At 48.3% G+C, this 57671-nt stretch carries 32 protein-coding genes (2 of these 32 only partly in view); 9 read left to right on the top strand and 23 right to left on the bottom strand.

The features are described from left to right. Positions 1 to 16993, bottom strand: the 5' portion of a protein-coding gene (locus U0021_RS08530) for a GA-like domain-containing protein (protein ID WP_327037463.1). 1856 nt of this gene lie to the left of the window's left edge; the window shows 16993 of its 18849 coding nt (coding positions 1-16993); the start codon lies at positions 16991 to 16993; its stop codon lies off the left edge, out of view. 642 nt (positions 16994 to 17635) lie between these two features. Between U0021_RS08530 and U0021_RS08525 the strand changes: the two genes are divergently transcribed. From U0021_RS08525 to U0021_RS08505, 5 genes are all read left to right on the top strand, one after another. Then, on the top strand, positions 17636 to 19585 hold the full coding sequence (locus tag U0021_RS08525) for a TonB-dependent receptor plug domain-containing protein (RefSeq protein ID WP_114800692.1): 1950 nt from the start codon (positions 17636 to 17638) through the stop codon (positions 19583 to 19585). Between the two features lie 221 nt (positions 19586 to 19806). Further along, positions 19807 to 21183 carry an adenosylhomocysteinase gene (gene ahcY, locus U0021_RS08520; RefSeq protein WP_114800691.1) on the top strand — a complete coding sequence of 459 codons (1377 nt, stop codon included), beginning with the start codon at positions 19807 to 19809 and terminating at the stop codon, positions 21181 to 21183. A gap of 290 nt (positions 21184 to 21473) precedes the next feature. Then, positions 21474 to 23150, top strand: a complete 1677-nt coding sequence (gene msrAB / locus U0021_RS08515; RefSeq protein WP_114800690.1) for a bifunctional peptide-methionine (S)-S-oxide reductase MsrA/peptide-methionine (R)-S-oxide reductase MsrB — start codon at positions 21474 to 21476, stop codon at positions 23148 to 23150. Positions 23151 to 23301: 151 nt separating this feature from the next. Then, on the top strand, positions 23302 to 24249 hold the full coding sequence (gene metF / locus U0021_RS08510) for a methylenetetrahydrofolate reductase [NAD(P)H] (RefSeq protein ID WP_114800689.1): 948 nt from the start codon (positions 23302 to 23304) through the stop codon (positions 24247 to 24249). 20 nt (positions 24250 to 24269) lie between these two features. After that, positions 24270 to 24995: a 16S rRNA (uracil(1498)-N(3))-methyltransferase gene (locus tag U0021_RS08505; RefSeq protein ID WP_114800688.1), complete on the top strand. Its 726-nt coding sequence runs from the start codon at positions 24270 to 24272 to the stop codon at positions 24993 to 24995. Positions 24996 to 25013: 18 nt separating this feature from the next. On the opposite strand, the gene folP is transcribed toward U0021_RS08505, so the two are convergent. Continuing rightward, on the bottom strand, positions 25014 to 25904 hold the full coding sequence (gene folP, locus U0021_RS08500) for a dihydropteroate synthase (protein WP_114800687.1): 891 nt from the start codon (positions 25902 to 25904) through the stop codon (positions 25014 to 25016). A gap of 103 nt (positions 25905 to 26007) precedes the next feature. Between folP and hflX the strand changes: the two genes are divergently transcribed. Next, positions 26008 to 27417 (top strand): ribosome rescue GTPase HflX, encoded by a 1410-nt coding sequence (gene hflX / locus U0021_RS08495; RefSeq protein WP_114800686.1) that lies wholly within the window; start codon positions 26008 to 26010, stop codon positions 27415 to 27417. A 56-nt stretch (positions 27418 to 27473) separates the two neighbouring features. Here hflX and htpX read toward each other — a convergent pair whose 3' ends face one another. The 4 genes from htpX to U0021_RS08475 all read right to left on the bottom strand — a co-directional run bounded on the left by htpX (position 27474) and on the right by U0021_RS08475 (position 30806). Further along, positions 27474 to 28379 (bottom strand): protease HtpX, encoded by a 906-nt coding sequence (htpX, locus tag U0021_RS08490; RefSeq protein WP_114800685.1) that lies wholly within the window; start codon positions 28377 to 28379, stop codon positions 27474 to 27476. A 181-nt stretch (positions 28380 to 28560) separates the two neighbouring features. Then, a complete protein-coding gene (locus U0021_RS08485) occupies positions 28561 to 29472 on the bottom strand; it encodes a lytic transglycosylase domain-containing protein (protein WP_114800684.1) in 912 nt (303 codons plus the stop codon). A gap of 228 nt (positions 29473 to 29700) precedes the next feature. Continuing rightward, positions 29701 to 30393, bottom strand: a complete 693-nt coding sequence (locus tag U0021_RS08480) for an LrgB family protein (protein WP_049236303.1) — start codon at positions 30391 to 30393, stop codon at positions 29701 to 29703. Continuing rightward, positions 30393 to 30806 carry a hypothetical protein gene (locus tag U0021_RS08475; RefSeq protein WP_049236164.1) on the bottom strand — a complete coding sequence of 138 codons (414 nt, stop codon included), beginning with the start codon at positions 30804 to 30806 and terminating at the stop codon, positions 30393 to 30395. The genes U0021_RS08480 and U0021_RS08475 overlap by 1 nt, the downstream gene beginning before the upstream one ends. Positions 30807 to 31202: 396 nt before the next feature. Here U0021_RS08475 and rpoD point away from each other — a divergent pair, with 396 nt between their 5' ends. After that, on the top strand, positions 31203 to 33089 hold the full coding sequence (gene rpoD / locus U0021_RS08470; RefSeq protein ID WP_114800682.1) for an RNA polymerase sigma factor RpoD: 1887 nt from the start codon (positions 31203 to 31205) through the stop codon (positions 33087 to 33089). 177 nt (positions 33090 to 33266) lie between these two features. Here rpoD and U0021_RS08465 read toward each other — a convergent pair whose 3' ends face one another. The 10 genes from U0021_RS08465 to U0021_RS08420 form a co-directional block, all read right to left on the bottom strand. Beyond that, the gene (locus U0021_RS08465) at positions 33267 to 35573 is read right to left on the bottom strand and encodes a site-specific recombinase (protein WP_407666560.1); all 2307 of its coding nucleotides are present in this window, start codon (positions 35571 to 35573) and stop codon (positions 33267 to 33269) included. 369 nt (positions 35574 to 35942) lie between these two features. Beyond that, positions 35943 to 37712 (bottom strand): acyl-CoA dehydrogenase C-terminal domain-containing protein, encoded by a 1770-nt coding sequence (locus tag U0021_RS08460; RefSeq protein ID WP_114800680.1) that lies wholly within the window; start codon positions 37710 to 37712, stop codon positions 35943 to 35945. 150 nt (positions 37713 to 37862) lie between these two features. Continuing rightward, the gene (locus U0021_RS08455; protein WP_078255116.1) at positions 37863 to 39689 is read right to left on the bottom strand and encodes an acyl-CoA dehydrogenase C-terminal domain-containing protein; all 1827 of its coding nucleotides are present in this window, start codon (positions 39687 to 39689) and stop codon (positions 37863 to 37865) included. A gap of 27 nt (positions 39690 to 39716) precedes the next feature. Further along, on the bottom strand, positions 39717 to 39869 hold the full coding sequence (locus U0021_RS08450) for a hypothetical protein (RefSeq protein WP_162816812.1): 153 nt from the start codon (positions 39867 to 39869) through the stop codon (positions 39717 to 39719). A gap of 128 nt (positions 39870 to 39997) precedes the next feature. Further along, complete coding sequence (locus tag U0021_RS08445) at positions 39998 to 41524, bottom strand: acetyl-CoA hydrolase/transferase family protein (protein ID WP_114800679.1); 1527 nt, start codon at positions 41522 to 41524, stop codon at positions 39998 to 40000. A gap of 236 nt (positions 41525 to 41760) precedes the next feature. Beyond that, positions 41761 to 42856, bottom strand: a protein-coding gene (prfB, locus tag U0021_RS08440; RefSeq protein WP_114800678.1) for a peptide chain release factor 2 whose coding sequence is annotated in 2 segments (ribosomal slippage) — positions 41761 to 42783 and positions 42785 to 42856 — 1095 coding nt in all. Because the reading frame shifts where the segments join, the coding sequence is not laid out codon by codon here. A gap of 142 nt (positions 42857 to 42998) precedes the next feature. Next, positions 42999 to 43673 carry an HAD family hydrolase gene (locus U0021_RS08435; RefSeq protein WP_114800694.1) on the bottom strand — a complete coding sequence of 225 codons (675 nt, stop codon included), beginning with the start codon at positions 43671 to 43673 and terminating at the stop codon, positions 42999 to 43001. A gap of 149 nt (positions 43674 to 43822) precedes the next feature. After that, positions 43823 to 44533, bottom strand: coding sequence for a YidB family protein (locus U0021_RS08430; RefSeq protein ID WP_114800677.1), 711 nt, complete (start codon positions 44531 to 44533; stop codon positions 43823 to 43825). 143 nt (positions 44534 to 44676) lie between these two features. Next, positions 44677 to 45168, bottom strand: a complete 492-nt coding sequence (locus U0021_RS08425) for a hypothetical protein (protein WP_227538716.1) — start codon at positions 45166 to 45168, stop codon at positions 44677 to 44679. A gap of 28 nt (positions 45169 to 45196) precedes the next feature. After that, entirely contained in the window at positions 45197 to 45463 is a 267-nt protein-coding gene (locus U0021_RS08420; RefSeq protein WP_114800676.1) for an FAD assembly factor SdhE, read from the bottom strand. A 221-nt stretch (positions 45464 to 45684) separates the two neighbouring features. Between U0021_RS08420 and gltB the strand changes: the two genes are divergently transcribed. Then, a complete protein-coding gene (gene gltB, locus U0021_RS08415; protein WP_114800675.1) occupies positions 45685 to 50148 on the top strand; it encodes a glutamate synthase large subunit in 4464 nt (1487 codons plus the stop codon). Between the two features lie 60 nt (positions 50149 to 50208). After that, positions 50209 to 51630: an FAD-dependent oxidoreductase gene (locus U0021_RS08410; RefSeq protein WP_114800674.1), complete on the top strand. Its 1422-nt coding sequence runs from the start codon at positions 50209 to 50211 to the stop codon at positions 51628 to 51630. A gap of 57 nt (positions 51631 to 51687) precedes the next feature. Here the strand turns inward: U0021_RS08410 and U0021_RS08405 are convergent, their stop codons facing one another. The 7 genes from U0021_RS08405 to U0021_RS08375 all read right to left on the bottom strand — a co-directional run. Next, a complete protein-coding gene (locus tag U0021_RS08405; RefSeq protein WP_114800673.1) occupies positions 51688 to 52485 on the bottom strand; it encodes an enoyl-CoA hydratase-related protein in 798 nt (265 codons plus the stop codon). A 416-nt stretch (positions 52486 to 52901) separates the two neighbouring features. Next, positions 52902 to 53681 carry a 3-oxoadipate enol-lactonase gene (gene pcaD, locus U0021_RS08400; protein ID WP_114800672.1) on the bottom strand — a complete coding sequence of 260 codons (780 nt, stop codon included), beginning with the start codon at positions 53679 to 53681 and terminating at the stop codon, positions 52902 to 52904. 10 nt (positions 53682 to 53691) lie between these two features. After that, complete coding sequence (pcaF, locus tag U0021_RS08395) at positions 53692 to 54903, bottom strand: 3-oxoadipyl-CoA thiolase (RefSeq protein ID WP_327037460.1); 1212 nt, start codon at positions 54901 to 54903, stop codon at positions 53692 to 53694. A gap of 34 nt (positions 54904 to 54937) precedes the next feature. Next, a complete protein-coding gene (locus U0021_RS08390) occupies positions 54938 to 55588 on the bottom strand; it encodes a 3-oxoacid CoA-transferase subunit B (RefSeq protein ID WP_114800177.1) in 651 nt (216 codons plus the stop codon). A 45-nt stretch (positions 55589 to 55633) separates the two neighbouring features. Further along, complete coding sequence (locus tag U0021_RS08385; protein WP_114800176.1) at positions 55634 to 56299, bottom strand: 3-oxoacid CoA-transferase subunit A; 666 nt, start codon at positions 56297 to 56299, stop codon at positions 55634 to 55636. A gap of 188 nt (positions 56300 to 56487) precedes the next feature. Further along, entirely contained in the window at positions 56488 to 57543 is a 1056-nt protein-coding gene (locus tag U0021_RS08380) for an NADH:ubiquinone reductase (Na(+)-transporting) subunit F (protein ID WP_114800175.1), read from the bottom strand. A gap of 9 nt (positions 57544 to 57552) precedes the next feature. Next, positions 57553 to 57671 carry the 3' end of a phenol hydroxylase subunit P4 gene (locus U0021_RS08375; RefSeq protein WP_114800174.1) on the bottom strand. It continues 244 nt past the right edge of the window, so only the last 119 of its 363 coding nucleotides appear in the window; the start codon falls outside the window, past its right edge — the gene reads right to left on this strand; its stop codon occupies positions 57553 to 57555.

Here is a 57671-nt window from a genome sequence, read left to right as displayed (position 1 = left end):
CGCTAGACACCATATCATACATGATAGAGGTCTCTATGGGCTGTTTATCAAGCTTAACACCTGTTCGATCGCTAACATCAATGTGCGCCCAAACCTTCAGTACACCACCTTCTTGGTCAGGTAAGGCAACATTGGAAATCACAATTCTCTTAGTTTCAATCTCATCTAAACTCAATTTGCGTGAAACGATATCAGATGAACCAACTTGATAACTAATGCGATCACCAGGGCCCACATCATTGCTCAAATTAATGGTTACGCTTGTCTTGCCTTTTGAAGCTAACCATTCAGGTGAATCCAAGCGTCTATTAGCATTTTTATCTGCATCAATGGTAAGTGATATCACCTTAGGCGTATCAAGCTTACGATCATTATTAATGTCATTGACTTTAGGTATTTCAACCGTATTAATAGCATTAACTTTCTCTTGCAAGCTTTGTTTGGTCTCACCATTACTCTCAGCATTATCGGGTAGCTGCTTAAGCAAAACATTAGCACCATCGGTCGCAGCTTTAATTGCAACATTACGCTTCACTATATATAGGGTCTCATCTTGACTGATAATGCCATCACTCCACATTTTTTCAAAATGTGCTTGAGCACTTTTTTGAGCAGTTTGACCAATTGTAATATATCTCAAAATTTCATCAATTATGGCTTTTTCAAACGTATCGACGATGTCGTTGTCGTTTCGATCGTTGACGGTCGGCACCGGTTGTGACGCTAACTTGTTTAAGCGCGCTGTCAGATCGGTGGCCTGATCAAGCTCACCCAACGCATTGATGGCCTGTTGGGCAGCTTGTTTGGCTGTTTCAAGCGCTTGATTGGCGTCAACGATGGCATCGTGCTCTGCTTGGCTGACCGCATCACCGGTTTGTGCTGCTTGTTGGGCGGCTTGGGCAGCCGCTTCGGCGGCTTCAACCAACTTGGTGGCATCAGCCACCTCTTGGGTGTCGATCTTGTCGTTGTCGTTTCGATCGTTGACGGTCGGCACCGGTTGTGACGCTAACTTGTTTAAGCGCGCTGTCAGATCGGTGGCCTGATCAAGCTCACCCAACGCATTGATGGCCTGTTGGGCAGCTTGTTTGGCTGTTTCAAGCGCTTGATTGGCGTCAACGATGGCATCGTGCTCTGCTTGGCTGACCGCATCACCGGTTTGTGCTGCTTGTTGGGCGGCTTGGGCAGCCGCTTCGGCGGCTTCAACCAACTTGGTGGCATCAGCCACCTCTTGGGTGTCGATCTTGTCGTTGTCGTTTCGATCGTTGACGGTCGGCACCGGTTGTGACGCTAACTTGTTTAAGCGCGCTGTCAGATCGGTGGCCTGATCAAGCTCACCCAACGCATTGATGGCCTGTTGGGCAGCTTGTTTGGCTGTTTCAAGCGCTTGATTGGCGTCAACGATGGCATCGTGCTCTGCTTGGTTGACCGCATCACCGGTTTGTGCTGCTTGTTGGGCGGCTTGGGCAGCCGCTTCGGCGGCTTCAACCAACTTGGTGGCATCAGCCACCTCTTGGGTGTCGATCTTGTCGTTGTCGTTTCGATCGTTGACGGTCGGCACCGGTTGTGACGCTAACTTGTTTAAGCGCGCTGTCAGATCGGTGGCCTGATCAAGCTCACCCAACGCATTGATGGCCTGTTGGGCAGCTTGTTTGGCTGTTTCAAGCGCTTGATTGGCGTCAACGATGGCATCGTGCTCTGCTTGGTTGACCGCATCACCGGTTTGTGCTGCTTGTTGGGCGGCTTGGGCAGCCGCTTCGGCGGCTTCAACCAACTTGGTGGCATCAGCCACCTCTTGGGTGTCGATCTTGTCGTTGTCGTTTCGATCGTTGACGGTCGGCACCGGTTGTGACGCTAACTTGTTTAAGCGCGCTGTCAGATCGGTGGCCTGATCAAGCTCACCCAACGCATTGATGGCCTGTTGGGCAGCTTGTTTGGCTGTTTCAAGCGCTTGATTGGCGTCAACGATGGCATCGTGCTCTGCTTGGCTGACCGCATCACCGGTTTGTGCTGCTTGTTGGGCGGCTTGGGCAGCCGCTTCGGCGGCTTCAACCAACTTGGTGGCATCAGCCACCTCTTGGGTGTCGATCTTGTCGTTGTCGTTTCGATCGTTGACGGTCGGCACCGGTTGTGACGCTAACTTGTTTAAGCGCGCTGTCAGATCGGTGGCCTGATCAAGCTCACCCAACGCATTGATGGCCTGTTGGGCAGCTTGTTTGGCTGTTTCAAGCGCTTGATTGGCGTCAACGATGGCATCGTGCTCTGCTTGGCTGACCGCATCACCGGTTTGTGCTGCTTGTTGGGCGGCTTGGGCAGCCGCTTCGGCGGCTTCAACCAACTTGGTGGCATCAGCCACCTCTTGGGTGTCGATCTTGTCGTTGTCGTTTCGATCGTTGACGGTCGGCACCGGTTGTGACGCTAACTTGTTTAAGCGCGCTGTCAGATCGGTGGCCTGATCAAGCTCACCCAACGCATTGATGGCCTGTTGGGCAGCTTGTTTGGCTGTTTCAAGCGCTTGATTGGCGTCAACGATGGCATCGTGCTCTGCTTGGCTGACCGCATCACCGGTTTGTGCTGCTTGTTGGGCGGCTTGGGCAGCCGCTTCGGCGGCTTCAACCAACTTGGTGGCATCAGCCACCTCTTGGGTGTCGATCTTGTCGTTGTCGTTTCGATCGTTGACGGTCGGCACCGGTTGTGACGCTAACTTGTTTAAGCGCGCTGTCAGATCGGTGGCCTGATCAAGCTCACCCAACGCATTGATGGCCTGTTGGGCAGCTTGTTTGGCTGTTTCAAGCGCTTGATTGGCGTCAACGATGGCATCGTGCTCTGCTTGGCTGACCGCATCACCGGTTTGTGCTGCTTGTTGGGCGGCTTGGGCAGCCGCTTCGGCGGCTTCAACCAACTTGGTGGCATCAGCCACCTCTTGGGTGTCGATCTTGTCGTTGTCGTTTCGATCGTTGACGGTCGGCACCGGTTGTGACGCTAACTTGTTTAAGCGCGCTGTCAGATCGGTGGCCTGATCAAGCTCACCCAACGCATTGATGGCCTGTTGGGCAGCTTGTTTGGCTGTTTCAAGCGCTTGATTGGCGTCAACGATGGCATCGTGCTCTGCTTGGTTGACCGCATCACCGGTTTGTGCTGCTTGTTGGGCGGCTTGGGCAGCCGCTTCGGCGGCTTCAACCAACTTGGTGGCATCAGCCACCTCTTGGGTGTCGATCTTGTCGTTGTCGTTTCGATCGTTGACGGTCGGCACCGGTTGTGACGCTAACTTGTTTAAGCGCGCTGTCAGATCGGTGGCCTGATCAAGCTCACCCAACGCATTGATGGCCTGTTGGGCAGCTTGTTTGGCTGTTTCAAGCGCTTGATTGGCGTCAACGATGGCATCGTGCTCTGCTTGGCTGACCGCATCACCGGTTTGTGCTGCTTGTTGGGCGGCTTGGGCAGCCGCTTCGGCGGCTTCAACCAACTTGGTGGCATCAGCCACCTCTTGGGTGTCGATCTTGTCGTTGTCGTTTCGATCGTTGACGGTCGGCACCGGTTGTGACGCTAACTTGTTTAAGCGCGCTGTCAGATCGGTGGCCTGATCAAGCTCACCCAACGCATTGATGGCCTGTTGGGCAGCTTGTTTGGCTGTTTCAAGCGCTTGATTGGCGTCAACGATGGCATCGTGCTCTGCTTGGCTGACCGCATCACCGGTTTGTGCTGCTTGTTGGGCGGCTTGGGCAGCCGCTTCGGCGGCTTCAACCAACTTGGTGGCATCAGCCACCTCTTGGGTGTCGATCTTGTCGTTGTCGTTTCGATCGTTGACGGTCGGCACCGGTTGTGACGCTAACTTGTTTAAGCGCGCTGTCAGATCGGTGGCCTGATCAAGCTCACCCAACGCATTGATGGCCTGTTGGGCAGCTTGTTTGGCTGTTTCAAGCGCTTGATTGGCGTCAACGATGGCATCGTGCTCTGCTTGGCTGACCGCATCACCGGTTTGTGCTGCTTGTTGGGCGGCTTGGGCAGCCGCTTCGGCGGCTTCAACCAACTTGGTGGCATCAGCCACCTCTTGGGTGTCGATCTTGTCGTTGTCGTTTCGATCGTTGACGGTCGGCACCGGTTGTGACGCTAACTTGTTTAAGCGCGCTGTCAGATCGGTGGCCTGATCAAGCTCACCCAACGCATTGATGGCCTGTTGGGCAGCTTGTTTGGCTGTTTCAAGCGCTTGATTGGCGTCAACGATGGCATCGTGCTCTGCTTGGCTGACCGCATCACCGGTTTGTGCTGCTTGTTGGGCGGCTTGGGCAGCCGCTTCGGCGGCTTCAACCAACTTGGTGGCATCAGCCACCTCTTGGGTGTCGATCTTGTCGTTGTCGTTTCGATCGTTGACGGTCGGCACCGGTTGTGACGCTAACTTGTTTAAGCGCGCTGTCAGATCGGTGGCCTGATCAAGCTCACCCAACGCATTGATGGCCTGTTGGGCAGCTTGTTTGGCTGTTTCAAGCGCTTGATTGGCGTCAACGATGGCATCGTGCTCTGCTTGGCTGACCGCATCACCGGTTTGTGCTGCTTGTTGGGCGGCTTGGGCAGCCGCTTCGGCGGCTTCAACCAACTTGGTGGCATCAGCCACCTCTTGGGTGTCGATCTTGTCGTTGTCGTTTCGATCGTTGACGGTCGGCACCGGTTGTGACGCTAACTTGTTTAAGCGCGCTGTCAGATCGGTGGCCTGATCAAGCTCACCCAACGCATTGATGGCCTGTTGGGCAGCTTGTTTGGCTGTTTCAAGCGCTTGATTGGCGTCAACGATGGCATCGTGCTCTGCTTGGCTGACCGCATCACCGGTTTGTGCTGCTTGTTGGGCGGCTTGGGCAGCCGCTTCGGCGGCTTCAACCAACTTGGTGGCATCAGCCACCTCTTGGGTGTCGATCTTGTCGTTGTCGTTTCGATCGTTGACGGTCGGCACCGGTTGTGACGCTAACTTGTTTAAGCGCGCTGTCAGATCGGTGGCCTGATCAAGCTCACCCAACGCATTGATGGCCTGTTGGGCAGCTTGTTTGGCTGTTTCAAGCGCTTGATTGGCGTCAACGATGGCATCGTGCTCTGCTTGGCTGACCGCATCACCGGTTTGTGCTGCTTGTTGGGCGGCTTGGGCAGCCGCTTCGGCGGCTTCAACCAACTTGGTGGCATCAGCCACCTCTTGGGTGTCGATCTTGTCGTTGTCGTTTCGATCGTTGACGGTCGGCACCGGTTGTGACGCTAACTTGTTTAAGCGCGCTGTCAGATCGGTGGCCTGATCAAGCTCACCCAACGCATTGATGGCCTGTTGGGCAGCTTGTTTGGCTGTTTCAAGCGCTTGATTGGCGTCAACGATGGCATCGTGCTCTGCTTGGCTGACCGCATCACCGGTTTGTGCTGCTTGTTGGGCGGCTTGGGCAGCCGCTTCGGCGGCTTCAACCAACTTGGTGGCATCAGCCACCTCTTGGGTGTCGATCTTGTCGTTGTCGTTTCGATCGTTGACGGTCGGCACCGGTTGTGACGCTAACTTGTTTAAGCGCGCTGTCAGATCGGTGGCCTGATCAAGCTCACCCAACGCATTGATGGCCTGTTGGGCAGCTTGTTTGGCTGTTTCAAGCGCTTGATTGGCGTCAACGATGGCATCGTGCTCTGCTTGGTTGACCGCATCACCGGTTTGTGCTGCTTGTTGGGCGGCTTGGGCAGCCGCTTCGGCGGCTTCAACCAACTTGGTGGCATCAGCCACCTCTTGGGTGTCGATCTTGTCGTTGTCGTTTCGATCGTTGACGGTCGGCACCGGTTGTGACGCTAACTTGTTTAAGCGCGCTGTCAGATCGGTGGCCTGATCAAGCTCACCCAACGCATTGATGGCCTGTTGGGCAGCTTGTTTGGCTGTTTCAAGCGCTTGATTGGCGTCAACGATGGCATCGTGCTCTGCTTGGCTGACCGCATCACCGGTTTGTGCTGCTTGTTGGGCGGCTTGGGCAGCCGCTTCGGCGGCTTCAACCAACTTGGTGGCATCAGCCACCTCTTGGGTGTCGATCTTGTCGTTGTCGTTTCGATCGTTGACGGTCGGCACCGGTTGTGACGCTAACTTGTTTAAGCGCGCTGTCAGATCGGTGGCCTGATCAAGCTCACCCAACGCATTGATGGCCTGTTGGGCAGCTTGTTTGGCTGTTTCAAGCGCTTGATTGGCGTCAACGATGGCATCGTGCTCTGCTTGGCTGACCGCATCACCGGTTTGTGCTGCTTGTTGGGCGGCTTGGGCAGCCGCTTCGGCGGCTTCAACCAACTTGGTGGCATCAGCCACCTCTTGGGTGTCGATCTTGTCGTTGTCGTTTCGATCGTTGACGGTCGGCACCGGTTGTGACGCTAACTTGTTTAAGCGCGCTGTCAGATCGGTGGCCTGATCAAGCTCACCCAACGCATTGATGGCCTGTTGGGCAGCTTGTTTGGCTGTTTCAAGCGCTTGATTGGCGTCAACGATGGCATCGTGCTCTGCTTGGCTGACCGCATCACCGGTTTGTGCTGCTTGTTGGGCGGCTTGGGCAGCCGCTTCGGCGGCTTCAACCAACTTGGTGGCATCAGCCACCTCTTGGGTGTCGATCTTGTCGTTGTCGTTTCGATCGTTGACGGTCGGCACCGGTTGTGACGCTAACTTGTTTAAGCGCGCTGTCAGATCGGTGGCCTGATCAAGCTCACCCAACGCATTGATGGCCTGTTGGGCAGCTTGTTTGGCTGTTTCAAGCGCTTGATTGGCGTCAACGATGGCATCGTGCTCTGCTTGGCTGACCGCATCACCGGTTTGTGCTGCTTGTTGGGCGGCTTGGGCAGCCGCTTCGGCGGCTTCAACCAACTTGGTGGCATCAGCCACCTCTTGGGTGTCGATCTTGTCGTTGTCGTTTCGATCGTTGACGGTCGGCACCGGTTGTGACGCTAACTTGTTTAAGCGCGCTGTCAGATCGGTGGCCTGATCAAGCTCACCCAACGCATTGATGGCCTGTTGGGCAGCTTGTTTGGCTGTTTCAAGCGCTTGATTGGCGTCAACGATGGCATCGTGCTCTGCTTGGCTGACCGCATCACCGGTTTGTGCTGCTTGTTGGGCGGCTTGGGCAGCCGCTTCGGCGGCTTCAACCAACTTGGTGGCATCAGCCACCTCTTGGGTGTCGATCTTGTCGTTGTCGTTTCGATCGTTGACGGTCGGCACCGGTTGTGACGCTAACTTGTTTAAGCGCGCTGTCAGATCGGTGGCCTGATCAAGCTCACCCAACGCATTGATGGCCTGTTGGGCAGCTTGTTTGGCTGTTTCAAGCGCTTGATTGGCGTCAACGATGGCATCGTGCTCTGCTTGGCTGACCGCATCACCGGTTTGTGCTGCTTGTTGGGCGGCTTGGGCAGCCGCTTCGGCGGCTTCAACCAACTTGGTGGCATCAGCCACCTCTTGGGTGTCGATCTTGTCGTTGTCGTTTCGATCGTTGACGGTCGGCACCGGTTGTGACGCTAACTTGTTTAAGCGCGCTGTCAGATCGGTGGCCTGATCAAGCTCACCCAACGCATTGATGGCCTGTTGGGCAGCTTGTTTGGCTGTTTCAAGCGCTTGATTGGCGTCAACGATGGCATCGTGCTCTGCTTGGTTGACCGCATCACCGGTTTGTGCTGCTTGTTGGGCGGCTTGGGCAGCCGCTTCGGCGGCTTCAACCAACTTGGTGGCATCAGCCACCTCTTGGGTGTCGATCTTGTCGTTGTCGTTTCGATCGTTGACGGTCGGCACCGGTTGTGACGCTAACTTGTTTAAGCGCGCTGTCAGATCGGTGGCCTGATCAAGCTCACCCAACGCATTGATGGCCTGTTGGGCAGCTTGTTTGGCTGTTTCAAGCGCTTGATTGGCGTCAACGATGGCATCGTGCTCTGCTTGGCTGACCGCATCACCGGTTTGTGCTGCTTGTTGGGCGGCTTGGGCAGCCGCTTCGGCGGCTTCAACCAACTTGGTGGCATCAGCCACCTCTTGGGTGTCGATCTTGTCGTTGTCGTTTCGATCGTTGACGGTCGGCACCGGTTGTGACGCTAACTTGTTTAAGCGCGCTGTCAGATCGGTGGCCTGATCAAGCTCACCCAACGCATTGATGGCCTGTTGGGCAGCTTGTTTGGCTGTTTCAAGCGCTTGATTGGCGTCAACGATGGCATCGTGCTCTGCTTGGCTGACCGCATCACCGGTTTGTGCTGCTTGTTGGGCGGCTTGGGCAGCCGCTTCGGCGGCTTCAACCAACTTGGTGGCATCAGCCACCTCTTGGGTGTCGATCTTGTCGTTGTCGTTTCGATCGTTGACGGTCGGCACCGGTTGTGACGCTAACTTGTTTAAGCGCGCTGTCAGATCGGTGGCCTGATCAAGCTCACCCAACGCATTGATGGCCTGTTGGGCAGCTTGTTTGGCTGTTTCAAGCGCTTGATTGGCGTCAACGATGGCATCGTGCTCTGCTTGGCTGACCGCATCACCGGTTTGTGCTGCTTGTTGGGCGGCTTGGGCAGCCGCTTCGGCGGCTTCAACCAACTTGGTGGCATCAGCCACCTCTTGGGTGTCGATCTTGTCGTTGTCGTTTCGATCGTTGACGGTCGGCACCGGTTGTGACGCTAACTTGTTTAAGCGCGCTGTCAGATCGGTGGCCTGATCAAGCTCACCCAACGCATTGATGGCCTGTTGGGCAGCTTGTTTGGCTGTTTCAAGCGCTTGATTGGCGTCAACGATGGCATCGTGCTCTGCTTGGTTGACCGCATCACCGGTTTGTGCTGCTTGTTGGGCGGCTTGGGCAGCCGCTTCGGCGGCTTCAACCAACTTGGTGGCATCAGCCACCTCTTGGGTGTCGATCTTGTCGTTGTCGTTTCGATCGTTGACGGTCGGCACCGGTTGTGACGCTAACTTGTTTAAGCGCGCTGTCAGATCGGTGGCCTGATCAAGCTCACCCAACGCATTGATGGCCTGTTGGGCAGCTTGTTTGGCTGTTTCAAGCGCTTGATTGGCGTCAACGATGGCATCGTGCTCTGCTTGGTTGACCGCATCACCGGTTTGTGCTGCTTGTTGGGCGGCTTGGGCAGCCGCTTCGGCGGCTTCAACCAACTTGGTGGCATCAGCCACCTCTTGGGTGTCGATCTTGTCGTTGTCGTTTCGATCGTTGACGGTCGGCACCGGTTGTGACGCTAACTTGTTTAAGCGCGCTGTCAGATCGGTGGCCTGATCAAGCTCACCCAACGCATTGATGGCCTGTTGGGCAGCTTGTTTGGCTGTTTCAAGCGCTTGATTGGCGTCAACGATGGCATCGTGCTCTGCTTGGCTGACCGCATCACCGGTTTGTGCTGCTTGTTGGGCGGCTTGGGCAGCCGCTTCGGCGGCTTCAACCAACTTGGTGGCATCAGCCACCTCTTGGGTGTCGATCTTGTCGTTGTCGTTTCGATCGTTGACGGTCGGCACCGGTTGTGACGCTAACTTGTTTAAGCGCGCTGTCAGATCGGTGGCCTGATCAAGCTCACCCAACGCATTGATGGCCTGTTGGGCAGCTTGTTTGGCTGTTTCAAGCGCTTGATTGGCGTCAACGATGGCATCGTGCTCTGCTTGGCTGACCGCATCACCGGTTTGTGCTGCTTGTTGGGCGGCTTGGGCAGCCGCTTCGGCGGCTTCAACCAACTTGGTGGCATCAGCCACCTCTTGGGTGTCGATCTTGTCGTTGTCGTTTCGATCGTTGACGGTCGGCACCGGTTGTGACGCTAACTTGTTTAAGCGCGCTGTCAGATCGGTGGCCTGATCAAGCTCACCCAACGCATTGATGGCCTGTTGGGCAGCTTGTTTGGCTGTTTCAAGCGCTTGATTGGCGTCAACGATGGCATCGTGCTCTGCTTGGCTGACCGCATCACCGGTTTGTGCTGCTTGTTGGGCGGCTTGGGCAGCCGCTTCGGCGGCTTCAACCAACTTGGTGGCATCAGCCACCTCTTGGGTGTCGATCTTGTCGTTGTCGTTTCGATCGTTGACGGTCGGCACCGGTTGTGACGCTAACTTGTTTAAGCGCGCTGTCAGATCGGTGGCCTGATCAAGCTCACCCAACGCATTGATGGCCTGTTGGGCAGCTTGTTTGGCTGTTTCAAGCGCTTGATTGGCGTCAACGATGGCATCGTGCTCTGCTTGGCTGACCGCATCACCGGTTTGTGCTGCTTGTTGGGCGGCTTGGGCAGCCGCTTCGGCGGCTTCAACCAACTTGGTGGCATCAGCCACCTCTTGGGTGTCGATCTTGTCGTTGTCGTTTCGATCGTTGACGGTCGGCACCGGTTGTGACGCTAACTTGTTTAAGCGCGCTGTCAGATCGGTGGCCTGATCAAGCTCACCCAACGCATTGATGGCCTGTTGGGCAGCTTGTTTGGCTGTTTCAAGCGCTTGATTGGCGTCAACGATGGCATCGTGCTCTGCTTGGCTGACCGCATCACCGGTTTGTGCTGCTTGTTGGGCGGCTTGGGCAGCCGCTTCGGCGGCTTCAACCAACTTGGTGGCATCAGCCACCTCTTGGGTGTCGATCTTGTCGTTGTCGTTTCGATCGTTGACGGTCGGCACCGGTTGTGACGCTAACTTGTTTAAGCGCGCTGTCAGATCGGTGGCCTGATCAAGCTCACCCAACGCATTGATGGCCTGTTGGGCAGCTTGTTTGGCTGTTTCAAGCGCTTGATTGGCGTCAACGATGGCATCGTGCTCTGCTTGGCTGACCGCATCACCGGTTTGTGCTGCTTGTTGGGCGGCTTGGGCAGCCGCTTCGGCGGCTTCAACCAACTTGGTGGCATCAGCCACCTCTTGGGTGTCGATCTTGTCGTTGTCGTTTCGATCGTTGACGGTCGGCACCGGTTGTGACGCTAACTTGTTTAAGCGCGCTGTCAGATCGGTGGCCTGATCAAGCTCACCCAACGCATTGATGGCCTGTTGGGCAGCTTGTTTGGCTGTTTCAAGCGCTTGATTGGCGTCAACGATGGCATCGTGCTCTGCTTGGTTGACCGCATCACCGGTTTGTGCTGCTTGTTGGGCGGCTTGGGCAGCCGCTTCGGCGGCTTCAACCAACTTGGTGGCATCAGCCACCTCTTGGGTGTCGATCTTGTCGTTGTCGTTTCGATCGTTGACGGTCGGCACCGGTTGTGACGCTAACTTGTTTAAGCGCGCTGTCAGATCGGTGGCCTGATCAAGCTCACCCAACGCATTGATGGCCTGTTGGGCAGCTTGTTTGGCTGTTTCAAGCGCTTGATTGGCGTCAACGATGGCATCGTGCTCTGCTTGGTTGACCGCATCACCGGTTTGTGCTGCTTGTTGGGCGGCTTGGGCAGCCGCTTCGGCGGCTTCAACCAACTTGGTGGCATCAGCCACCTCTTGGGTGTCGATCTTGTCGTTGTCGTTTCGATCGTTGACGGTCGGCACCGGTTGTGACGCTAACTTGTTTAAGCGCGCTGTCAGATCGGTGGCCTGATCAAGCTCACCCAACGCATTGATGGCCTGTTGGGCAGCTTGTTTGGCTGTTTCAAGCGCTTGATTGGCGTCAACGATGGCATCGTGCTCTGCTTGGTTGACCGCATCACCGGTTTGTGCTGCTTGTTGGGCGGCTTGGGCAGCCGCTTCGGCGGCTTCAACCAACTTGGTGGCATCAGCCACCTCTTGGGTGTCGATCTTGTCGTTGTCGTTTCGATCGTTGACGGTCGGCACCGGTTGTGACGCTAACTTGTTTAAGCGCGCTGTCAGATCGGTGGCCTGATCAAGCTCACCCAACGCATTGATGGCCTGTTGGGCAGCTTGTTTGGCTGTTTCAAGCGCTTGATTGGCGTCAACGATGGCATCGTGCTCTGCTTGGCTGACCGCATCACCGGTTTGTGCTGCTTGTTGGGCGGCTTGGGCAGCCGCTTCGGCGGCTTCAACCAACTTGGTGGCATCAGCCACCTCTTGGGTGTCGATCTTGTCGTTGTCGTTTCGATCGTTGACGGTCGGCACCGGTTGTGACGCTAACTTGTTTAAGCGCGCTGTCAGATCGGTGGCCTGATCAAGCTCACCCAACGCATTGATGGCCTGTTGGGCAGCTTGTTTGGCTGTTTCAAGCGCTTGATTGGCGTCAACGATGGCATCGTGCTCTGCTTGGCTGACCGCATCACCGGTTTGTGCTGCTTGTTGGGCGGCTTGGGCAGCCGCTTCGGCGGCTTCAACCAACTTGGTGGCATCAGCCACCTCTTGGGTGTCGATCTTGTCGTTGTCGTTTCGATCGTTGACGGTCGGCACCGGTTGTGACGCTAACTTGTTTAAGCGCGCTGTCAGATCGGTGGCCTGATCAAGCTCACCCAACGCATTGATGGCCTGTTGGGCAGCTTGTTTGGCTGTTTCAAGCGCTTGATTGGCGTCAACGATGGCATCGTGCTCTGCTTGGCTGACCGCATCACCGGTTTGTGCTGCTTGTTGGGCGGCTTGGGCAGCCGCTTCGGCGGCTTCAACCAACTTGGTGGCATCAGCCACCTCTTGGGTGTCGATCTTGTCGTTGTCGTTTCGATCGTTGACGGTCGGCACCGGTTGTGACGCTAACTTGTTTAAGCGCGCTGTCAGATCGGTGGCCTGATCAAGCTCACCCAACGCATTGATGGCCTGTTGGGCAGCTTGTTTGGCTGTTTCAAGCGCTTGATTGGCGTCAACGATGGCATCGTGCTCTGCTTGGCTGACCGCATCACCGGTTTGTGCTGCTTGTTGGGCGGCTTGGGCAGCCGCTTCGGCGGCTTCAACCAACTTGGTGGCATCAGCCACCTCTTGGGTGTCGATCTTGTCGTTGTCGTTTCGATCGTTGACGGTCGGCACCGGTTGTGACGCTAACTTGTTTAAGCGCGCTGTCAGATCGGTGGCCTGATCAAGCTCACCCAACGCATTGATGGCCTGTTGGGCAGCTTGTTTGGCTGTTTCAAGCGCTTGATTGGCGTCAACGATGGCATCGTGCTCTGCTTGGCTGACCGCATCACCGGTTTGTGCTGCTTGTTGGGCGGCTTGGGCAGCCGCTTCGGCGGCTTCAACCAACTTGGTGGCATCAGCCACCTCTTGGGTGTCGATCTTGTCGTTGTCGTTTCGATCGTTGACGGTCGGCACCGGTTGTGACGCTAACTTGTTTAAGCGCGCTGTCAGATCGGTGGCCTGATCAAGCTCACCCAACGCATTGATGGCCTGTTGGGCAGCTTGTTTGGCTGTTTCAAGCGCTTGATTGGCGTCAACGATGGCATCGTGCTCTGCTTGGTTGACCGCATCACCGGTTTGTGCTGCTTGTTGGGCGGCTTGGGCAGCCGCTTCGGCGGCTTCAACCAACTTGGTGGCATCAGCCACCTCTTGGGTGTCGATCTTGTCGTTGTCGTTTCGATCGTTGACGGTCGGCACCGGTTGTGACGCTAACTTGTTTAAGCGCGCTGTCAGATCGGTGGCCTGATCAAGCTCACCCAACGCATTGATGGCCTGTTGGGCAGCTTGTTTGGCTGTTTCAAGCGCTTGATTGGCGTCAACGATGGCATCGTGCTCTGCTTGGCTGACCGCATCACCGGTTTGTGCTGCTTGTTGGGCGGCTTGGGCAGCCGCTTCGGCGGCTTCAACCAACTTGGTGGCATCAGCCACCTCTTGGGTGTCGATCTTGTCGTTGTCGTTTCGATCGTTGACGGTCGGCACCGGTTGTGACGCTAACTTGTTTAAGCGCGCTGTCAGATCGGTGGCCTGATCAAGCTCACCCAACGCATTGATGGCCTGTTGGGCAGCTTGTTTGGCTGTTTCAAGCGCTTGATTGGCGTCAACGATGGCATCGTGCTCTGCTTGGTTGACCGCATCACCGGTTTGTGCTGCTTGTTGGGCGGCTTGGGCAGCCGCTTCGGCGGCTTCAACCAACTTGGTGGCATCAGCCACCTCTTGGGTGTCGATCTTGTCGTTGTCGTTTCGATCGTTGACGGTCGGCACCGGTTGTGACGCTAACTTGTTTAAGCGCGCTGTCAGATCGGTGGCCTGATCAAGCTCACCCAACGCATTGATGGCCTGTTGGGCAGCTTGTTTGGCTGTTTCAAGCGCTTGATTGGCGTCAACGATGGCATCGTGCTCTGCTTGGCTGACCGCATCACCGGTTTGTGCTGCTTGTTGGGCGGCTTGGGCAGCCGCTTCGGCGGCTTCAACCAACTTGGTGGCATCAGCCACCTCTTGGGTGTCGATCTTGTCGTTGTCGTTTCGATCGTTGACGGTCGGCACCGGTTGTGACGCTAACTTGTTTAAGCGCGCTGTCAGATCGGTGGCCTGATCAAGCTCACCCAACGCATTGATGGCCTGTTGGGCAGCTTGTTTGGCTGTTTCAAGCGCTTGATTGGCGTCAACGATGGCATCGTGCTCTGCTTGGCTGACCGCATCACCGGTTTGTGCTGCTTGTTGGGCGGCTTGGGCAGCCGCTTCGGCGGCTTCAACCAACTTGGTGGCATCAGCCACCTCTTGGGTGTCGATCTTGTCGTTGTCGTTTCGATCGTTGACGGTCGGCACCGGTTGTGACGCTAACTTGTTTAAGCGCGCTGTCAGATCGGTGGCCTGATCAAGCTCACCCAACGCATTGATGGCCTGTTGGGCAGCTTGTTTGGCTGTTTCAAGCGCTTGATTGGCGTCAACGATGGCATCGTGCTCTGCTTGGTTGACCGCATCACCGGTTTGTGCTGCTTGTTGGGCGGCTTGGGCAGCCGCTTCGGCGGCTTCAACCAACTTGGTGGCATCAGCCACCTCTTGGGTGTCGATCTTGTCGTTGTCGTTTCGATCGTTGACGGTCGGCACCGGTTGTGACGCTAACTTGTTTAAGCGCGCTGTCAGATCGGTGGCCTGATCAAGCTCACCCAACGCATTGATGGCCTGTTGGGCAGCTTGTTTGGCTGTTTCAAGCGCTTGATTGGCGTCAACGATGGCATCGTGCTCTGCTTGGTTGACCGCATCACCGGTTTGTGCTGCTTGTTGGGCGGCTTGGGCAGCCGCTTCGGCGGCTTCAACCAACTTGGTGGCATCAGCCACCTCTTGGGTGTCGATCTTGTCGTTGTCGTTTCGATCGTTGACGGTCGGCACCGGTTGTGACGCTAACTTGTTTAAGCGCGCTGTCAGATCGGTGGCCTGATCAAGCTCACCCAACGCATTGATGGCCTGTTGGGCAGCTTGTTTGGCTGTTTCAAGCGCTTGATTGGCGTCAACGATGGCATCGTGCTCTGCTTGGCTGACCGCATCACCGGTTTGTGCTGCTTGTTGGGCGGCTTGGGCAGCCGCTTCGGCGGCTTCAACCAACTTGGTGGCATCAGCCACCTCTTGGGTGTCGATCTTGTCGTTGTCGTTTCGATCGTTGACGGTCGGCACCGGTTGTGACGCTAACTTGTTTAAGCGCGCTGTCAGATCGGTGGCCTGATCAAGCTCACCCAACGCATTGATGGCCTGTTGGGCAGCTTGTTTGGCTGTTTCAAGCGCTTGATTGGCGTCAACGATGGCATCGTGCTCTGCTTGGCTGACCGCATCACCGGTTTGTGCTGCTTGTTGGGCGGCTTGGGCAGCCGCTTCGGCGGCTTCAACCAACTTGGTGGCATCAGCCACCTCTTGGGTGTCGATCTTGTCGTTGTCGTTTCGATCGTTGACGGTCGGCACCGGTTGTGACGCTAACTTGTTTAAGCGCGCTGTCAGATCGGTGGCCTGATCAAGCTCACCCAACGCATTGATGGCCTGTTGGGCAGCTTGTTTGGCTGTTTCAAGCGCTTGATTGGCGTCAACGATGGCATCGTGCTCTGCTTGGCTGACCGCATCACCGGTTTGTGCTGCTTGTTGGGCGGCTTGGGCAGCCGCTTCGGCGGCTTCAACCAACTTGGTGGCATCAGCCACCTCTTGGGTGTCGATCTTGTCGTTGTCGTTTCGATCGTTGACGGTCGGCACCGGTTGTGACGCTAACTTGTTTAAGCGCGCTGTCAGATCGGTGGCCTGATCAAGCTCACCCAACGCATTGATGGCCTGTTGGGCAGCTTGTTTGGCTGTTTCAAGCGCTTGATTGGCGTCAACGATGGCATCGTGCTCTGCTTGGCTGACCGCATCACCGGTTTGTGCTGCTTGTTGGGCGGCTTGGGCAGCCGCTTCGGCGGCTTCAACCAACTTGGTGGCATCAGCCACCTCTTGGGTGTCGATCTTGTCGTTGTCGTTTCGATCGTTGACGGTCGGTAACTCAGTTGCCAAGCCATCAAGCTGCTCTTGTAAGTTGGCTTTTTCATTTACATTCGCAATATTATCAATCTGTTTCTGAGCAATCTTAATATTTTGGTCAAGTTCAGATTTTAAGGCATCCAATTGTGCTTTTTCAGCTGGAGTAATCGCGCCATCTTCCCCTATGGCTTTAGCAATCTCAGCATCCAATTTCTGCTTAGCTTGCTTGGCTGTTTGTAGCGATTTTTCGGCTTCGATCAGATCTTGATTATTCTCAGTATAATTTTTGTTATCTTTAGAGCCACTATTGTTAGAAGCAGCGCCAATCACTCTTGCTGTCGCCAGCCCAGCCAACCAAGGCAAAGCGCCTCGCCCTGCTTGACCAGCCTCAATCCACCATGGAGCCACTAAGCTATCATCGCCTAGAATTTGACCTTCTATATCATTTAATTCAAGACGCGTAACAAAATCAGCCACTTCTCCACTTTCAGAAATGTAGTAATGGTAGTCGCCACTTTCTGCCAAACCGATCAAAGCGCTATCAAGATTATTGTAGAAATCTTCAATGATTAAATCAGCTTCGTCAGCATTATTCTCAAAGCTGATATGCAAGTCCTGCCCAACGCGTTTTGTAAGGATGCGCTCAGGACCACGACCTGTCGCTTGATCGATCAATTCATAATTGACCTTATTGGATGCTTGAATAACGGTTGGTGAGCCGTCTTGGGTAATGATTGTATATTCAGCAACGGTTTGGGTAGCAGTATTTAGTTTTAAAGAAATTGTTTTCATAATTTTTTCACTATATTACATCTAAATAAAATTAAAATATTTACAAAAATCGCATCATAAGTCCAAATATCATTGCAACAAAATGATATTGTATTACAAGACAAATTTTTCATGTGATCATGAGTTTAACTAGATAAATTCAAACATGATAATTTAATTATTAAATTTAAATATTAAATTTTAATAATTAGACTTGTGCTATTATTACTCGCCATAATACTAACCTTGATTGGATTTTGCAAGTTTAATCGTGAACTGTTCAGTTTATTGAATAAAAAACCAACTAATAAAACAAACATTAGTTACAAATTTTAATTATTAATAAATTATTAATAATAATTACAGTCCAATAAATCACTCAAATTATTTGTACTTATTACTATATTTTTTTATAACTGCAATTAATTGAATTATCTGACAAATTTTTATGAGCAAATGTTTATCAGGTATTAAATATTATGGACAAATTTTGTCCATAATATTTTAATTGTTTCACGAAAATTCAAACTGAATAAAATTCATCTGTGCATTAAAATTTATCAACTTAAATTAACAGGTGATTTTTACATTCATGATATAATATTGGACGTTTTGGTTTACAAAACTTTAACCAATAGCAATATTCATACATGAAGGTAATTTATGTCATCTTTTACCCTACGCCGTGCCATTGTATTGGCATTAGCCCCACTGTCTGCCGCAGCATTTGCCCAAGACACTCAACCCACTGAGCCAACCGTAATCCTTGATCCTGTGATCGTCACCGCTTCAAAAACAGACGGTCTTCTGAGCCAAACCCCTGCCCGTGTCAGCGTGATTAGTGAGCGTGAGATTCGACAAAATCCTGTCTCAAACCTTGCTAAAGTTATTGAAACAGACGCAGGCATCAGCTTGAAGCAATCAGGCGGTATCGGACAAATTAGCGAAATATCTACTCGTGGCACCAATGCTAACCACACCTTGGTCTTAAAGGATGGTGCAAGACTAAATAGCCAAAATCACCTTGCACCACTTTATCCTGCGTTTTTTGACTTATCTGATGTCAGCCAAATCGAAATCGTGAAAGGTCCTGCTTCGGTACAATATGGTGCAGATGCTGTGGGCGGTGTGGTGCAGATGCGCACATCGGCACCAAGCAAATCAGGCATCCAAATTACTGGTCTTGGCGGCGAAAATAATACCTACAAAGCTTTGGTAAAGGCAGATTTGGTGACCGATATAGGATTATATGCTAGTATCCATGGTCAGCGCTTAGAGACTGATGGTACGCGTATTTTGGATAATCAAAATCGTGATCAAAAAGCAAACTATGACCAAAAAGGCTATGGTGCTGTGATTGGATTTAGTGATGATCGTTTAAGTACCAGCATTGGCATCAGTCAAAATGAAGGAATTAGTCAATACTTCAATTATGCAACTGGCAAAAATGACGCCACTCGTGATTTTGAAAATCAGCTTATTAACGCTAAGGCTAGTTTTGACGTCAGTCAGGACTTAACCATTGCTGCGCGTTATTCAGAATTCAAAGACACTCAAGTGGTCAATGACAGCGACCCTGATCATTTTAATACCAAAAATCAAGATGCTGACATTCACGCTAAATGGTATATCGCACCCAACCAAAACATTTTAGCTGGTATAAGCTATCTAAAATCTGACTTCAAAAGCGGCGATATTAAAGATGGCAAACAAGAAATAGACAGCTACGGCTACTATTTACAGCATCAATATAACAGCGATAAAATCAATACCCAATTGGGCGTCCGCTTAGAAGATAACGACCGCTTTGGCAACCATACTGTTGGCCAAGGTGCCATCCGTTACCATTTCACGCCTGCGACCAGCGTCTATGCCAATATTGGCACAGCATTTAGAGCGCCAGCTTTGACAGAGCTGTATTATCAGACCAGCAGCTCCCAATTGCACCCCGCAGATTGGCAAAGCTGGCATACCGACCCCACCAATTGGGTTACCAGCACCTACAACACCAACGGCAATCTTAATTTACAACCTGAAGAAAGCGTAACCTACGAGATTGGATTTGACCATCACCTTAATACCAATACAAAATTTTATTTATCAGGTTATTACAGTACAATTGACAACCTGATTGCTTATGGCACCGAATCAAATGATTATGTCAACCGCATTTATAATTCCAGCTACTATAATGTCAATGAAGCAACCATGAAAGGTGCAGAAGCTGGAGTAAAATGGGCAAAAGACGGCTACTTTGCATCACTAGACTATGGCTATGTTGAGACTGAGAATAAAGCGAACAATCTTGAAATTGCCTATCGCCCTAAACAAACATTGACTTTATCTACTGGTGTTGCCAAAGATGACTATGGGGTCAATTTATCCTTAGTGGCTCGCTCAAAAGCGTTTAGCAATGGTGCGAACACCGAGCGCGTCCGTGGCTACGCCACCGTTGATGTCGGTACTTACTGGCAAGTGACGCCAAATGCTAAATTCTTTGCCAATATTGAAAATATCGGTAATACTGAATATCGCCAAGTCAGCAATTTTGGTAATGGCTGGTATGTCAATGGTGGACGCTTGACCACCGCAGGTTTGACTCTGACCTACTAATATAAACCAACTTAAAAGCCGTTCAAGATGAGCGGCTTTTTTTAGTTATGATATTGTCTTTAAAATCAAGCGGATATTTGTTATAATATTAGGTTGCCAAGAGATGTTGCGTCCTTTTGAAGCGGTTTAAAAGGTCAGGCTTGGGGCTTTAATCAAGAGCAAAACAACGACATCTGCGTTTTTAACTTTTTTAACTTAGCCTATTTTAAGGAGTGGACGCAGTGTCTGCCATTGACCCAAATTTCACTGATTATAAAGTTGCTGATATCAGCTTGGCTGATTTTGGTCGCAAAGAGATTCGCCTTGCCGAAACAGAAATGCCTGCCTTAATGGGCATTCGCAAACGCTATGCCGATGAGCAGCCACTGGCAGGCGCAAAAATCGTCGGCTGCATCCACATGACGGTACAGACAGCAGTTTTGATTGAAACTTTGGTGGCGTTAGGTGCCGAAGTTCGCTGGACATCGTGCAACATTTTTAGCACCCAAGACCATGCTGCTGCTGCCATTGCCGCCGCTGGCATTCCTGTATTTGCTTGGAAAGGCGAAACCGAAGCAGAATATGAGTGGTGCTTAGAACAACAAATCCACAAAGACAGCAAGCTATGGGACGCCAACCTAATCCTAGATGACGGTGGCGATTTGACCGCTCTGATTCATGACAAATACCCACAGATGTTAGACAGCATTCATGGCATTAGTGAAGAAACCACAACAGGCGTTCACCGTCTGATTGATATGCTGGGTAAAGGAGAACTCAAAGTCCCTGCCATCAATGTCAATGATGCGGTTACCAAATCCAAAAACGACAACAAATACGGCTGCCGCCACAGTCTTAATGATGCCATCAAGCGTGGCACGGATATGCTCTTGTCAGGTCGCCGTGCCTTGGTCATCGGCTATGGCGATGTGGGCAAAGGCTCTGCCCAAAGCTTACGCCAAGAAGGCATGATTGTGCGTGTGTCTGAGATTGACCCCATTTGTGCGATGCAAGCGTGTATGGACGGCTATGAACTGGTTTCACCGTTTGTGGGTGGCGACCAAAGCCAAGGCGTGAACACGACGCTTCTACAAGACACCGATTTGATTGTGACCACCACAGGCAACTATCATGTGTGTAATAGCGACATGTTAAAAGCCCTAAAAGCCACCGCCGTGGTGTGTAACATCGGGCATTTTGATACCGAGATTGACACCGATTTTATGCGTAAGCACTGGAAATGGGAAGAAGTCAAACCCCAAGTTCACCAAGTCTATCGCTCTGATGATGACGGCGATTATCTGATTGTGTTATCCGAAGGTCGCCTTGTCAACTTAGGTAACGCCACAGGACACCCATCACGCATCATGGACGGCTCATTTGCCAACCAAGTACTGGCACAAATCCATCTGTATCAAGAAAAATTTGCCGACTTGCCAGCCGACAAAAAAGCAGACAATCTGTATGTCAAAGTCCTACCCAAAAAGCTGGACGAAGAAGTCGCTGCTGCCATGGTGGCAGGCTTTAATGGCGTGATTACCAAACTCACCCAAGAACAAGCTGACTACATCGGCGTGCCTGTTGAAGGTCCCTTTAAGGCAGATGAGTATAAGTACTAATCAGTCTTGTATCACTCTTAGCTCTATCAAAGCGGTAAGTTCATTACCGCTTTTTTTTATTTAATCATAAATGATTGATGCTTGATACATTAGCTCCGCACTTTTTACCAACTTAACACCTTAACATCTCACCCCAAAGTCAACAGGCGACAAGCACAGCTTTTTAAAGACTATCCAAGCGATGACATCCAAACCACAAGGTGATAAAATGAGTTTTAATGGCATATTTTTGTAAGATTTATCCCATCAAAAGCGTCTTATAAATATCCATGATCCAACAAGGAGCTGTTATGACAAAGCCACGCTTACGATCGCATGCCTGCGCCATCAGTCTTAGTATCTTTGCCAGTCTTAGTATGCTATCTGCTTGCGGTAAACCCAACGACATCCAAACCCAATCCATAACACATCAAGACATGCTGCCTAGCGACACCTTGGCGCAGTTATCCGCCCTGCCCCAGCTCACCCAAGGCTTGGGCGACACAGGCAAAAGCGTCATTGACCCAAATAAGCCCACCTTAGTCAAGTTTTGGGCAAGTTGGTGCCCTTTATGCCTATCCACCTTACAAGAAACGCATGACTGGCGTAGCGACCCCAATTTGGCAGGCTTTAACATCATCACCGTCGCCAGCCCCACTCACCTAAATGAAAAAAATACCCAAGACTTTACCAACTGGTATCAAGTACTACAAGCCGATTATCCCAATCTGCCTGTGCTCATTGACAGTAGTGGTCAACTCATTAAATCCCTGGGCATACAAGTCTATCCCAGCTGGGCGATATTGGATAAAAACGGGCAACTTGTCTATCTAAATAAAGGCAATCTTAGCGTTGAGCAAGTGTCTTATTTGGCAAAAAACCCACAAGCATTGAGCGAGCTAAAAGCCCAAAGCCACCAAACTGCCATGCCTACCAAAGACAAAGACGGTGTGCATTATAACGACCAAGGCACGCCCCTAAATACCAAAACCATCTATTTGGCAGGGGGCTGTTTTTGGGGTGTGGAAGCCTATTTTGAGCGGATTGATGGCGTGGTAGATGCTGTCAGTGGCTATGCCAATGGCGATGAAACCCTCAAAAACCCAAGCTATGAACAAGTCATCGCAGGCTCAGGACACGCCGAGACGGTCAAAGTGGTTTATGATGCCGATAACATGGATTTGGACACCCTGCTACGCTATTATTTTAGAATCATTGACCCAACCAGCGTCAATAAACAAGGCAATGACCGTGGCATACAGTATCGCACAGGCGTTTATTATACCGATCCAAGCGACAAGGCAATTATCGATAACGCCTTAATTGAATTACAGCAAAAATACAAAGCCCCCATTGTGGTAGAAAATCTGCCCCTAAGCCATTTTGCCCTTGCCGAAGACTATCACCAAGATTATTTGACCAAAAACCCCAATGGCTACTGTCATGTGGATTTAAGCCTTGCTAATGATAAAATTATCAGCAAAACCCAAACCCTGCCCAAGGCAAGCACCATTCAAGAAGTCCTTGACCCCAAACGATATCAAGCGTTTGATAAGGCTAATTTAAAAAACACCCTAACCAAAGCTCAATATGACATCACCCAAAACGCAGGCACAGAGCGAGCATTTAGCCATGCCTATGACCATTTGTTTGATGATGGACTGTATGTGGATATTGTCAGCGGTGAGCCCCTGTTTTTATCCACCGACAAATACAACTCAGGCTGTGGCTGGCCAAGCTTTACCAAACCGATTGACCCACAAGTCATCACCGAGCATACCGACACCAGCTATAACATGGTACGCACCGAAGTACGCTCACGCACTGCCGATTCGCATTTGGGGCATGTGTTCCCTGACGGTCCAAAGGCACGGGGCGGACTGCGGTATTGTATCAATGGCGATGCCTTAAAATTCATTCCCAAAGCAGATATGGGCAAACACGGCTACGGGGCGTTATTGCCACTGATCAAACATGCCAAGCCTTAAAGCAAACTAATAATGGCACAGCTTAGATTGTGCCATTGTTAATTCACTCAAAAAATCACGCCAAATCATTCAAAAAAGCTGTCATAATTTGATTCAAATTTATCAAAACTTGCTATAATAGCAAAATTTCAGCCATTTTTGAGATTGCTTCATGACACACACCTTAGACCGCCTGACTGCCATTGAGCAGCTGCTTGGCGAGTTAAAAAATGATCTAAACACCGCACCCAGCCGTACGCACCATCAACCAAAAACCACTAAAGTGCCGTTTTCGTTTGAGTTTTTCCCTGTCAAGACAGACGATGGGCAGGTGAAGCTGATGAAAACTTTTGATGAGCTCAATGCGCTAAATCCCACTTATTTTAGCGTGACTTATGGGGCGGGTGGTTCGACACGCGCACGCACACTGGGCATCGTCGAAGCCTTGATTCAGCAATCAAATACCCCCATTGCACCGCACATGTCATGTATCGGCGATACCAAAAGTGAGATTGCTGAGCTGCTTGAATTTTATAAATCACTGGGCGTCGACCGCGTGGTGGCTTTGCGTGGTGACTTACCATCTGGTCAAGTGGGTTATGGTGAGCTGCCTTTTGCGCTGGATTTGGTCAAATATATCCGCGAGCACAGCGGTGATTATTTTTCGATCAAGGTAGCAGCTTATCCAGAGATGCACCCACAAGCCAAAAATTTTGAAGCTGATATTGATAATTTGGTTGCCAAATATCATGCTGGCGCCAATGAAGCGATTACGCAGTTTTTTTATAATCCTGACAGCTATCTGTATTTGCGCGACCGCTTGGCAAAAAAAGGCGTGCATCAGGACGATTTTCCCATCATCGCAGGGATCATGCCTATCACCAATGCCTCAAACATCATCCGCTTCGCTGATGCTTGCGGTGCTGACATTCCTCGCTATATTCGCAAGCAGCTGGCTGACTTTGGCGATGATCGCAAAGCCATCCGAGCATTTGGCTATGACGTGGTGCACCATCTGTGCGAGCGCCTCATCCAAGAAGGCGTGCCTGCCTTGCATTTTTATAGCATGAACAACACCGAACCCAATAAGACTCTGGTGACTGAGCTGGGTCTGATTTAAGCTATTTGACTGGTCAAATCATGCCAAGATTTTTTATTAATACGCCGCTTAACGCCGATCTGATTGGACAAAGCATGACCTTGCCTGATGATGTCACACATCATTGGTGCAAGGTGCTGCGCGCCTCTGTTGGCGATCGTGCTTTTTTGTTTGATGGGGCGGGCGGTGAGTACACCGTGACGCTCACGCATATTAATAAAAAATCTGCCAGCGTCAAGATCGATGAGTACGACCCCATCAATCGTGTGCCAGTTTTTCAAGCAAGCATTGGTCTTGTGATGAGCCGCGGCGATCGTATGGATTACGCGATCCAAAAAGCCACCGAAATGGGCGTATCTCAGATCCATTTGCTGACCAGTGATCGCTGCCAAGCTCACCTAAAATACGAAAGAGATTTTAAGAAACTCACGCATTGGCAAGGTGTCGCCATCGCTGCTTGTGAGCAGTGTGGCATGAATATTGTCCCAAAAATCATCGCGCCCATCTCGCTTGATGAATGGGTGGCGACTTGTCAAGATAAGCTTAAACTGGTGCTTGCACTCAGTGAAGATAAACCTACCTTTGATAAGCCATTACCAAAACACATCAGTCTATTGATCGGTGCTGAAGGTGGCTTAAGCCCACGAGAGATTGATTTGGCGATCAGTCATGGCTTTATGCCGTGGCGGATTGGTGAGCGCGTGCTGCGTACAGAGACTGCGCCTGTGGTTGCCTTGAGTGCATTGACCATTTTGGCTGACACCTGACTCTTTGACTCAATTTAATTAGCCGTATAATACCTGCCATAGTCGCACCGCCTGCGCCATTGACTTAACATCATGCACTCGCACAATATGCGCGCCCTGCTGTAGCGCAATAAAATGCGCAAGCGTCCCCAAATTATCTCGATCAATCGGTTGATGATTCTTAAGATAGTCAAGTCCGCTATTGGTTAAAATCTCACCCAAAAATCGCTTACGAGACACACCAAACAGCATAGGCAGCTTAAAATGCTCAATGACCTGCTGTAAATTTTGCATGATTTGGATGTGATGCTCATAAGTTTTTGAAAACCCCATACCGATATCGATGATGATTTTGTCTTGCTTGATCCCTGAAGCTATCGCCCCATTTACCCTATCTTCAAGCTCAGTGATAATCTCACCAAGCACATCTTCGTAATTTGCCAGGTCATCCATCGTCTGAGTCATGGTATCAGGGGTGCCGCGGCTATGCATGATGACCACAGGACACCCAAGCTCAGCGACCACATCACGCGCGCCCTCTCGGCTAAGACCGCGCACATCATTGACAATGTCAGCACCTGCGCCAATCGCTTCTTGCATCACCAAAGGGTTGCTGGTATCGACAGACAGCCACAGCGCATCACCAAAATTTTCACGAATGGCGCCAATGATAGGGATCACACGCTCAAGCTCTTCATCGGTACTCACTTTTGGCGCATGGGAGCGTGTGGATTCTCCACCAATATCAATGATATCAGCGCCATGAGCGATCATTTGCTCAGCATGACCCAAAGCGGCATCCAAATGGTTAAAACGCCCTCCATCCGAAAATGAATCTGGCGTGACATTGAGTACACCCATCACTTTTGGCACATCAAAAGTCATGACCTTATCACGGTGGCGAATGGAGTTGGTCGTAGAATCAGACATAATACACACTCAAGCTTAAAAATACCTTATAATACCACAACTTGATTTTTTGGGTAGGTCGTCCCCATTAAAGCATTTTAAATTTCAATCTTAAGGATTTATATTGCAATATTTTGACAGACACGAAGGCGGAGAAAATGCCATTTTGGTTCATTTGGACATTCATCAGATCGCAGATCCAGATGATTTAGAAGAATTTCGCCTGTTGGTGCACTCAGCAGGCGCCAATGAAGTAGAAATCGTCACAGGCAGCCGCAGTAAGCCCCATGCCAAATACTTTGTCGGCACAGGTAAAGCCGAAGAAATCGCAGCGGCGGTCAAGCGCTTTCGTGAAGCTAACGAAGAGGATGCTGATAACATCATTGTCATTTTTAATCACACGCTCACCCCAAGTCAGGAGCGTAACTTAGAATCACTGATCAAATGCCGTGTACTTGATCGCACAGGGCTTATCTTGGATATTTTTGCGCAGCGTGCACGCACTTATGAAGGTAAATTACAAGTTGAGCTGGCGCAGCTTAATCACCTTGCCACGCGTCTTGTGCGCGGCTGGACGCATCTTGAACGCCAAAAAGGCGGTATCGGACTGCGCGGTCCTGGTGAAACTCAGCTGGAAACGGATCGCCGATTGCTTCAAATTCGGGTCACGCAGCTCAAAGCTAAACTTGATAAAGTCAAACAAACCCGCAAACAAGGTCGTGCTAAGCGTCAAAAATCAGACATACCAACCGTGTCATTGGTCGGCTATACCAACGCAGGCAAATCAACGCTATTTAACCGCTTAACCGACGATAATATCTATGCTGCCGATCAGCTTTTTGCTACGCTTGATCCGACGCTGCGCCGTGTCAAATGGCCAGGTGTGGGTAATGTGGTATTGGCAGACACAGTGGGGTTTGTGCGCCATTTGCCACACGAGCTGGTAGAAAGCTTTCATGCCACGCTAGAAGAGACGCTTGAGGCGGATTTATTGCTGCATGTGATCGATACCGCCAGTGAGGATATGCATGCCCAAATCGAGGCGGTGAATGATGTGCTTGAGCAAATACAGGCGGATGCGCCGATTTTATTGGTATTTAATAAGATTGATAAAAGTGGCGAGCCTGCCAAAGTACATTATCAAGACCAAGGCGTGCCGCATCGGGTTTATGTGTCTGCCAAAGACAATCTGGGTATGGATCAGCTGATGTTGGCAGTCCAAGAGCTGTTATCAGGGCATTTAAATCATTACACACTGACTTTACCCCACCATGCAGGCGCCCTAAAAAACACCCTGCACGAGCTTGGCGTGATTGAGTCAGAAAGCTTTGATGAGCTGGGTCATCAAGTACTGGGTGTGCGCCTGTCGCCTGCTAAGCTGACTCAGCTACTTGGGCAATACGCACTGAATCCCAATCAAGTCCTGCCCTCGGATCAAGCCAAAAGCTTAGAGCCTGTGCTTGAGCCATTTGAAGAAGTGCTTAAGCAACATGATGATAAGTCAGACGATCAGCTGAATCCCTTTTGCTTATAATCAAAAAAAAGACTGCTTCATAAAGCAGTCTTTTTTGGCGCTGTCGCAATTAAAAATTAGCCATTAAATTTTTGTAGCGACGCAATCCGATCATCCAAAGTCGGATGTGAGCGGAACAAACCGGCAATGCTAAAGCCTTGAGATTGACCACTTGCGATGGCAAATGCTTTCATTGATTCAGGCATCTGATCTGGACGCGCTTCAGCAGGACGCAGGGCATTGAGTGCGCTGATCATCTTATCACGACCAGCCAGGCGTGCGCCCATCTCATCAGCACGGTATTCACGCAGGCGCGAGAACCACATGACGATCGCTGACGCCAAAATACCCAACAAAATATCCATCACAATACTGGTCACAAAATAGGCGATGCCTGGCGAATCACTTTCATTCTTAAAGATCGCACGATCCACAAAATTACCAATAATACGCGCAAAGAACATCACAAAGGCATTGACCACGCCTTGAATCAGCGCCAAAGTCACCATATCACCGTTGGCGACGTGACCGATTTCGTGCGCAAGCACCGCTTCGACTTCATCGGGTGTCATCGTATGGATAAGACCTGATGATACAGCAACCAAAGCGTTATTTTTATTCCAGCCGGTAGCAAATGCGTTAGGCTGAGCATTATCAAAAATACCCACTTCAGGCATGCCAATGCCAACTTCACGCGCTTGGCGAGCGACGGTGTCGACCAGCCACTGCTCTGTGCCATTTCTTGGGGTATCAATCACGACGGTGCCGGTTGATTTTTTAGCCATCCACTTGGACAAAAACAACGAAATGACCGAACCAATCATACCGTACAATAAACACATCACCGCCAAGCTGACATAGTTCAGCCCGCCCGCACCATGGACACTACCCAAGCCAAAGACCTGCGAGAGCACCATGAAAACGATGCTAAAGACGATCAATACGGCTAAGTTGGTTAATAAGAATAAACCAATTCGCATCATCTGTGAATTTCCTTTTATAAATCAAAAATATAACTGACAAAAGTCTTACTATTATAATGATAAATACGCAAAATAAAAGGCAAAAACTTCGACTCATCAAAGTTTTTGCCTGTATAGACACAAAAAGCTAACAACTTTTTGGGTTTAAGCAATTTTAATCCATCCTAAACGGAAGATCTCATTACTCATTGTTTGAAAAATAAATACGCGCAGAGGCTTCACGGCTAATCACAGGATTGCTTGGCGTCGCTTGGGTGACTGGCTGAGCATAAGAAGTCGTCGTCGTATTGACCTGTGCTGCTGGCGTGCTGTTCATCGCAAGCATAGTGCGATTGGCGTCATAGCCTTGATACAGCGCTGCATCCATACGATAGATGTTGTTATAGCGATCATTAACCTTGACCACATAGTTTCTGGTCTCACGAAATGGAGGAATACCGCCATGCTTTCTAACATTACCAGGACCTGCATTATAAGCTGCGATCACATGGTTTGGATTGCTAAATTGACTCTGCAGATACGCCAAATACTTAGTGCCGCCTTCGATATTTTGGGCAGGATCCCACGCATTATACACGCCCATATCACGAGCTGTGCCTGGCATTAGCTGCATCAGACCCATGGCACCCACGCGTGAACGCGCATTGGGATTAAAGCTTGACTCGGTGTGTATGACCGCCTTAATTAAGCCAGGATCTACGCCATGTCTTGCCGCAGATTCTCGGATCAGATGATCGTAGGCGCTACGCTCAGAATAGCCACCTGAATAGCTTGAATAATTACTTGCTGCAAAATTGGCAGAAAAATTGGTCGCAGACTCACCATTGGTATACAAACGGCTAACCACTTGAGGCTCACTGCTTAATCTGGTGAATTTTTGGGAATTGCTGGTATTGGTTTGCAAATTGGTCAATAGGCTAGACTCTACAGCGTTTTGACTATTTGCTAAAGTATAGGCTGTTGCCACAGTCGCATTGGCAGAGCCTTGAGGCGCAATATAAACCGAGACAGGGTTTTGGGCAAATGCACTACCGCTAAGCATGCCAAATGTCGCTAAAATCAGGGCATTTACATGGATTTTTGAAGTTTGCATATCGTCTGTTCGTCTTTTCTTCGGTAAAAAATTTGGCACATTATATCACAAAATTAATAAATAACATGATGAAACACTCATAACTACAAAATGCTACACTTTAGAAACACATAAACCCAACCATTTTTCTAAACTTTCAACAGTTTTGCTTGTTATTTGAAGCAGATCAGAGCGCTTTATTCATGAGATTATGTTATAAATAAAACACCCATTTACAGAGATTTAATATTAAGACAGCCACCAAAGCACAGCCACAGGCAGCCACATGGCAGTCACCAAGCCATTGATCGCCAAGCCAAACGCTGCATAGCGCCCTGCCGTCGGACTGATCGTCCATGCTTCTACTGTACCGATGGCATGCGCCACCAATCCCAATGCCAAGCCCTGAGCACGTTCATCGTGAATGTTTTTGAATAAAATTCGGCACATGCCTGCACCCAAAATACCAGAAACGATGATGATCAAATTTGCCATCACCAAAGGCGCGCCAATGATTTGTGCAACCGACAATCCCACAGGCGTCGTGACAGAACGCGTCGCAAATGCCAAGATGGTATCCATATTAAGCGCAAATAGGTAGCTTAAAGACATCGGCAATATCGCCCCGACGATACTTGCCAATATCACCACGACGCCCAGTTTTTTGACTGGCAAACCCTTAAAATCCATCCCTGCCAAGGGCACCGCCAACAGCACCGTACTATAACCAAGTAAGCGATCAAAAACAGGTCTGGCATGTGCGTAATAAGTATGATAATCAAGCCCAATGATGAATAACAAAAGTAGCGTCAATACAATGGCGACGATGATCATGGGCACGCCTTTGATAAACTTATTTAAGTAGCGCAGGACATATTTGGCGCCGACATGCGCAATCAAAGTGATGATAAAGGCGATCAAAATGGTGGTCGTATCAAGCATCATAACGCACCTCTATCATTTTTGGCATCCCGACCGGCAAGCCATAGTGCAGATAATTTGGCAAATGCCCAAAGCGGAATGAGAGTGCTGATAATAATGACTGCTGAGACCGGCAGCAAATCCTCACCCAGTCCAAACAGCAAAATCCCTGCGCCTGCCGAAACCGGCAAAAAAGCAAAACCGCTATCAACCAGCAAGGTGCTTGCTGAACTTGATAACCATGTCGGCAGCCCTACCGTCATGCGCACACCTACCAGCACGACAAATAAGCTCACCAAACCCACGATATTTGCCGCCGTCGGCATGCCAAGCCAAGTACACACCACCAATGCCAGCTCACGAAACCCTACCACAATGGCGACTGTTCCTATCATTCCTAGCCAAAATCTTTTACTGCCCAACTTAAGCGTCATCGTTATTCCTTTAATATAAGCATCAAATATCAGCGGGTGTTTTACGATAGCTTACATTGAAACACCTGCTCAGTTCAAGGTCAAGCAGATGACCGATATATTCACTATTTTTATCAATGATACTAAAAGTTGCTAAATCCGCGATAATGATCGGCTTTGTTTGGCATTATTTTTGCTATCACTCTTTTAAAATAGGCTGTTAATCCCAATATACTCATCAGCTTTTGGAGAAAATTTGATGAATGAAAAGCCAGGATTTGTTATTAGAATATTTTTATAAAATGATAAATTTATATTTTTAATAAAAGCATGGCTAAGCCTTTCGCTGAGTTGAAAGCTATGCCAAAAGCCAGTATAATGAAATGTTTTTGACGCCGACCAAGAGACAAAATGCACATGAGTGAAAATAATCATATCACCGAAGATCACGACGCTTCTTCATCACAGTTAGGTGCACTGATTCGCCTAGGCAAGGAGCAAGGCTATCTCACCTATGCCGAAGTAAACGATCAATTACCAGAGTCCGTCACCGAGAGCGATCAAATTGAAGACATCATTCAGATGTTGACTGACGTGGGCATTCAAGTATTTGAAGTAGCCCCAGATGATGACGATATTTTGTTATCAGACACTGGTAGCGATGATGACATGGCAACAGATGAAGCGGCGGCGGTATTAGCATCTGTTGAGACTGAGCCAGGACGCACCACCGATCCTGTGCGTATGTACATGCGCGAAATGGGGACGGTCGATCTGCTGACCCGTGAAGGCGAGATTGGTATCGCCAAGCGCATCGAAGAAGGCACTCGTGAAGTTCAATACATCATGGCGTATTGGCCAGGCACGGTAAAATTCGTGCTTGATGAATATCAGCAAGTGCTTGCTGGCGAGAAAAAAATCTCCGACATCGTTTCTGGGTTCTTAAGTGGGGATGACAGCGATTTTATTCTAAGCGAAGAAGAAGTTGAGTTGGATCTTGGCTCACCCAAAACCACGGTCGAAGATGAGGCTGAAGAAGAGGATGAGGGTGAGTCTGATAACGCTGAGCTTGAGGACACCGATGATTCAAGCCTTGACCCTGAAGAAGTGCGCGTCCGTTTTGAAGAGATGCAGCGCTTGTATGATGTGGCCCAAGAAGCCCTAGCTAAGCATGGCCGCGGCAGCGAAGAAGTCAAAGCAGCTTATAATGAACTGGCCAATCATTTTATGCTCATTAAGCTGAATAATCGTTTGTCGGATCAAGTCATGAGCTTGATGCGTGAAGTTTATGAAGATGTGCGCACCAACGAGCGCCGTATCATGAAGCTTGTGATTCGCCGCGGCAAAATGCCTATGGAGGAGTTTAAAAAGACCTTCCCAAGCAATGAAACCAATGTCGAATGGCTGTCTCACCGCATCGAAGGCGGTCCTGCTTTTGCCGACACTTTGGCCAAAATTGAGCCTGAAGTGGTCGCCTTGCAGCAAAAATTGTTGGCACACGAACAAGCCCTTCAAATGGACATCCGTGATATGAAAGCGGTCGCCCGCCAGATGGCAATCGGTGAGGCCAAGGCTCGTCGCGCCAAAAAAGACATGGTGGAAGCCAACTTACGCTTGGTGATTTCTATCGCCAAAAAGTACACCAACCGAGGCTTGCAATTCCTTGATTTGATTCAAGAAGGCAATATTGGTCTGATGAAAGCGGTGGATAAATTTGAATATCGCCGTGGTTATAAATTCTCAACCTATGCAACATGGTGGATTCGCCAAGCAATCACACGCTCTATTGCTGACCAAGCACGCACGATCCGCATTCCTGTGCATATGATTGAAACGATTAATAAAATCAACCGCGTCAGTCGTCAGCTACTTCAAGAAATGGGTCGTGAGCCGACACCAGAGGAGCTGGGCGAGCGTCTGGATATGGATGAGGCCAAGGTGCGCAAAGTCCTTAAAATCGCCAAAGAGCCCATCTCTATGGAGACGCCGATCGGTGATGATGAAGATAGCCACTTGGGTGATTTTATTGAGGATAACACCATCTCAAGTCCGATTGAAAATGCAACGGCAGAAGGTCTTCGTGAAGCAACCCGTGAGGTGCTTGATAATTTGACCGAACGAGAAGCCAAAGTACTCAAAATGCGCTTTGGTATCGACATGCCAAGCGATCATACTCTAGAGGAAGTCGGTAAGCAGTTCGATGTCACTCGTGAGCGCATTCGCCAAATCGAAGCCAAGGCATTGCGTAAACTTCGCCATCCTTCACGCTCTGAGCATTTGCGCTCTTTTTTGGAAAATGATTAATCTTAATCTCAAATCAAACCTGCTGATATCATCGGCAGGTTTTTTATTTATCCGCGCCTTTGGGTCAGCGAGAAGACTCATCACCATCCCTCCAAAAAAAACTTTGCCAGAAGCAAAGTTTTTTTAAGATCAAGATAAAACCCAAAGGCAGTGATAGTTGAAACAATACTTTGATGATCAGCCTGGTAAATTGGGCGGCGTTGAAGGCTTTGGTAAAGAATTGATACCATCATCATTATCATCAGATGATTTATTCACCAGATTACCTGATTCGTCAAGTTCATCATTATGATAAGCCTCGATCGCCTCTCGGATGTCATCAGGCGCTTGGGCTTTTGACTCTTCTTTAGGTTTATTGCGTCCTAAACGGCGGACAATCGAATCAGCAAAAATGCGATTGGCTTTTTCGTCTGCGGTTTCCTCAAAAATAATCTCGCCCAAGCTATTAATCTTGGCGTATTTGACCGTTTGTTTACGCGGCCAAAAAAAGTCCAGGGGGCGCGTGATAAAATGATTGGTAACCATCTTATAAAGCTGCTTCCATTCTGTGAATTTCACTTCTTTTGAGCGCAGTGCAACCATCAAGGCAAGCGAAAAGCTCACCAAAAGGTTCACCAAACCGATCAGCAGCACGCCAATAAAAGACAAGAGCGCAACCTGCCAAGTCAAGTGCTCAGGCGATAGGTAATACAGTCCATGCACAAAGTTGGCAGAAGCAAAAGCAATATGGCGAATATCTAAAGGCAGTCCAAGCATATAGCCCACTGTTGCTGTACTACCCAAAAAACAGCCAAAGATAAAGTTACCCATGATAGCACCAAGGTTGGCTTCCACAAAACTACCCATCTTATCTAGCCACCGCTTTGGCATCACACTGACGAGCATCCAGTGCCTGCGTATGCGTTCACCGATTTTATTATACGCCGCCAAATTATCATAATAGCCAGCAATCAAACCAGAAACAAACAAAAACACGCCAGCGATTGCCGCATGAGGCAATGCCAAAGAGCGGATTGGGTCTAGGTCATGCAGCAGATAAGCCGCCTGCGCGCCATCGATCATCGGTGTATCATAAAAATACCCCCACGCCAGCGCAATTAATAAAGCCACTGGCATCGCCACCGAAATATTGCCCAAAATGGCGATAAACTGCGTTCGCAAAATATCAACGACCAGTTCTGACAGCTTGGCCAGTTGCTGAGTTTTTTTGCCTGATGAGCCAGAAATGGTCGATGCGATCGCTGCCGCCGTCATTGCTGGCTGCTTGGTTGCAACCGTACCCCTAGCAATATGGATAAAAACAAAGCCCAAGCCATAAATCATGCTATTCACAAAAGCGCGTCCAATGGGCGCCAATGCCAAATGATAAGACAAAGTCTTTAGGGTCGCCATAAAACCGATAAATAAGCCGCCTATGGCTGCTTTTTTATACATTTTACGGTAGCCAGTTCTATCAGTACTGATATAGTGCTCGCCAACGCGCCCTGCATTTTCGGTAACTTTACGCGATAACAGGCGCGTATTTGATTCAATCAGTGAGCTAAAACTATAACGCGTCTTGGCAGTTTGCACCACCTCAACCGTCAGATCAACGATCGCTTGATCACGCTTATGCTCTGCATCACTCACCAGCTCAACCAAAGTCCGCATACGCTGCAAACTTTGCTCAAGGCGCGCCAACATATTGGTCAGACGAATTGAGATGCCAGTTTTGTACACGCGCTTTCTTAGTGTATCGACAATATCTTCACATTGCTCCACCATCACCATCAACGGGGCAGGATCAATGTCCTGATCAGGCATCACATCCGTCATCAAATCCAACTCATGCGCCTGTCGATACTGATTGACGAATAGTACCGCTTCTTGATTTTGTGCCACAAATGCCGCTGAATAATTGAGCAGCTCAGGATAAAAATTCATCAGCTCAGGATGCAGACCAATGCCGCTGATGCGATAAGACAGGACAACGATGGCGTTTAAGATACTGTTTTTGGCTTGAGCCACCAAACTTAGGTCTTTTTCGGCTGGGCGAATCAGCTGTACCAAAGCATCCCAGCGCTCATCTGAGATAGACTCCACCCACTTCCAATCATTACGCCGATCAAACAGATAATTAGCAAGCTCTACCACTGAATCTTCTTCGGGTAAAAGCGGCAAAAATCGATGGCTAATTAAACGCGAGACACTGCTTGAAAAACTCTGATCTGACGCAATACCTGTATCAGTATATAGAGTAATTTGACGATATTTATTAATTAATCTTAAGATAAAAGCTGCTAAGCCCGATCCGTATTCAGGGTTATCGCATAATAAATCAATCAGCTCATCAAATTTGGCGTCTACAATTTCATTGTCTTCATCTTCGTCAGTCACGCGCAAAGCGTCGATCAAGCGCTTTAAGGCTTCAGGCTCTGGCAACTCTTGTAGCACGACGATGCGCTGCAATATTTGTTCAAGATTTGACGTGTCGTTTTCTAACACAATTAAACTCCACTGGCAAAAATAACGCTCACAAAGTGATGAGATGCTGACCGTGTTAGCGGCGGCTCATTTATTTTTAGTTCTTAAGGGTTGATGATAGATATGGGTGAGAAATGGGTCTGCAAATTAAAAATAATTGTTAATGTATCACATTTAAATCCATTTACCAAATTTCATCTTTTAAATTTTTGATATAAATTGTATCAAAATCTTGTGATTTTCAAATAGTTGCTATTCTTCATAGCTATAATATCATTGCCCAAATATCAATAAAAAGCTGATATGAATCAAATCGCTAACATATAATAAAATTACAGTTTAAAAAAGGACAGGCAATCATGCCCATCCTTTGATATTTTTATTGATAATTTACACAAAGAACTCATTATCAAATGCCATAATCGCACTTGATCCTGCTTGCGCCATGTCAGCATGAGCGTATAGCTTAGGCAAAACACGGGCAGTGAAGTAGTCCGCAAGCTTTTGACGCTCAGCATAAAACTCACCATCCTTACCTGCGCTTGCTTTGACAATCAGCACATACATATAAGCATAGCACAGATAGCCCGCTGCGTGTAGATAGTCTACGGCACTGGCGTTGATGGCGTGTGGATCATTGCCTGCTTTATCAAGCAGATCAGTGGTCAGCTCACGAACACGCTCAGTGGCTTTAAGCGTGGCTGCGCCAATTTGATGATCGCAATCGCTGGCAGCAGCTTGAATTTCTTCAAGCAATGCAAACATCGCCGCGCCGCCATCTTTGACGACCTTACGACCCAATAAGTCAAGCGCCTGAATGCCATTCGTACCCTCATAAATTTGGCTGATACGTACATCACGAACGATTTGCTCCATGCCCCACTCTTTGATATAGCCATGACCGCCAAAAACTTGCTGACAATCCACCGTCGCCTCAAAGGCTTTGTCAGTCAAAAACGCCTTGGTGATCGGCGTTAATAGCGCCACTTTGGCATTAGCATTTTGGCGCGCTGTGTCGTCATCGCTGAATTTGGCAATGTCCAAGTTATTTGCCACATACATCGCAAAGGTACGCGTTGCCACACTGTTTGCTTTGGCATTCAAAAGCATACGGCGAACATCGCCAAAATTAATGATCGGATCGGCTGCTTTATCGGCAAATTTGACACCATCGTCAGCGCGGCCTTGCAGACGTTCTTGAGCGTAGGCTGCCGCATTTTGATAAGCCAAGACACTGGCGCCAAGACCCTGAAGACCCATGGTCACGCGCTCATAGTTCATCATCACAAACATTGCCGCCAAGCCTTTATTTTCAGGACCAACCAAATAACCTGTGGCGTTGTCAAAATTCATCACACAAGTCGCAGATGCCTTGATACCCATTTTATGCTCAATTGAGCCTGCCTGTACACCGTTACGCTCACCCAATGAGCCATCACTGTTCACCAAGAACTTTGGCACCGCAAACAAAGAAATGCCCTTTGAGCCAGCTGGCGCATCTGGCGTCTTAGCCAACACAAGATGAATAATATTTTCGGTCAGATCGTGCTCACCGCCCGTGATGAAAATTTTGGTACCAGTAATGGCGTAGCTACCATCTTCCTTAGGTACAGCGCGCGTTTTGATGATGCCCAAATCAGTACCTGAATGGCTTTCTGTTAAGCACATCGTGCCTGCCCATTGACCTGAATACATCTTTTCAAGATATTGAGCTTTTTGCTCATCACTTGCGGTAGCCAATAAGCTTAGCGTTGCCCCGACTGTCAAAATTGGATATAGGGTAAATGATTGGTTGGTCGCAAATAGCATTTCCTCAATCAGCATGGTCACCATTTTTGGCATACCTTGACCGCCGTACTCTGGGTCACCACCCAAGCCAATCCAGCCTGCATCGGCATAAGCACGGAAGGCTTCTTGGAAGCCTGATGGCGTAGCGACTTTGCCCTCACCTAGGTATTTGGCACCTTCTTCATCACCCGACTGATTTAATGGTAACAACACTTCTGTGGCAAATTTCGCCATTTCATCAAGAATCATATCAACCGTTTGCTCATCGACATGAGACAGCTGATCTGTATTTGACCAAAATTCAGGGGCTTTGAAAACTTCTTTTAGGGTAAAACGCATCTCATCAAGCGGAGCGGTATATTGAAGCGCCATAGACTTTCCTTATTGTTAAAAATTATATAAATAAAATCAATTCATTAAGACTGTCAAAGAACATCCAAAAAATCTTTAAGCTCAGAGTTTCTTTGCACAGTCTCATTAAATCCAAAGATCACGCTGTCATTTACTATAACTTAGACAGGATTAAAAGGCAAATTGTTCAGCATCCATCGCCATTAGGCTATCAAAGCCAGTATTAATGCGAGCCACATGAACCAAATGACGCGGCATCAGTTTGGCAAAATAAAACTCGGCAGTTTTGACTTTGGCATCATAAAAGCCGTATTCGCCTTGCAATGATTTGTCGGTGTCAAGATCGCCATCAAGCTCTGCCAATTTGGCTTTTGCCAATACAGCCGTTCTCGCCCACAGATACCCCAAGGTGACATAGCCACTAAAATACAAATAATCAACCGCAGCAGCGCCAACAGCTTCAGGGTTTAGCGTGCTTTGCATTGCGATGCGCGAAGTCAGATCGCTCCACTGCTTATTAAGCTTGGCAAGTGTCGTAATCATCTGACCGACTTCATCGTTATCTGCATTTTCTTGGCAGAATTTATGAATGATCTTGGTAAAGTTCGCTAACATGCGACCTTGTGAGCCAAGTACTTTTCTGCCAAGCAAGTCCAACGCTTGAATTTCGGTCGTGCCTTCGTACAAGCATGAAATGCGCGTATCACGCAGGTTTTGCTCCATGCCCCATTCGCTGATGTAGCCATGACCGCCATAGACTTGTACGCCCATATTCGCTGACTCAAGACCAGTTTCGGTCAAGAATGCTTTGGCGATTGGGGTTAATAGTGACAACATTTCATCAGCAAATTTCACTTCGCTTGGATTTTCACCTTTGGCGACAGTATCTGCAAATTGAGACAGATAATACACCAGTGCACGACCACCTTCACTAAAGGCTTTTTGGGTAAGTAGCATGTTGCGCACTGCTGGATGATGGATGATGCTATCTGCTGGCTTGTTCGGCTCTTTGACACCTGATAAAGCACGCATGGCGGTACGCTCTTTGGCATAAGTCAGTGACCCTTGAAAAGCAAGCTCAGACGCTGCCAAACCTTGGATGGCAGTGCCTAAGCGTGCCACATTCATAAAGGTAAACATGGCGTTTAGACCACGATTTTTTGGTCCAATCAGATAACCTTTGGCATTATCAAAGTTCATCACACAAGTCGCCGATGCCTTGATCCCCATCTTATGCTCAATCGAGCCACAGCTGACTGTATTACGCTCGCCCACTGAGCCATCATCATTAACGATGAATTTTGGAACGATAAATAACGAAATGCCTTTAGTGCCCGCTGGTGCATCTGGCAGGCGAGCTAGCACGATGTGAATGATGTTCTCAGTCAAATCATGCTCACCTGCTGAGATGAAGATTTTTTGACCTGTAATGGCATAGCTGCCGTCTTCATTTGGCACAGCGCGCGTCTTGATGATGCCAAGGTCAGAGCCTGCGTGTGACTCAGTCAAGCACATGGTGCCTGACCATGCCCCTGTATTCATTTTTTCTAGATAAGTGGCTTTTTGGGCTTCTGTGCCATGATGCTCGATGGTTTGAATGGCGCCATGCGACAGCCCTGGATACATCGCAAATGACCAGTTGGCAGTACCCATAATCTCACTGACTGCGCTTGATAGCGACACTGGTAAACCCAGTCCGCCAAACTCAGGCTCGGCATTGATCGCAGGAAAACCAAGCTCGCAGTATTGCGCATATGCTTCTTTAAAGCCGGTCGGTGTGGTGACGACGCCATTATCAAACTGACAGCCTTCGATATCACCCGTACGGTTCAAAGGTGCAATCACCGACTGCGCAAAATCAGCTGCCGCCTCAACATAGCTATTAATTGTATCTGCATCTAGCTCTGCATAAGCAGACAGTTTACCATAGTGTGCTTGACTGTCTAACAGCTCGTGCATGACAAACTGGATATCACGGATAGGGGCAACATACTGCATGGTTCATTCCTTCATGATAAATAACGCTCAAATAGCCTTTGCTTCACTGAGCCAATCTCGGCTGATAAGCTCAATCAAAGCATCGCGATATGAGCGTCTAAAACTGATATACAAAATTCCTCTAATAAAATAGCCAATGCCATCCCACAATGCAAATCCCCCTTTTGACTCATCAGTCATAAAAGTAATCTTGCAAAATGTTTGCCATCAAATATTGATTGTATTTTAGCATGGCAGTATGACAATTTACCCCAATATAAAAACCGTCCAATCGGTTCGGATTGGACGGTTTTTATAAGATCTCTCAATTACTTGATACGCATATCGCCTGTCTCAACAAAACGCTGATGCCATGATAGCGCTTCTAGTAGCAGATGTGGCGTGTGGATGCCGCCTGCTTTTTGGCTTGCCACCAACGCACGATCATAATAATCGCGCAACATATCACGATAATCTGGATGTGAGCAGTTCTCGATGATCAGTTTAGCACGCTCTTTTGGAGATTTACCGCGCAAATCTGCCATACCTTGCTCGGTCACAATGAACATCACATCATGCTCGGTATGGTCGTGATGGCTCACCATCGGTACGATCGCAGAAATCGCGCCGCCTTTAGCGGTGGATGGGCTGACATAAAAGCTAAAGAAACCGTTACGCGTAAAGTCGCCAGAGCCGCCGATGCCGTTCATCATACGCGTACCCATGACATGCGTTGAATTGACGTTGCCATAGATATCAGCTTCGATCATTGAGTTCATGCCGATCACACCTAGGCGGCGGATGACTTCTGGGTTGTTGCTGATTTCCATTGGGCGCAAGATAATCTTATCTTTTAAGAACTCGATGTTTTCGTTAAAACGCGCCAATGCATCTGGGCTAAACGACAAGGCAGTCGCAGAAGCAGTTTTCATTTTCTTAGCCAGAATCAAATCAAGCATACCGTCTTGAAGTACTTCGGTGTAGCCTTCTAGGTCATCAAATGGCGCATCCAAAAGACCTGCCATGACTGCGTTAGCAACGTTACCAACACCAGACTGTAGCGGCAGTAGGCTCTTAGGCAGGCGACCTGCTTTGACTTCGTGATCAAGAAAATCAATCACTTGGGCGGCGATACGCTTAGAGACATCATCAGGTTCAGCAAACTTGGAGTTACGGTCGCCTGAATCAGTCATGACGATGGCAAGCACTTTATCTGGATCAATCGCCAAACCAGGCGTGCCAACGCGATCAAATGCACCGACGATAGGAATTGGCTTACGATGTGGTGGCAAGCCGACATCACCATAAATGTCATGCATACCCTCAAGACCTGGGCTTAGTGCAGCGTTGATCTCAATGATCAGTTTATCAGCATTTTTGACCGCTTCGACACCGTGACCGATACCCATCGCAAAGATCAGCTCGCCATTTTCAGTGATGGTGGTCGCTTCAACGATGGCGATATCAAATTTGCCATAAAACCCTTGGCGCATTTGCTGCTCAACATGCGACAGATGCATATCTTGATAAGCGATCTCGCCTGCATTGATGCCATTACGAAGGGTTGGATCAGACTGAAATGGCGAGCGAAAATGCAGTGCTTTTGCTTCTGCTAGGACGCCGTCACACTCAGGCGCAGTTGAAGCACCTGTCACCATACCGACAGTAAATTTTTCGCCTTTTTCATGGGCGGCTTTAGCCTTATTAGCGATGGCAGTTGGTAGAGCTTTTGGGTAGCCTGCACCCGTAAAGCCTGTGATGGCAAGCATCATGCCATTTTGAACAAATTGGGCAGCCTCATCAGCACTCATGACTTTTTCGCGCAAACCTGCGTGTTTAATACGATCAATAGACATACTGTCTCCTTATAGATGTGTACAATTGTTTATAGCAAAAGCTATCAAGATTTTAGCACTAACCACAAATAAAATAAATAGCTTAGGCTAATATTTGTCATGATTATTCAAGATTTAAGCTCGTTTTGATGACAAATTTTAACCACCTTATTATCTTTGAAAATGAGTCAAACTATCAATCTAAAAGCCAAAAAATATCGCCCATCAGGACGATATTTTTATACTTCAGGCTTGAGTTATAGACCTGCCTTTAGGCTGGCTTCGATGAATTTGTCTAAATCGCCATCAAGTACCGCACTGGTATTCGATGTCTCAACGCCTGTCCGCAAGTCTTTGATGCGTGAGTCATCTAGGACATAAGAGCGAATTTGACTGCCCCACCCGATATCGGATTTACTGTCTTCGAGCGCTTGCTGTTTTTCCATGCGTTTTTGCATTTCTAGCTCATAAAGCTTAGCACGCAGCATCTTCATGGCGGTGTCTTTGTTGGCGTGCTGAGAGCGCTCATTTTGACATGCAACGACCACACCTGTCGGCTGATGGGTGATGCGTACCGCAGAGTCGGTAGTGTTCACGTGCTGACCACCTGCACCACTTGAGCGATACGTATCAATGCGTAAATCGGCAGGATTGATGTCGATTTCCACATTATCATCAATCTCAGGCGACACAAAAACCGCAGCAAACGAGGTATGGCGACCATTATTACTATCAAAAGGTGATTTACGCACCAAGCGATGCACGCCAATCTCAGTACGCAGCCAACCAAAAGCATAATCGCCTTTGACCGCGATGGTGGCTGATTTGATGCCTGCCACACCCCCTTCAGACACTTCCATCACGTCAGCCTTAAAGCCGTGGCTTTCGCACCAACGAAGATACATCCGAAGCAGCATCTGTGACCAGTCTTGGGCTTCTGTACCACCTGAGCCTGCTTGGATGTCAAGATAGCAGTTATTGGCGTCCATCTCACCACTGAACATGCGCTTAAATTCTAAGTCTTCAACCTTGGCAAGCGCTACATCAAGCTCGGATTGCACATCATTAAGCAGGCTTTCATCACCTTCTTCAACAGCCAGCTCAAGCATAGCAGCAGCATCTTCTAAGCTTGTGTCCAGCCCTTCAATCACGCCGATAATCCCATCTAGCATGGATTTTTCTTTACTGATTTTGGTGGCTTCTTCAGGATTGTTCCAGATGTCAGGATTTTCTAGCTCTAAATTGACTTCTTCAAGACGCTCTTTTTTGGTTTCGACGTCAAAGATACCCCCGAAGCTCTTGCCCACGGGCGGCTAAATCTTTGATCTGTTCTTGATATTGGGCGATTTCCATGATCTCTCCAGTGAAAATAATTCGGTAGCATGACCAAAATTGAAACGAAAAATTATAACAAATCTTGTGTGATTTTACCATGCCAAACGCACAGTATGGCACCTAAATCATGGCTCGATGACGTGCTGCTTGATGACATCAATCACATCGACCAATCCACCACCTGCCACCCTTCTTCTTTGGCATGTGCTCTTAGGATATCATCAGGCGTTACACAGATGGCTTCATCAGCATAGCTTAATAGCGGAATGTCGTTTTTTGAGTCAGAATAGGCGATGAGCTTATCAAAGGTGACACCTTGAGATTCAAAACGACTGATAAGATTTTTTAGATGATAAATTTTACCATCTTTAAAGTTAGGCTTATCCGCAACTTTACCTGTATAGGCATTATCCACCACTTCTAGACGAGTCGCCAAAGTGTGCTCATCATCCACCCCAAATAACTGAGCAATGGGCACCACCACAAAATCATTGGTCGCACTGATCACCACGACGGTATCGCCTTGGGCGCGATGAGAGGCGATTTGATCAATCGCCTTTGGACGCATATTTGGGCGTATCCAAGTCTTTAGATACTCATCTCGATAAGCCTGCAGATCGGTCATACTTTGGGTGCTCAAAAATGCCGCCACAAATTCATTGTATTCCACAGCATCAAGCGTGCCTGCGATATAATCTTGATAAAATTTATCATTAGCATCGGCATAGACTTGGGGGTCTACCAAGCCTTTTTTGACAATATACTGCCCCCAACTGTGATCGCTATCCACATTAATCAAAGTCATATCCAAATCAAATAGCGCTAAGTTTGCCATAATTTTCTCATCACTAATAAAATCAATATCTAAGATACCGCTATTTTGAATGAAAATGCTTGTCTCGTCAAACACTTCTGTTGGCAGAATCTAAAAAACAAGCCATAAAAAACAGGTCTTCAAACCTGTTTTTTATGGCTAAGCACAGACTACTGAGCGGCTTTCATTTTTGCCAACAACTCAGCAATCTCATCATTGGCTTCTTTTTCGCTTGATAGATCGCCTTGGGGGGTCAAATCATCCACCACTTTTGGCAAAAGCTCTGCGATGCCTTGGCAAACTTCTGATTGGCTTGCGCCCGTTTGCTTGCAAATTTGTTCAATTTCTTGATTGTCAAATAATCTGGCGATATCATCAGCATCAATGCCATCATTATTGGTATCAATATTCACCCAAGACTGGGCTTTATTTTGTAAGCCGCTGTTAGAAAATTTACCCAGCACGCCTGACAGACCGCCGTTTTTTTGGATAAATGCTAGTACAACTGGCAACAAAGCAAGCAACAGCGCACTTTTATTCATGCCAGCCGATTTGACATTACCGCCGCCTAAGACTGTGCCAAGGATATTACCAAGATCGCCAGCACTGGTATTTTGTTTATTACCGCCCAACAGACCGCCTAGCACAGAGTCTAGCGCTGAGCCTTGTGCTTGTCTGCCCCCCATTTGGGTACCAAGCACACCACCTAACAGACCACCCAAGCCTGCACTTGCGGCATTAGATTGACCTGCGCCTGTCAAGCCGCTAAGCAGACCACCCAGTCCGCCTTGCTGCGAGTTTTGTGGCGCTTGCCGAGCTTGCGACTGCGGCTGTACGGCATTTTTTAAGACTTCTCCAACAATACTTTGTAATAAGCTCATACGATTTCCCTTATCCTTAATAATCTGTTTTGTGATAACAGTGTGTGATAACTTTTAACATTGTTTAACAACAACATTAAATAACGGTTTTATCTTAACAAAATCCAAGTCATCAAGGTACGGTGTTTTTGTAAACATTTGTGCTATTTTTGGTAAAGTCTTGCCAGTGCTGATAATTTCGAAAAATTCTGTGAATCTGTTTGATCATCAAAGATGATCACCGTCACGGGCTGCTTTTTTGGGCTGATGGCATAAAAATCCATCACCACCGCTGAACTTATCCCCAAATTCACCCAGCGGATATGATGCAAATAGGCTTGATAGATCACTTGACCATCATTTGAGCCATCTTTGATAGCCGCTGACTGCTGTGAATGCACAGGAAACGATAAAAACCAAATGCCATCGATTTGACGGCTGCTCATCTGGCGGATGCCTGATCGCTGATGGTAAGCATAAAACCCGATCAATACGCCAGCAAACACCCCTAAGATCACCCACTGCCACCACAATAAGCCAACAGCCAAACAGATGAGTATCACCAAAAAGATGGCGACCATCCACAGATACCACCCTGCGCGCGTCGGCACAAAGGTAGCATCCAGCACCAAAGGATATTTAGAATAGACGCCCAAAATCTGGCTTACGATTTCATCATGGCGATTAGATAGCGTCAGTATGACGAAGCAATTTCATCTTATCAATCAAGGCGGCGACGCCAGGTTCTGATGGCATTTCTTGACCCAAAAAAAACACCAATAAATCCGGGTCTTCATAGCTTAATAATGCTTCAAATGCCTGCTGCTCATCCGCGTCCGCACTCAAATAATGCGATTTGACATAAGGATCGATATAAAAATCCAATTCTTTAAGACCGCGGCGAGCTTGATAGATGATGCGGCGCTGTGCGTCAGTCGGCTGAATGCTCATGATGGTTCCTTATTTTGGTTTTGAGTGTGCTCAGTATATCAAAGTTGTGTTATTTTTTACGATAAATTTTTAATCGGCGATTATTTATGATAATTTGTGATATACCCATTAAGTTATCAAATGAAATATAGATTTTTAATTTATCAGTGTTTATAATAGACCAAATTGCAAATCTAATAATTACCCTTCAATTCATTCTCACAGCGACAAAAGGATAAGCCATGACAATGATCAGTTCCACCACCTATTTGGCAAGCCCTGATGATTTTTCAGACAATTGCGGTTTTGGTTTGATTGCCCATGTAGAAGGCACGCCAAGCCATGATTTGGTCAAAACCGCGATCCACTCGCTAAGCTGTATGACGCATCGCGGCGGTGTGGCTGCCGATGGCCGCACAGGGGATGGCTGCGGTTTATTGATCGCAAAGCCTGACGCATTTTTTCGCGCGGTCGCTGCCGAAAACGACTTTGAGCTGTCAGAAAATTTTGCGGTCGGTACGGTCTTTGTCAATTTGGATCAAGCCAAAGCCAAGCATAGTATGCAAGTCTTAAACGAAGCAATCACAGGCGAAGGCTTGGAAGTGGCAGGCTGGCGAGATGTGCCCGTCAATCTTGACATTGTCGGGGATATCGCGCGCGAAAGCCTGCCGGATTTTAAGCAAGTCTTTGTCAATGCGCCAAAAGATATGCCTGCTGATGAATTTAATCGGCTATTATTTGTCGCGCGCAAAAAAGCAGAGCTTCAGCTGACCGAAGATGAGCTATTTTATGTGACAGCATTAAACTGTCAGACTGTGATTTATAAAGGTTTGGTGATGCCCAAGGACTTACCAAACTTTTTTTTGGATCTGCAAGATGATCGCTTAAGCTCACACATTGTGGTATTTCATCAAAGATTTAGCACCAACACCCTACCACGCTGGAATTTGGCACAGCCATTTCGTTATCTGGCGCATAATGGCGAGCTAAACACCATCACTGGCAACCGTAATTGGTCGGTGGCGCGCACACCCAAGCTAAAATCTGACAAACTGCCCGAGCTACAAGCGCTGGCGCCGCTGGTGAATAGCACAGGCTCTGATTCATCAAGCTTAGATAATATGCTTGAAGTGCTGATGAATGGTGGCATGAGCCTATTTCATGCCATGAGCATTTTGGTGCCGCCTGCATGGCAAAATGTCGACAGCATGGATATGGATCTGCGCGCTTTTTATGAATTTTATTCGCCGCACATGGAAGCATGGGACGGTCCGGCAGGCTTGGTAATCCAAGATGGTCGCTATGCAGTGTGTATGCTGGATCGAAATGGTCTGCGTCCTTCAAGATGGGTCACCACCAAAAATGGCTACATCACGGTGGCATCTGAGGTAGGCACATGGGATTATACGCCTGATGATGTCTTGGCAAAAGGTCGCATCGGTCCAGGTCAGATGCTGGTCATCGATACCTATAGCGGTCAGATCATGGATACCAAAACCATCGCCACCATTTTGAAAAAAGCCCATCCTTACCGTAAGTGGCTGCGCGAAAATGCCATGCGCATCCGCGACAATCAAGCCATCGAGCTATCACTGGCATCCGCCACCAAAGACACAGAGCATCTGGCAGCACTACAAAAGATGTTCCATATCACCAGTGAGGAGCGCACCGAGATCATCCGCCCTGCCGCCGAAAACGCTCAAGAAGCGGTCGGCTCTATGGGAGATGATACGCCGATGGCGGTACTCTCACGCCAAATTCGCCATGTGGCTGACTTTTTTAGACAACAATTTGCACAGGTGACCAATCCACCGATTGATCCTTTGCGCGAATCGATTGTGATGAGTCTTCAAACTTGCCTAGGTGCCCAAACGGATGTCTTCAACCCTACCTCCAAAGACGCACACCGAATCATCTTATCATCGCCGATCCTATCAGCCAGTAAGATGCAGCAAATCGAAGCCACTCAAGACCCTGCTTTTTTGAGCCAAAGAATCGATCTTAACTATGATGACAGCCTAAGCCTAAAACAAGCCATTGATAACATCTGCCAAGAAGTCGTGGCTGCCATCAAGCAAGGCTACACTTTGATTATCTTATCCGACAAAAACATCAAAAAAGGCAAAGTGCCTGCCAATGCCGTTTTGGTGACTGGCGCTGTGCATCATCACTTGATCCAACAAGGCTTGCGCGCCGATGCCAATTTGATCATCGAAACAGGTCTGGTGCGTGATCCGCATCACGCCGCTGTCTTGATCGGTTTTGGGGCGACGTGTATTTATCCGTATTTGACTTATGAAGTGATTGATCATTTGGTGGAAACAGGTGAAATCAACACCGATGCCTTGAGTGCGCGCGCCAATTTCCGCAAAAGCTTAGATAAAGGCTTATTAAAAATCCTATCCAAAATGGGCATCTCAACCATCGTCTCTTATCGCGGCGCACAGCTGTTTGAGGCGGTGGGACTGTCGCCTGAGATTGTGGATTTATGCTTTGTCGGCGTGGCAAGTCGCATCAAAGGCGCTACCTTTGAGGATTTGGCAAATGATCAAGCCATCCTAGCCAAAAATGCCTTTACACGCCGTACGCCCTTGGATAAGGGGGGTTTGATTAAATTTGTCTTTGATAAAGAATATCACGCCTTTAATCCAGATGTCGTGCGAGCGCTGCACAGCGCGGTTCGCTCGGGGGATTATCAGGAATATCAAAAATATGCCGACATTGTCAATCATCGCCCTGTGGCGACCATTCGTGATTTGCTTGCTCTAAAAACTGGCAGTGAGATTGATCTTGATGAAGTCGAAGGCATCGAGTCCATCCTACCGCGTTTTGACTCGGCGGGGATGTCTTTGGGAGCTTTGTCGCCTGAAGCACATGAATCCATCGCGATGGCAATGAACACCATCGGCGGTCGCTCAAACTCAGGAGAAGGCGGCGAAGATCCAGCGCGCTACGGCACGCTCAAAAATTCAAAAATCAAACAAATTGCTTCGGGTCGATTTGGGGTGACACCTGCATATCTGCGCTCTGCTGAAGTGCTGCAAATCAAAATCGCTCAAGGTGCAAAACCTGGTGAAGGTGGTCAGCTGCCTGGCGGCAAGGTCAATGATCTGATCGCACGCCTGCGCTATTCGGTGCCTGGGGTGACTTTGATTTCACCGCCGCCGCATCATGATATTTATTCCATCGAAGATTTGGCACAGCTGATTTTTGATCTAAAACAAGTCAATCCCAGTGCTTTGGTTTCGGTCAAGTTGGTCTCGCGCCCTGGCGTTGGCACCATTGCTACTGGCGTGGCTAAAGCTTATGCAGACTTAATCACCATCTCAGGCTATGATGGCGGTACAGCAGCGTCGCCTTTATCATCGATTCATTATGCAGGCTCGCCTTGGGAGCTGGGCTTGGCAGAAGCGCATCAGTCCCTACGCGTCAATGGCTTGCGTGATAAAGTACGCATTCAGACAGACGGCGGTCTCAAAACAGGTCTTGATGTCGTGAAAGCTGCCATTTTGGGTGCCGAAAGCTTTGGCTTTGGTACCGCCCCGATGCTGGCTGTCGGCTGTAAGTATCTGCGAATTTGCCATCTGAATAACTGCCCAACCGGTGTCGCCACACAGCGCATTGATTTGCGTGATGAGCATTACATCGGTGAGGTGGATATGCTGATTAATTTCTTTAAATTTGTGGCGATGGAGACGCGCCACTGGATGGCGAAACTGGGCGTGCGCACGTTGGAGGAGCTGGTTGGTCGCACCGATTTATTGGACATCTTAGAAGGTCAAACCCCCAAACAGCAGCATCTGGATCTGACGCCGCTTTTGTACAGCCACCCACGAGCAGCAGGCGCACCGCATACGTGTCAAGTGCCAAGCAATGTGCCATTTGATCAAGGCATCTTAGCTGAGCGCATGGTCAGCGATATGGCGATCAGCATCAAAAAAGGCTATGGCGGTGAATACAGCTACCGTATCAGCAACTGCGATCGCTCTATCGGCGCGCGTATCTCTGGTGAGATTGCTGCTATTTGGGGCAATCTGGGCATGAGCGATAAGCCCATCAAACTACATCTGACCGGTACGGCTGGTCAGTCATTAGGCGTATGGAATGCAGGCGGTCTGAACATTGAGCTAGAAGGTGACGCCAACGACTATGTCGGCAAAGGCATGGCAGGCGGTGAGATTGTCATTTATCCACCCAAAAACACCCACATCAATACCGCCGATTCTGCCATCATCGGCAATACTTGTCTATATGGCGCAACTGGCGGCGCTCTGTATGCTGCCGGGACAGCAGGCGAGAGATTTGCGGTGCGCAATTCAGGCAGCCATGCTGTCGTCGAAGGGGCAGGCGACCACTGCTGTGAGTACATGACAGGCGGCGTGGTGACTGTCCTTGGTAAAACAGGCTTAAACTTTGGGGCAGGTATGACTGGTGGCTTTGCGTATGTGCTGGATATGCAAGGTGATTTCTTTGATCGCTGCAACCACGAGCTCATCGATTTACATCGCATCTCAAGCGAGCAGACCGAAGAGCATCGCATTTATTTGCGCAAAATCATTGAAACCCATGTTGAAAAAACTGACAGCGCATGGGGCAAGACCATCTTAAGTGATTTTGAGCATTATGTGCGCAAATTTTATTTGGTTAAGCCAAAAGCCGCCAATATCGCCACGCTGCTCAAAAGCACTTTGGCTGATCCACAATAAGAAAGAAAAATGACAGGCATTGTCGGCAGATACCCATCAATGCCCAATAAGGAGATTACCATGACAGCTCGTTTACACAATGATTTTCAGTTTTTGGAGGTGGCGCGCAGCGATCCTGCCAAAAAATCACTCGAAACTCGCACAACCAAATTTATTGAGATTTATAAGCCTTTTGATCACGATTCCGCCGCTCAGCAGGCGCACCGCTGTCTGGAGTGCGGCAATCCATACTGTGAATGGAAATGCCCTGTGCATAATTATATCCCCAATTGGCTTAAGCTTGCCAGTGAAGGGCTGATCGAGCAAGCGGCTGAGCTGTGCCATACAACCAATACCCTGCCTGAAGTCTGCGGTCGCGTCTGCCCCCAAGATCGGCTCTGCGAAGGGGCGTGTACGCTCAATGACGGCTTTGGGGCGGTGACGATCGGCAATGTCGAAAAATACATCAATGACACCGCCTTTGAGCGCGGCTGGCGACCTGACATGAGCAATGTGGTCTGGACAGGCAAGCGTGTCGCGGTGATTGGTGCTGGACCTGCGGGTCTTGGTTGTGCTGATATTTTGGTCAGAAATGGCGTGCGTCCTGTGGTATTTGATAAGCGTCCCGAAATTGGTGGGCTACTCACCTTTGGCATTCCTGAATTTAAGATGGAAAAACAGGTCATGAAGCGCCGCCGAGAGATTTTTAGCGATATGGGCATTGAATTTCGCCTAAATACTGAAATTGGTAAAGACATCACCATTGATGAGATTTTGGCTGAATATGATGCGGTGTTCATGGGTATGGGGACTTATACCTATATGCGCGGCGGCTTTGCTGGCGAAGACTTAGATGGCGTGTATGATGCGCTGGATTTTTTGATTGGCAATGTTAACGAATGCCACGGCTGGCAAAGTGATAATGAGCCTTATGTCAACCTAAAAGATAAACGCGTCGTCGTGCTTGGCGGCGGTGATACCGCCATGGACTGCAATCGCACCAGTATCCGTCAGCAAGCGGCTTCGGTGACTTGCGCCTACCGCCGTGATGAAGACAGCATGCCAGGCTCAAAGCGCGAAGTGACCAACGCCCGAGAAGAAGGCGTGCAATTTTTGTTCAATCGTCAGCCAGTTGAAATCATCGGCGAAAACGGCAAAGTCACTGGCGTCAAGGTCGTCACCACCGCTTTGGGCGAGCCTGATGCCAATGGACGCAAATCCGCCATCGTGGTCGAAGGCTCTGAAGAGATTTTGGCCGCTGATGCTGTCGTGCTTGCATTTGGTTTTCGCCCAAGCCCTGCTGATTGGTTTGGCGATCAAGGCATAGATATGCATGCTGATGGACGCGTGATCGCTCCAGAACAACAACCTTTCAAATTCCAAACCAGTCATCCAAAAATCTTTGCTGGCGGTGATATGGTACGCGGATCAGACTTAGTCGTCACCGCCATTTGGGAGGGTCGTGAGGCTGCCAAGGGGATTTTGGACTTTTTGGAAGTTTGATAATTTATAATAAAAAAATCACCGCTTATGCCATCACTAAGCGGCGATTTTTATTGATTAATTGAAATTTGGCTTTCGTTTTTCTTTAAAGGCAAGAACTGCTTCTTTACATTCTGGCGACTGCACATGCCGCATAAAAATTTCAGCCTCATCATCGATGCATTGAATGATGCGCCCCAAATCATGCTTTAAAAGCTGCTTGGTTTGGCGTACCGTTTTATGAGGCATATTGGCGATTTTTTGGGCTTGGGAATACGCATAATCATAGACATCAGCCCCATCAGGCAAGGCATTGATCAATCCTATTTTTTCAGCTTTTTGGCGATCAAATCTTTGGGCGGTGTATAATAGTTCACAGGTCTCCACATAGCCGATACGCTCTACCATCAGCTGAGTGGCTGCTCCTTCGGGCGTCACGCCAAGCGCCAAAAAGGGCATCTGAAATACCGCCGTATCATCAGCATAAGCCATATCCACATGAAGTAGCAGCGTCACCCCAATCCCAATCGCTGCACCTTTAATCGCTAAAATAATCGGCTTGCCAAACCCCGCTACCGTCTTTAGCAGGCGAAACGGCGGCAGATCCCCTGCCTTAATTTTCTCAAGATCGTACTCAAAAAACTTAATAAAATCACCCATGTCATTGCCAGCGCTGAAGTCATCTCCTGCACCGCGCAGTACCACAGCCTTGATTTGGTCATCTTCCTCTGCAGCGATCAGCGCATCACAAATGGCATGATATAGCTCAGAGTATAACGCATTTTTAGCTTTTGGGCGGTTGATGGCAAGCACCAAAACGCCATGCTCTAGGCTTGCCTGAAGTTCAGGGTGAGAAACTTCTGTATAAGTCGTCATAGGGATCTTCCTTGTAATAATGAAATGGTTTTGATTATTGCGCTCTGACAAGTTTGGCTAATATTATAACAATGATAAAGCCGATCTGAGCATATCTTTGATTGGATTAGTATATTGCATTTTTTAAAAGTTGAATAGGTTATTATAGTTTAATATAGATACTGGCAAATTTAGGCAGTTTCAGATAAGATTGGAATTAAAAACCAAGATTGTCCAATACCTCGTTACAATCGCCAAGTGATGTTTTAAAACCTGATTATATATTATATAAAAGATCCAAAAATGTCTTTCATGATGACCAAATATATCAATAATTCTTTAGAGGCGACACTTGAACAAATACCTAAGGTTACCACTCAGGCATCTTGTACAAGTGTTGCATAATGATATTAATTTATAATTAGCGTGCTTGCTATCTATATCACCCCAAAAGATTTAATGATATTATTAAATACTTCTGGCTGCTCCACATTGGCAATATGAGAGGCGGCGATGGTTTCGAGCCGTGCGCTAGGGGCATGGTCCACAATAAATTTACCATCTGCCAAAGTCGTGACAGGGTCAGCATTGCCCACGATAACGAGCATTGGCACTTGGACATTCTTTAAATCATTACGCAAATCAGTCATTGCTAATGCCTCACAGCAATTAGCATAGCCCTCTTTATCACCTTCAGCGAGACTATCACTCAAATTTTTGACGATTTGAGGATTTTTTTTAATAAACTCATCTGTAAACCAGCGACTTGGTGCAGTGTCAGCAATTCCTTGCAAGCCATGGATTCGTACGCTATTTGCTCGCTCCTGCCAAGCTTTTTGATCACCGATTTTTGCAGCGGTATTAGAAACAATAATTTTAATAAAATACTCCGGACGATGAATGGCAAGCCAAATACCCGTTAATCCTCCCATAGATATACCGCAAAAAGTTGCTTTTTTTATACCTAAATGGTCTAGCAAATCTACCACATCCTGCCCAAGTTGGGCTATAGTATAAGCTCCTTCTGGAGTAGAGCTATCGCCATGCCCACGAGTATCATAGCAGACGACAAAAAACTTCTCTTGCAAAGCATCAATTTGGGACTGCCACATCTTATGATTTGTCCCAAGAGAATTAGAAAAAATCAAAACAGGCTTGGTTTTATCACCAAAAACATGATAATTTAAGCGAACATGATGATTTGTATAAATTGGCATAACTCCTCCCTCAAACCCGCTCAATCAACAACGCAATCCCCTGCCCCACACCAATGCACATACTGCACAAAGCATAGCGCCCTTTTTGTTCTTCCAAGGCATTTAGGGCAGTTGTCACAAGCCTTGCCCCTGATGCACCCAAAGGATGTCCTAAGGCGATCGCACCGCCATTGGGATTGACTCTTGGATCATCATCGGCAAGTCCCAGCTTGCGAGTACACGCCAAAGCTTGGGCAGCAAAGGCTTCATTTAGCTCAATGACATCAATTTGATCCAGTGTCATGCCAGTTTGCTTCAGCAGTTTTTGGATGGCAGGCGCTGGGGCAAACCCCATGATGCTAGGCTCAATCCCCACCGAAGTGCTGGCGATGATTTTGGCTTTGGGAGTGAGATTGTATTGTTTGATCGCATCTTGTGAAGCAATCAATAACGCAGCTGCCCCATCATTTATCCCTGAGGCGTTGCCTGCGGTGACTGTCCCTTCACTATGCACAATGGGTTTTAATCGAGATAAATCCTCAAAGGTCGTGTTTGGTCTGGGATGCTCATCTTGATCAACCAAAATAGGGTCGCCTTTTCTTTGAGGAATGCTGACAGGGATAATTTCTTTGGCAAAAAACCCACGCTCAATGGCATCGCGGGTACGCTCTTGGCTTTGCAGGGCAAATCGGTCTTGATCTTCTCGTAAAACCCCAAATTGACTGGCGACATTTTCAGCAGTTTGTGGCATGGTGTCCACGCCATACCTCTGTTTAAGCTTTGGATTGATGAATCGCCAGCCCATGGTGGTATCTTCAATTTTTTGGCTGCGATCATAAGCTTGCGACCCTTTGCCCATCACATAAGGCGCACGCGTCATGCTCTCTACACCCCCTGCGATGATGAGCGTTGCTTCACCTGACTTGATGGCACGATTTGCGATCGCAATGGCATCAAGTGACGAGCCGCACAAGCGATTGATTGTGGTGGCTGGCACCGTGACAGGCAGTCCTGCCAATAAAGCTGACATGCGCGCGACATTGCGATTGTCTTCACCGGCTTGATTGGCGCAGCCATAAATGACATCATCCACCGAGTGCCAATTAACCCCTGGATTGCGCTTGATGAGTGCCTCAATGGGAAGCGCCCCCAGATCATCAGCACGCACGCTGCCAAGCGATCCGCCATAACGTCCAAACGGTGTCCGCACAGCATCAATAATATAAGCAATATGATCAGACATAACACATCCTTTTGATTTATGATTTAAGTTTTGCTCAGACAGTTGCGTCAATCAAGGGCGCATCGGTGAGCTGCTGTAATGTGTCAAAGTCCAAACCTGCCACTTTTTCAGTGACAACCAAGCCTTCATCAGTCACTTCTATGACACAAAGATCCGTATAGATACGGTCCACACAGTTTTTGCCTGTGACAGGATAGCTTAAGTGTTTGACAATCTTTGGGCTGCCGTCTTTAGCGACATGCTCGGTGGTCACAAAGACTTTTTTGGCACCCACCGCCAAATCCATGGCACCGCCAACAGCAGGAATGGCGTCTGGCTTGCCTGTATGCCAATTGGCCAAATCCCCATTTTCAGCGATCTGAAACGCACCCAAAACACAAATATCCAAATGACCGCCTCGCATCATGGCAAATGAATCGCCGTGATGGAAAAACGCACCGCCTTTGAGCATGGTGACATATTCTTTGCCAGCATTGATCAGATCAGGATCTTCTTCACCGGCGTTGGGCGGCGGTCCAAAGGCAAGCAGTCCATTTTCAGAATGTAAAAAAATGTCTTTGTCCGATGGTAGGAAGCTTGCGATTTTGGTAGGCAGGCCAATCCCCAAATTGACATAAGCCCCTTCAGGGATGTCTTTGGCGACGCGCTTGGCAATCTCATCTCGGCTTAGTTTTTGATAAGTCATATCAGTCTTATTAACTCCATTTCAATGATGTGATGCTTACAATACTCACTCGGTCACTTCAACAACATGCTGAACAAAAATCCCAGGTGTCACAATCACTTCAGGATCAAGCTCACCGAGTGAAACCACACTTTGCACTTGAGCGATGGTCACATCTGCTGCCATTGCCATGATGGGTCCGAAGTTTCGGGCTGATTTATAATAAATCAAATTACCCCAGCGATCGCCTTGATGTGCTTTGATGAGCGCAAAGTCAGCGCGGATGGGATATTCTAAGACATAGTCTTTGCCGTGAATATGGCGAGTTTCTTTGCCTTCTGCAAGCAAAGTGCCATAACCTGTGGGTGTGTAGATGGCACCCAAGCCCATGCCTGCCGCCTGGATACGACAAGCCAAGTTGCCCTGTGGCACAACTTCTAGCTCAATTTTGCCAGCACGGTAGAGCTCATCAAACACATAAGAGTCTGCTTGACGAGGAAATGAGCAGATGATTTTTTTGACAGCCCCTGTTTGTAGTAAGCGGGCCAAGCCATAATCACCATTGCCAGCATTATTGCTGACGATGGTCAGACCTGTGACACCGCGCTCAATCAATGCGTCAATGAGCTCGGCTGGCTGACCTGCAGGACCAAATCCACCGATGAGAATGGTGGCGTTGTCTTGGATTTTTTCCATGATTTGCTTTAATGAAAGCTCGGTTTTGTCGATCATGAGTTTTCCTCATATAGCAACATATATCATGTTTATGGTATATAAATTAAATAAAAATAACACCCTTGTCTTATGTAAACTAAATTCTATATAACCATGTTCTATTTATATTAAATTGATAATATTACCAATCATCAAATATAGATCCAATATAATAATCAATAGACAATTGGTAATATTTCATTGCCTTAGATATGCTTAAATAATGCTGAACGCTGAGTATTTTCTGCATCAGCGGCACTTAAAAAACGCTCTGTGTGAATATCTCTTTCAAATAGGCGACTCTGCATCAGCATGGAAATCGCAGACTCGATCATAACAGGCGGCCCACATAAATAGGCCTTGTGCCCTGAACAGCGCTGATTGAAATGAGTGCAAACCGCATCATGAACATAGCCCACCGCCCCTTGCCATAGGTCTTTTTCGTCAACCTGACTTAACACAGGGAAATAATGAAAATTATCATATTTGTTTGCCAAGTCTTCAAATAATTCGCGATTATACAATTCACTTAAATTTCTCGCTCCATAAAATAGATAAATTTGGCGATCATCTTTATTCTCCAAAAGATCTAAAATCATAGACTGAGGACTTGACAATCCAGAACCTCCTGCAATAAAGATGACATCCTGATGGTCCGATTTGCGCACAAAAAACTGCCCGTAAGGGCCAGAAAGCGCAAGCTCATCACCCACTTCTAATTTCTCATGAATGTAAGTAGTTGCCTCACCACCTTGTATCAATTTAATATGAAGTTCTATCACACCTTCTTCACTCGGTGAACTTGCTATAGAAAATGCTCGAGTCCCATCTATATCTGGCAATTGTAAATTAATGTACTGCCCCGCTTGAAATGCCATAGGTCTATCTAACTGTAAACGCAGGCCTTTTATTGTTGGCGATAAATTATTAATTTCGATAACTTTGCCTTGATAATCCTCAATCAAGTAGCCCAAAAAGTCTGGATCTTCATCTACATCAGCCTCTATCACCATATCTGATTCGGGCTTACAGCAGCATGCCAAAACCTTATTTTCTTCTCTCTCAATATCCATCAATGCAAAAGGCGAGGCATCACCAATATCATAAAAACCATCAGTAACCTGCACTTTGCAAGTGCCACAAGTACCATGACCGCACGCAAAGGGTAGCCATACGCCTTGCCTTAATGCTGCATCTAGAACAGTTTGATCTTCCTCTACTTCAATAGTAGTTCCAATCGGCTCAATCGTTACTTGATACATCCCTCCCTCCTATACTTTTGCTGTACCAGCACTTGCTGATAAAGGTGTCTTAAAACGAAGTAGAGATTTGTGTGCAAAACCAATACTTTCTAGAGTTTCATTCAGATTAGGAGTGATATACTGATTAT

It is taken from the genome of Moraxella canis (assembly GCF_034424565.1).
GTDB lineage: Bacteria > Pseudomonadota > Gammaproteobacteria > Pseudomonadales > Moraxellaceae > Moraxella > Moraxella canis.
The sequence above is the reverse complement of the archived record's forward strand: the minus strand, read 5'-3'. Positions and strand labels throughout refer to the sequence as shown.

Bases quoted from the DNA above. Each gene is read 5' to 3' on its own strand.
- U0021_RS08525 (WP_114800692.1), top strand. From the start codon at position 17,636: ATGTCATCTTTTACCCTACGCCGTGCCATTGTATTGGCATTAGCCCCA.
- msrAB (WP_114800690.1), top strand. From the start codon at position 21,474: ATGACAAAGCCACGCTTACGATCGCATGCCTGCGCCATCAGTCTTAGT.
- metF (WP_114800689.1), top strand. From the start codon at position 23,302: ATGACACACACCTTAGACCGCCTGACTGCCATTGAGCAGCTGCTTGGC.
- U0021_RS08505 (WP_114800688.1), top strand. From the start codon at position 24,270: ATGCCAAGATTTTTTATTAATACGCCGCTTAACGCCGATCTGATTGGA.
- folP (WP_114800687.1), bottom strand. From the start codon at position 25,904: ATGTCTGATTCTACGACCAACTCCATTCGCCACCGTGATAAGGTCATG.
- htpX (WP_114800685.1), bottom strand. From the start codon at position 28,379: ATGATGCGAATTGGTTTATTCTTATTAACCAACTTAGCCGTATTGATC.
- U0021_RS08485 (WP_114800684.1), bottom strand. From the start codon at position 29,472: ATGCAAACTTCAAAAATCCATGTAAATGCCCTGATTTTAGCGACATTT.
- U0021_RS08480 (WP_049236303.1), bottom strand. From the start codon at position 30,393: ATGCTTGATACGACCACCATTTTGATCGCCTTTATCATCACTTTGATT.
- U0021_RS08475 (WP_049236164.1), bottom strand. From the start codon at position 30,806: ATGACGCTTAAGTTGGGCAGTAAAAGATTTTGGCTAGGAATGATAGGA.
- rpoD (WP_114800682.1), top strand. From the start codon at position 31,203: ATGAGTGAAAATAATCATATCACCGAAGATCACGACGCTTCTTCATCA.
- U0021_RS08460 (WP_114800680.1), bottom strand. From the start codon at position 37,712: ATGGCGCTTCAATATACCGCTCCGCTTGATGAGATGCGTTTTACCCTA.
- U0021_RS08455 (WP_078255116.1), bottom strand. From the start codon at position 39,689: ATGCAGTATGTTGCCCCTATCCGTGATATCCAGTTTGTCATGCACGAG.
- U0021_RS08450 (WP_162816812.1), bottom strand. From the start codon at position 39,869: ATGACTGATGAGTCAAAAGGGGGATTTGCATTGTGGGATGGCATTGGC.
- U0021_RS08445 (WP_114800679.1), bottom strand. From the start codon at position 41,524: ATGTCTATTGATCGTATTAAACACGCAGGTTTGCGCGAAAAAGTCATG.
- U0021_RS08435 (WP_114800694.1), bottom strand. From the start codon at position 43,673: ATGGCAAACTTAGCGCTATTTGATTTGGATATGACTTTGATTAATGTG.
- U0021_RS08430 (WP_114800677.1), bottom strand. From the start codon at position 44,533: ATGAGCTTATTACAAAGTATTGTTGGAGAAGTCTTAAAAAATGCCGTA.
- U0021_RS08420 (WP_114800676.1), bottom strand. From the start codon at position 45,463: ATGAGCATTCAGCCGACTGACGCACAGCGCCGCATCATCTATCAAGCT.
- gltB (WP_114800675.1), top strand. From the start codon at position 45,685: ATGACAATGATCAGTTCCACCACCTATTTGGCAAGCCCTGATGATTTT.
- U0021_RS08410 (WP_114800674.1), top strand. From the start codon at position 50,209: ATGACAGCTCGTTTACACAATGATTTTCAGTTTTTGGAGGTGGCGCGC.
- U0021_RS08405 (WP_114800673.1), bottom strand. From the start codon at position 52,485: ATGACGACTTATACAGAAGTTTCTCACCCTGAACTTCAGGCAAGCCTA.
- pcaD (WP_114800672.1), bottom strand. From the start codon at position 53,681: ATGCCAATTTATACAAATCATCATGTTCGCTTAAATTATCATGTTTTT.
- pcaF (WP_327037460.1), bottom strand. From the start codon at position 54,903: ATGTCTGATCATATTGCTTATATTATTGATGCTGTGCGGACACCGTTT.
- U0021_RS08390 (WP_114800177.1), bottom strand. From the start codon at position 55,588: ATGACTTATCAAAAACTAAGCCGAGATGAGATTGCCAAGCGCGTCGCC.
- U0021_RS08385 (WP_114800176.1), bottom strand. From the start codon at position 56,299: ATGATCGACAAAACCGAGCTTTCATTAAAGCAAATCATGGAAAAAATC.
- U0021_RS08380 (WP_114800175.1), bottom strand. From the start codon at position 57,543: ATGTATCAAGTAACGATTGAGCCGATTGGAACTACTATTGAAGTAGAG.